This is a genomic window from Pseudomonas sp. FG13, from assembly GCF_057809755.1.
This window is the reverse complement of record NZ_JBMDKO010000024.1, coordinates 1-57,671: the sequence shown is the minus strand read 5'-3', so window position 1 is coordinate 57,671 and position 57,671 is coordinate 1. Positions and strand designations below refer to the sequence as shown.

Genomic DNA, 57,671 nt, shown 5'->3' with positions numbered 1-57,671 from the left:
AATTCCGAATCCCTGCAGCGCCTTGACGATCAGCAACTGGTGAAAGCCGGTGACGAACGCGGACAGAAAGGTGAAGAACGAGAACCACAGAATCATCCATTGCAGCGTGCGCACCCTGCCGTAGCGGTCCGACAACGTGCCGCCGACCCAGCCGCCGAGAGCCGAGGTCACCAGGGTCACGCCGCTGATCAGCCCCGCATCGCCCTTGGACAAGGCAAATGCCGCGATCAGCGCCGGTATCGCCAGGCCAAACATCTGTACTTCCAGCGCGTCGAGCGACCATCCGCCGAAACAGGCCCAAAACGTTTTGCGCTCCCGCGCAGTGACTTGGCGATACCAACTGAACATGATTTTTATCCTTATAAGCAGAACGAAAGGCAGCCGAGAGCGAACCGCGCCGCTACAGGGCCAGTGATGGCAAACACAACAGTAAAAGCCGCGGCGAACGACTCGCCGCCGGGTGACCGCTAATCCGCCACGGTCAACGAATTTCCACGCTGTAGCGGAAATGCTCGGCATGCCCGCGGGAGCGTCGCCACTCCAGCGGGTTGCCGGCGTAGTCCCGCGCCAGACGCTCGATCACCACGACCGGGCTGTTGACCGGCACTTGCAGCAACCGGGCGTGAACGTCATTCACCGATTCGGCGGTGAGGGTTTCTTCGGCATAGGCGACAACCTGACCGCAGGTTTCTTCGTAGATGGGATAAAGCAGCGGCCCTTTCTGGCTAAGGTCGATGTCGAGCAGCGGTTGAAAGCGACTACGCGGCAACCAGATTTCTTCGGCGAGCACCGGCTCGACCTCCAGCAGCCGTACACGAACGATGCGGATCACCGGTGCGTCGACGGGCAATCCCAACGCCTGCGCCACCGCCGACGGCGCAGCCACCGGCTCGATGGACAAGATGCGGCTCTCCGGGACCCGACGTTCGCCCGACGCGCTTTGAAACCGGAAGAATCGGAACAACGAAGACTGGAACTGAGGACGGCGAATAAAGGTACCGCGCCCCTGCTGACGCTCCAGAACGCCCTCGCTGACCAACGCATCGATCGCCTTGCGCACGGTACCGGTAGACAACTGATACTCCGCCGAAAGGGCTGCCTCGGTGGGAATCGCTTCTCCCGGACGCCAGCGATTATTGGCAATCTGTTCAGCCAACTGGTCTCGCAGGCGTTGATAAAGCGGCAGGCGGACATCACTAGAGAGGGCTTTCATCGACTTTATTCACCTTGTTATCTAGTCATATATATGAATATGCGCCGAGTATTTGCCCAGGCAGCGAGGTTGTCAAGAATGGCCTCGGTGTATGGCTGACGAATGGCGTGCTTCGAGTGGCCCGGATCCCTGATCGGGGAAGCTTGATGAGCGGCGACTGACTGAACTTCACACCTTGGCCATGCTGCCGGGCGTGGCCGTGTTTTCTGTGCTGGAAGGCCGACCGCGTCCTTGATCAATATCCCGCGTGACGAGGCAATGCCATGGAAATGAGGGCGGCGAGGAGGACAAAGCCGCTGGAAATCCACAGACATGCTTCCAGTCCGTGGATTTGATAGACCCAACCGGAAAGCAGCGTGCCGATCAATCGGCCCATGGCGTTGGACATGTAATAAAAGCCCACGTCCAGTGATACGCCGTCCTCCTTGGCATAGGACACGATCAGATAGCTGTGCAGGGAGGAATTCACCGCGAACAATGCACCAAACACTGCCAGTCCGCCGAGCAGCACCATCGGTTGCGACAGCCCGGTGCCCAGGCCCAGCGCAATAGTCATCGGCAGGCCAGCCAGTGCCAGCGCCCAGAGGAACGCGCCACGGCCGTCCGGTACATGCCCCCGTTTTTTGCCAGTGATGTAGGGCGCCAACGATTGCACGAGGCCGTAGCCGATCACCCAGGCGGCGAGGAAACCGCCGACCTTCCAGAAGTCCCAGGCAAAGACGCTGCTCAGGTAGACCGGCAAGGCCACCACGAACCAGACGTCGCGGGCACCGAACAAGAACAGCCGCGCCGCCGACAGGATATTGATCGCGGGGCTCTTGGACAGCAGGTCGCGGAACTTGGGCTTGGCTTTTGCCTTGCCCAGGTCCCTTTTCAGCAAAATCAGGCTACCGATCCAGATCAGCGCCAATGCACTGGCCATCGCCAGCAGCGCGCCCCTGAACCCCATCGACGCCAGCAAGGCCCCGCCGAGGAAAAAACCAACGCCCTTGAGGGCATTTTTCGAACCGGTGAGCATCGCCACCCACCGGTAGAGCGTGCCCTGTTGCTCGTTGGGGACCAGAAGCTTGAGGGTGCTTTTGGCACTCATCTTGTTCAGGTCCTTGGCGATCCCGGACAAAGCCTGGGCTGCCATGACCCAGGGAACGGTCAGCCACACTGCCGGCACCGTCAACATGAGCAATGCCACGACCTGCATGCCCAGGCCGATGTTCATGGTGCGGTTCAAACCCAGCCGGGCACCGAGATAGCCGCCCACCAGGTTGGTGATGACGCCGAAGAGTTCATAGAACAGGAACAACGCAGCGATTTGCAGCGGGCTGTAGCCCAACGCGTGAAAGTGCAGCACCACCAACATGCGCAAGGCACCGTCGGTGAGGGTGAACGCCCAGTAGTTACCCGTGACGAGCAGGTATTGCCGCACTTCCGGAGCGAGGGCCGCCAGTGACTTCATGAATGCCCGGCCAGACCAGCCATCCGCGCCAGCTCGACGGTGCGGTTGGCATAGCCCCACTCATTGTCGTACCAGGCGTAGAGCTTGACCTGGGTACCGTTGATGACCAGAGTCGACAGCGCATCGATGATGGATGAGCGCGGGTCGGTCCGGTAGTCGATGGACACCAGCGGCCGCTCTTCGAAACCGAGGATGCCTTTCAACTCGTTCTCGGCGGCGTCCTTGAGCCATTGATTCACCTCTTCGACCGTAGTGGCTCGCTCGACCTCGAAGACGCAATCGGTCAGCGAAGCATTTGCCAGTGGCACCCGCACGGCGTGACCGTTCAGGCGCCCGCGCAACTCGGGGAAGATTTCCGCGATGGCGGTGGCCGAGCCAGTGCTGGTCGGGATCAGGCTAAGGCCCGAGGCACGGGCACGGCGCAGGTCCTTGTGGGGTTGATCGAGCAGGCTCTGGGTGTTCGTCAGGTCATGGATGGTGGTGATCGAGCCGTGGCGGATGCCGAGCTTTTCATGGATGACCTTGACCACCGGGGCCAGGCAGTTGGTGGTGCAGGAGGCGGCGGTGACGATGGGATGTTCAGCGGGTTTGAACAGGTGGTGATTGACCCCCATGACGATGTTCAGCGCGCCCTTTTCCTTCACCGGCGCGCTGACCACCACCCGCTTCACGCCTTGGTCGAGGTAAGCCTGAAGCACCGCGACGGTCTTCATCTTGCCACTGGCCTCGATCACCAGATCGCAGCCTGACCAGTCGGTGTCGGCAATGGTCTTGTGGGCCGTCACCTTGATCCGCTTGCCCTCGATGACGATGTCATCGCCGTCTGCATCGGCCTGGTGGTTCCAGCGGCCGTGCACGGAGTCGAAGTTCAACAGATGCGCATGGGTGGCCGCGTCACCGGCCGGGTCGTTGACCTGCACAAACTCGAACTCGGGCCAATGCCAGGCGGCCCGCAGTGCGAGACGACCAATCCGGCCAAAACCATTGATTCCCACTTTGATCGTCATGTTGTTCGAATCCATATGCGAAAAATCGAATATATGTTTTCCCGTATGTAATGGGAAGCCCCCCGTACCGGTATTGCGGGGGCAAATTGGAAGAGCGGTGGATCAGGTCGTTCAATGTTGGATGTGCCGCCGCCATCGCGAGCAGGCTCGCTCCCACAGGGGCCTGTGTCGTACATAAGCAATGCATGCACCGCCGATCCAATGTGGGAGCGAGCCTGCTCGCGATGGCGGTGGTTCAGCTTGCATCCATGTCGAATGTACCACCGCCTTCGCGGGCAAGCCCGGCTCCCACAGGGGCCTGTGTTGCGTGAAAGTAATGCATGCACCGCAGCTTCAATGTGGGAGCGAGCCTGCTCGCGATGACGGTGGTAAAGTGCACGGCAATCGAATGAGAATCCACTTTGAGAGACCCAGGGTGTACAACCCCCATCTCTCGTCATCCGCAGCGATAACAGCATGATCGAAATCACTGAAGTTTCCATTGCCCAGTTGCGCGCCGCGCTCGAATCTGGACAGACGACAGCGGTAGAGCTGGTCCAAGCCTACCTCGCCAGGATCGAGGCCTACGACGGGCCGGACACGCCAACCGCCCTGAACGCGGTCGTGGTGCGAAACCCCGAGGCGTTGAACGAGGCACAGGCATCCGATGTCCGTCGGGCCCAGGGCAAGACGCTGGGACCGCTCGATGGCATTCCCTACACCGCCAAGGACAGCTACCTGGTGAAAGGCCTCACAGCCGCCTCCGGAAGCCCCGCCTTCAAGGACCTGATTGCCTATCGCGATGCCTTCACCATCGAGCGGTTGCGTGGTGCAGGGGCGATATGCCTGGGCAAGACCAATATGCCGCCCATGGCCAACGGCGGCATGCAGCGTGGCGTGTACGGCCGCGCCGAGAGCCCGTACAACGGCGACTACCTCACCGCACCCTTTGCATCAGGTTCATCCAACGGCGCCGGAACGGCAACGGCGGCCAGTTTCGCCGCATTCGGCCTGGCCGAAGAAACCTGGTCCAGCGGACGCGGCCCGGCCTCGAACAATGGCTTGTGTGCCTACACGCCTTCGCGTGGTGTGATCTCGGTGCGCGGCAACTGGCCGCTGACGCCAACGATGGACGTGGTCGTGCCTTACGCACGGACCATGGCCGATCTGCTGGAAGTGCTGGATGTGGTGGTCGCACAGGACCCGGATACCCGGGGCGACCTATGGCGCCTGCAACCCTGGGTGCCCATTCCGAGCGTCGATGCCGTGCGGCCCGCGTCCTACCCCGCGCTCGCCGCCGCTCCCGAGGCGCTGGCAGGTATCCGCTTCGGCGTTCCCCGCATGTACATCAATGCCGATCCCGACGCCGGCACGGCCGAAGCCCCGGGCATCGGCGGTCCGACCGGGCAACGCATCATCACCCGGGCTTCAGTGATCGCCCTCTGGGAAGAAGCACGCAAGGTACTGGAAGCCTGCGGCGCCGAGGTGATCGAAGTGGATTTCCCGCTGGTATCCAATTGCGAGGGTGACCGCCCCGGCGCACCGACGGTGTTTACCCGTGGCCTTGTTTCCAAGGCGTTCCTCCACCACGAACTGTGGGACCTGTCGGCCTGGGCGTTCGATGATTTCCTGCGGGCCAACGGTGATCCGAAACTCAATCGCCTGGCCGACGTGAACGGCCCGCTGATCTTCCCCCACGACCCGGGCACCCTGCCCAACCGCGAGGACGATCTGGCCGCCGGCATGGACGAATACGTGAAAATGGCCGAACGCGGCATCACGCCCTGGGACCAGATTCCCACGTTGCCGGACGGTCTGAGGGGGCTGGAAAAGACCCGGCAGATCGACCTGGAAGATTGGATGCAGCAGCTTGGACTCGATGCGGTGATTTTCCCCACCGTCGCCGATGTCGGGCCGGCAGACGCCGACGTCAACCCGGTCTCTGCGGATATCGCCTGGAGCAACGGCGTCTGGGTCGCCAACGGCAACCTCGCCATCCGCCATCTGGGCGTGCCTACCGTCACCGTGCCGATGGGCGTCATGGCAGACATCGGCATGCCTGTCGGCTTGACGTTTGCCGGTCGTGCCTATGACGACTCGAACCTGCTGCGCCTGGCCTCGGCATTCGAGTCAACCGGCTCGAAACGGCGGGTACCGCCGCGCACGCCGCCGTTGTCGACTCGCTGAAACCAAAGGGTGGTGGAGCGTTGCCCACCACCCCGCTACGCCGATGCAGGGTACGTCAGCTTGAGCCCGTGCGCCTTTGCGGCAGGATTCAATATCGCCCTGCTCGATTTATCCTTGTCCATGATGTGGATGACCTCGACGTCGCGAAGCAACAGATAGTCGGCGACGATCCTTCGATGGCAGCGCCACCAGACCGCTTCCGCGCACATGATGACGCACCGGTGGGTTTCACCGAGCGCCAGCAGCCGGTTCAGACCGCCCTCGAACGCCTCCGAGAGCGCATAGTCGGCGTAATTGTGAAAACTTCGATTGGTCCAGAACGCGTTGGTCTCTTCAGGGACGGTGCTTGACTTCTTTCGCAGCCCTCCCAGCTCCACGATCTGCTCATGGTTGATTCCAAGCCGGGCCAACTGCCCAGGCAAGGTATCCAAGTTGTATTGGGGATTCGTCCGGGATCGCGGAACCGTTCGCACATCGACCACGGTGTCGATCCCAAAGCTCCCGATGGTTTCCACGAACTGTTCGAGGGTCCTGGTCGAATGACCTATCGTGTAAACATTGTTCATGACGAAGACCCTCGAAACAGCACGGTCAATGGCTGCCGAAGTCGGCGCTTACGCCATATTTCTCCAACAACTTCAGCGTGACACCATTGGTCCAGCCGAAGCCATCCTGCAACTCATATTCGCCCCCGCCACCGCCCTGCCCCGCGCCGGATACGTCGTATTTCTCCACCAGCTTGTCTTCGTCGCGATAGAGATTCTGCACCTGTGCCAGGAAGCGCGTACCAATCTGCTCCGCCAGCGCGGTCTGCTGGTAACGATTCAAACCATCCACCGCCACCCATTGCAGCGGTGCCCAGCCATTGGGCTCGTCCCACTGCTGGCCGTTGCTGACCTGGGTGGTCGCGATGCCACCCGGACGCAGCAAGCCTGAACGTACCGCATCGGCAGTACGACCTGCGCGCTCGGCCGAGGCCAGACCGGTGTATAGCGGAAACAGCGTCGCAGCGGTCAAGTTGGGGCGTTGCTGCTTCAGTTGCCAATCGTAGTCCACGTAATAGCCGCCATCGGCCTTCCACAGATGCTGCTCGATGGCCCGTTGGCGCAGGTCGGCGCGCTGGCCATAGGTCTGGACGCAGGGCACGTTCTGGACAGTCCCGCAGGCCTTGGCGATGGTGCGCTCCAGGTGATACATCAGGCTATTCAGGTCCACCGGCACGATGGCGGTGGTCCGTATCGTCGTCAGGTTCTTGCCGTCGCCCAGCCAGCGGGAGCTGAAGTCCCAGCCACTTTCGGCGTCGGCACGCAGGTCTCGCCAGACCTCCTGTTTCGGCCTGTCCGGCGTCTGTTCGGCGGTCTTGACGTCCTGCAACCACGACTCCTGCCGTGGCGTCGGGCTGGCATCCCAGTAGCGATTGAGCACGCTGCCATCAGCCAGTTTGACCACGTGTTGGGCTGCCGCGCCGGGCTTGAGCGTCTGCGCGCCAGCCATCCAGTAGGCATACTCCTTTTGCAGTTGTGGCAGGTATCGACTGTAGGCCTGGTCCCCCTCGATGTGCGCCTGCAACTCCACCATGTAGGCAAAGAACGGCGGCTGGGAGCGGCTCAGGTAGTACGTGCGATTGCCATTGGGGATATGGCCGTAGGTATCGATCATGTAGGCGAAGTTGTCGACCATCTGCCGCACCCGGGCCTTGTCGCCACTTTGCTCCAGACCGAGCATGGTGAAGTAGGAGTCCCAGTAATACATCTCGCGAAAACGCCCACCCGGGACCACATAGGGTTGGGGCAAGGGCAACAGGCTGCTGTACTGAGGCACTTCCCTGTAGGTTCGGCTCAGCACCGGCCAGAGATTGTCGATGTGCTCCCGAATCGGCGCGCCGGGCTTGGGTGCCGGGCTTTCGGCTTGACCGGACTCGGTGAAATTGGCCTTCACGAAAGCCTTGAGATCGAAGCCGGGGCTTTCACGGCGGGCCAGGTAATCGGCACGGATCTGCGCCGGGTCGCGGTTCGGCAGTGCGTCCACGAAGTGTTTCTGGTCGGTAAACACCTGGCCGCGTTGCACCGCTTCAAACAGCTCCGGGTAGGCCTGGTCAGGTGGCGAGTTGGCCCGTCCCTGGGCATCGGCGTAGCTCCATGTTGCCGGCGGTTGACTGGAACAGGCCGCGCAAAGCACGACGGCGAAGGACAGGCTGGTGAAATGCAAAGGTCGCATCAGTGGACTCCCTGTTGTCGTTCCTGGACAAACGAGTGACATGAGGGAGTGACACTGGGTTCATTTAAATCGCCGGATCGATGGAGTTTGGCCTTTGTCCGGTGACGTCAGGCCCAGGATCACGAAGCATTCGCCAGCCTGGTCTGATTGCGGCCCCGTGCCTTGGCCATGTAGAGCGCCTGGTCGGCTTGCTTGAGCAGGTCTTGTGCCGTCACCTCCTCCATGAGCACCATGACTGCCAGGCCAATGCTCACCGTCACGAAGCCGAACGGCGACCTGGCATGGGGCAGCGCCAGGGCCTCCACGGCTTCGCCCAGGGCCTTGGCATGCTGCAGCGCACTGTCGACGTTGGGTGTCGTGGAGATGAATACAAACTCCTCGCCCCCATAGCGCGCCACCAGGTCACCGGCCCTTTGGGTATGGGCTTTCAGCGCATTGGCGATGCTTCGCAGGCAATCATCGCCAGCCTGGTGTCCGTAATGGTCGTTATAGCTCTTGAACAGGTCGACATCGATCAGCATCAGCGACAACAGTGTTCCCGCGCGCACCGAGCGCCGCCATTCGTTGACCAGGGTTTCATCAAAGTGCCGACGGTTGGCGATTCCCGTCAAGCCGTCAGTGGTGCTCAGCACAACGAGTTGCCGATTGGCTTCCTCAAGCGCCGCAGTCCGGTCCTTGACCTTGAGTTCCAATTGTTCATGGGCATCCTGGATTCGATCCGCCATCGACGCAAAGTCCCGTGCCAGTTCGCCAATTTCATCGGCGGAGCGGATCGGTAGTCTGTCGCGGTTCAGGCGTTCCCGGGACAAACCCAGCGAGCGTGTTGCCTGCATCAGGCGAAACAGCGGGATGGCTACCTGCTTCTGCAGAATGGAGCGCAGGATGAAGATCTCCACCAGCAGGGTCAGCAGTCCAAGGGCAACCACGATCAGCAGGTTGTTGAGAATCGCCGGCACCATCTGCGCCCGGGGAAAGTGCACCGCGAGTGCCCAGGGTGTACCCGGAACGAGGCCCATCGCGACAATGTCGTCGCGTGTCTGCACCACCACCGCCTGGCCGGGCGCCAGCTTGGGCACGGTCTCTAGAAGCGGATAGTCGCCGTCCAGCCCGAGCGAACGGATGGAGGCCTTGCCTTCGCTGGTCTTGACCTGGTCCATCTTGCCTGGATAGTAGATCAGCGTGCCGTCGCCATCGGCGATGAACATGGTGCTGTACGCGCCATCCACGAAGGGTTTGGCCGTGCGTTTCATGAGTTCATCGAGCAGTACATCGACACAGGCCAGGATCTGGTGCTTGCCGGAGGCGTCGGCCACGTCGGGCGTGGCCACGGTGGTCATCCAGGCGTTGTTGGAGGCATCCCAATACATCCGGGTGAACAGCGTTTCGCTAGCTGGGCTCGCAAAGCCGCGCGCATAGAACTCATAGGTTTCCAGCTTCAGGGCATCCGGCCCGGAATAGGTAAAGACCTTGGCGATATCGGCCTGCTGGTAGATGGGAAAGCCTTTCTCAGGCACTACGCCATAAAAATTGAACAGGCGCCCCTGGACGCTGGAGCCATATTTGTACGAGAGGATATACGACAAGGCAAACCGGGCCTTGATGTCATCGTTGGGTGGAATATCGGGCGCGTAGGTGGCTGACATTCCGGCGAAGCGACGGCCGTCCGGCAGCGGTTCACCTTCGAACAGCATCGGTCGCTGGGTGTAGGAGCCATCCTCGTGCCGGTAGAAGATCCGGTCGAAGTCCTGCACCAGTGCAGCTCGGCTTCCCGGGTTGTCGAGGCGGCTCCTGAACTCGTTCAGGAAATTGCGCTGCAGGTCCTTTATTTCGTTGAACGGCAGGGATTCGCGCTGCAAAGTCTGCTCGGTGGAGAGCAACAATTGCGTGGTAATCGCTTTTTCCAGCGAGGACAGGTTCACATAATAGGAAATCGCACCGGCACACAACGAAACCAGGCCGATCCGCAGGACCGCCAAACGCAGCGCACGGGTTGTGAGTGAGTGTTTGCCGGAGCTCAGCCCTGGGTCTTCTTGCGACATCTCTTGCTCTCCGATCCAACATCTCGCCAGCGCCAACGCCAATGCGCATATGAGCAATATCGGCCCGACCGCCCAAGGCTGAAGTTTCCAGGGCGAATTACACGCCAATCCGCCGGACGAGCCGTCCATCTTCCCCCAGGTGACGAACGACGACAGGTGCGACTCAAGCCTGAGTCAACCCAGCCGATAACTATCGAGGAGAGGGCTCTTTGGCCCCACCGTGTCCTGCCGGTTTCTTAGGGTAATTTTCGATGGTCCTGTCGCTTGACCGTTTGCTGGTGCTTGGTGTGCTGATGCTCATGGCTGCAAGCGGATTCTCGCCGAATGCCACGGCAGAGCCTGCGCTACGCATCGTTACGGAGGAACTGCCACCCTATAACATGACGCAGGATGGGCGGATGACCGGCATGAGCACCGAGGTGGTCCAGGCCGTGCTCAAGGAAATCGGCATGCAGGCCCCGATCCAGTCCATGCCTTGGGCGCGCGCCTATCAGTTAGCACTCGATGACAGCAACGTGCTGATCTACTCCATCGCCCGCACTCCTGAACGCGAATCGCTTTTCCAATGGGTCGGCGCCATCGCACCGACCCGCTGGTACCTGTATTCGCTGGCTGACCGGCCCGTGAAACTCAACTCGCTGGACGAGGCCCGTGGTCACCAGATCGCCACCGTCAACCAGGACGTGGGCGAGCAATACCTGGTCTCGAAGGGTTTCCGTATCGGCGAGGAATTGCAGTCGAGCACCAAGTACGAGCACAACTACCGCAAGCTCAAGGTCGACCATGTGGAGATGTGGATTTCCAACGAACTCAACGCCCAATACCTGGTTCGCCAGAACGGCGAAGACCCAGCCAAGGTGTTGATCCGCACATTGCCGATTCCCGCCTTGAGCCGCGAGGAAGGCCTGAGCATGGCGTTCAGCCGCAAGACGCCGGTCGAGACCGTGGAGAAATTCCGCGCCGGCCTGGAGACCATCCGTCGCAATGGCGTCTACGATGCCATCCTGCACAAATGGCTGTGAGATGGCGCGTCACTCCGAGACTCCTTCAATCCAACCACAGGTCAAGGCGTTCAGCTCGCTAGGGCGTCGCCTGGTACTCGCGACACTGTTGTTCTGCCTGCTTTTTACCCTGGCCATGGTCACGCTGCGTACCTGGCTCGCCTGGGAAAACAATCTGGCGGAAATGAATTCGGAACTGGTCCTGATCGACCAGGTGTTCCAGAACACCTTGTCCCACGCCATCTGGGAACTGGACCGTGAATCCCTCGGCAAACAACTCTCCAGCGTCGCCAAGGCGGCACCGGTGGGCCGCGTGGTGCTCAAGATCCTGCGACCCGGACAATCGCCCGAGATCATCGAACTCAATCGATACGCCGTCGTCATGTCCGGCCCGGCGCCCACGCTGCAGCGTGAACTCGTCGCGCAACCCTACGAAGGCGCCAACGAAAAGGTTGGTGAGCTGACCATCGAAGGCGATAACAACCTGCTGTGGGAACGCCTCTGGAGCGAGGCCCGCAGCATCGTCATCACCCAGGTGATCCAGTCGCTGTTACTGGCCGGGTTGGTCATGACCGTGTTCAATCGCCTGGTGACCGTACACGTCATCCACATCGCCCGGCACCTGGGTCAACTCACGCCACAGACCCTCAGGCAGCACTTCAAGCTGCAACGTTCGGTGCGTCGCCAGGACGAACTGAGCCTGCTTGAATCGCAGCTCAACGAACTCCAGGACAACCTCCACACTCACCTGGAGCGCCAGCGCCTGGATGAACTGGCCATTGAGGCCAGCCGCGATCAGTTGGCCGAGTTGGTCGAGGCACGTACCGCGGAACTCAAGGCAGCCAACCAGGCCCTCGAAGCCCTGTCACGGCACGATGCGCTGACCGGGCTGCCCAACCGTCGCTATTTCGACGAGCTCAAGGAAGTCGAGTTTCGTCGTGCGCTTCGCTATAAGACCCCATTGTCGGTGCTCATGTGCGACGTCGACTTTTTCAAGCTCTACAACGACACCTACGGCCATATCCAGGGCGACCAATGCCTGCAGCAAATCGCCGAAACCCTTCGCGGCGTCTTCGAGCGCTCCGGTGAGCTGACCGCCCGGGTGGGTGGCGAGGAGTTCGTCGTGATGCTGCCTAATGTCGACGCAAAGCAGGCCTATGACGCCGCCCAACGGGTTCGTGCCAGCCTGGCCAAGCGCGAACTGCCCCATAGCGGCTCGTCGGTTTCACCCTTTGTCACCCTCAGCATCGGCGTCGCCGAGCTGGACCCGCAGACCATGGATCATTTCGACCTGTTACTACAACGTGCCGACCAGGCGTTGTATCGGGCCAAACATCAAGGACGTAATTGCGTTGCCTTCTAAACCAGTGAGGCCTGTATGCACTATCGCCTGACGCTCTGCTTATGTTTGTTCGCGGCCTTGACCAGCCTGCACAGTCACGCCGAGGGGATCGAAGTCGTCACCGAAGACTCGCTGTACGCGTACCTGCGTGATGGCAAGCTCGTCGGGCCGGGCACCCGCGTCGTAGAAGAGACACTGACTAAAGCCGGGCTGACCGACCACCATATCCTGTTGTACCCCTGGGCCCGGGCTTACGACAAGGCCCTGCACGAGCCCAATGTACTCATCTATCCCATGGATCGCACGGTGCTGCGCGAGCCGCTGTTCAAATGGGTGGGCGAACTGGAACGGGTGACCATCAAGCTCTACAAGCTGCGCGAACGCCACGACATTACCTTGGCCAACCTCGAGGATGCCAAGCTCTATACCACGGGCGTGGTGCGTAACGACTCCAAGCAGTTGCTCTTGCAACAGCAGGGGTTTACCCGGTTGGTGGTATCAGCGGATCGTCGTGATAACTTCCAGAAACTGCTCAACCGTCAGGTCCAGCTCTTGCCGATGCCGGAAAACGCGGCACGGATCATCTGCGACGAAGAGCATGTAGCCTTCGCCGACCTGGAAGAGGTCTACTCCTTCGATGAGCGTCCCGCCCGCGTCTACATGGCCTTCAGCCTGAGCACGCCGGATGAGATCGTCGCCCGAGCGCAGCGCGCTTTCGAGCAGCTCGAGGCGTCAGGTGAAGTGGCGCGGATCATGCGCGAAGAACGCTAAAGCCTTGTGGGAGCGAGCCTGCTCGCGATTGCGGTGGGACAGCCTGCATTGAGGTTGAATATGCCGCCGTCATCGCGAGCAGACTCGCTCCCACGGAAATCCTGGGTTAGTGGCGAAACTGACCATCCGAAAATATCATGGGTAATCACCACCCGTGCTCGCTACCTGAGCAAATGCGGCTAGGCGAACACCTGTCGGCATGACCGATCCTGTGCCCAACGTCCTTCCAGGAGCCTTTGCCCGGTGCACGACAAATCGACCAACGCTGCCTACCTAAAGCGATTCAACACAGTACTCGCCTACATCGACGCCAACCTCGAGGGTGAGCTGTCGGTGAATACGCTGAGCCAAGTGGCGAACTTCTCGGCGTTTCACTTCCATCGACAGTTCACCGCCTACATGGGTTTGCCTGTCGCACGGTACGTGCAACTGATGCGTCTGCGGCGGGCGGCCAATCGCCTGGCATCGCGTGCAGATTATGCGGTGCTGGAGGCAGCCTTCGATGCCGGTTTCGAAAGCCCCGAGGCATTCAGCAGAGCCTTCAGGCGGGCGTTCGGTGTAGCGCCGAGTAGATTCAGGCGGCAACCGAGCTGGCAAGTCTGGAATGCGGCGTTTGAAGTCCCCCACTTTTCCAGGAGCGTCATCATGCAATTACACATCGTGGACTTTTCCGAAGTCAGGGTCGCCGCACTCGAGCATCGCGGCCCGACACAGCTTCTCGATGAAAGCGTGCGCCATTTCATCCAGTGGCGCATGCAGAGCGGACAATCGCCCGTGGCATCGAGTCGTACCTTCGGTATTCCCTTCACCAACCCCGATACCACGCCGCCGGAAGCATTTCGCTTTGCCATTTGCGGTGAGATACACCAGGCCGTCGCGCCGAACACCTTCGGCATACGCGAAACCCTCATCCCCGGAGGCCGTTACGCCGTGGTGCGACACCTGGGCTCGACGGACCTGATCAGCGAAAGCATCTACCCGATCTACCGCGACTGGCTCCCGAACAGCGGAGAAGAGCTTCGCGACCAGCCGCTGTTCTTCCACTACCTGAGCGTGTATCCAGAGACACCGAAGGATCAGTGGGAGACGGATATTTATGTGCCGTTGCAGTAGCGGTTTCCGGATGGGGGAACTGCATACGCCACAACCCCCTGTGGGAGCGAGCCCTGCTCGCGATGGCATCAGCACAGCCAACATCCCGGCAACCTGACCCACCGCTATCGCGAGCAGGCTCGCTCCCACATCGGACCTGAGTGTACGCAGCCATTGCATACGCCACAAAACCCTGTGGGAGCGGGCTTGCCCGCGAAGACGGCGGCACATTCGACATCTTCGTGACTGACATTCCGCCATCGCGAGCAGGCTCGCTCCCACATTGGATCTGGGGTGTACGCAGCCATTGCATACGCCAAAAAACCCTGTGGGAGCGAGCCTGCTCGCGATGGCGGCGGCACATTCAACCCCTGCGTAACTGACATTCCTCTATCGCAAGCAGGCCTCAGATCGGCCTGTCCACCACCCTGGCATTCCACTGCGCTCGGTAGCGCTCTCGCCACCCCGGGCTGCCTTTATCCAGCCATTCCAGGGTCGCCTCGATACTGTCAGGGCTGATGATGAAGTGCTCGATATGTTCCTCGATCCGCTCATGGGACAGATGCAGCGAATCCAGGTAGCCGGTAAAGGAACTCGCCAACACGACGTATTCATCGCCTTGCTGGCGGCGGCCGGTCCAAGCGGGTAAGCCGGCGACCATGGCGGCCACGTCCTGGCGCCCTTCTCGCAGGTCCAGGAGCAAGAGGCTTGCGCCGCCGTCACGCCCGATTGGAAGCAGCCCGGTCGCGGGGAAGCCGGGTTCCGCCCGCAGTTGCTCCAGTTCAAAGGGGTTGGACTCATACTCTTTGTCCGGATCCAGCCCATACAACGAAAAGCTCAGCAGCTCCTCATCGCCATTGGCCAGGGTCGCGACAACATCATATTCCACGTAGGCGCCGTTGCAGGTCTTGAGAAACTGCCGGTAGTCTTCCGGCAGGCGGGCGCCAAGGCTGGTTTCCAGTTGCGCGATGGCACTGTCCGTGGCACCTGCACGGGTTCGTTCGAGGATCAATCCGCGGTATTCAGTCATTGAGATCTCGCAAGCGCATTACGTGGAGGCGGTACGGGACTAACCCTTGGCCGGGTCCTTGCCTGTCGGTTTGCGCTTCCTGGAAGCGGCCACCTTGTATTCATCGGTACCGGCCTCGGTTGCCAGGTGTGCGACCAGCGGCTCGTTGCGAACGCTGTACTTCGCGGGCTTCCTGGCCGTAGGGCGAGCGGTTTCAATAGGGGTCGGCTTGGCCGGGGCTGCCGATAGAAAAGCACCCGGCTCCATCGCAAACCGCTGCGCCAGCGCATACGCCATCTTGTGACTGATGGGCCGATCCCCACTCAACACCTTGGACACCGCCGTCTTGTCGCCAATTTCAGGGAGGTCCGAGCCCGTGAGCCCGAGCGTCTCCATCAGGTCCCTGATCAATTGCACCGGGGTGCATGTCGCTTCAAACGCGGCAGTGGATTCGCGAAACTGGTCGGAGTCGCGCTGGTAGGCCAGTATTTCGTCTTCGAGCTCGACGAGAATTTTCTCCTCGACCTTGCTCAACTCGCGCCCGTCGGTGAGTTCATCAAGCAGATCGGTCGCACGCTCATAATCGGCGGGCGTCTCGATGCCATGTACGAACTCACCCCGCAGGCGCTCCAGCACCGCGTGTAGCTCGCCAAGCGTTGCGATCACGGTCTGAAAGTCATTCCGGACTGCGCTCATCGTTTTACTCCTTTGTTTCTTGCATACCAGACGTTGGCAACGTCGTAATCGGCATGCGTGCAGATGTGTTTGACGTAGAATTTCTGTCGGATGTAGTGGACACCCCCTATCACCCTGAGATTGTTGCTCCCTACGTCAATCACGACCCAATTCGCTGCGGCTCTCGGCTTGAACAGATCGATACCGTGGGTACCGAACAGTTTCTGCAGGTCCGCGAACGCTGTCGGACGGGCCATCCTCAACATGCGCCGGCAGCGATCCAGCCCGGCCTTGTCGTTCGGGTACAAAATGGCGGCGGCGTCAAAACGTGACGGCTTGAGTATATCCATAGGCTTCCCTGTCCTTGAGTCGGATGCTACTCCAGTTGTGTTTTTTCACAACCGGAATTTTCAGCAGTGGTGAAATTCAAAGAGCGCTTCCCGGAGAAGGGGTCGCGCTCCTCCTGCTGATACTGCCTGGGTGTGCACCCAAACTCCCGACGAAATACTGTGTGCAGATATTGCGCCGACTTGAAGCCGCAGTTGCGGGCAATGTCAGCGATCGCCAAATCCGTCCTCTCCAACCCACTGGCCGCCGCGGCCAACCTGAACCGCAAGATCTCGTCATGCACGCTGCACCCCCGCTCCTTGCGAAAATGCGCTTCCAGCGATGACCGCGACACCCCTACATATCCCGCCACTTGCGCGGTCTTGATACCCTGACAAGCGTATTGGCGGATGAACAGCAGCGCCTGCATGACATAGGGGTTGCCCAACGGTTGATGCAGGCTCGAGGCCTGCACGTTGATCGCGTCGGGAGGTATCAATATCTGCATGCCCGTGGAGGGCATGCCGTGCAGCATCTGGTGGAGCAGGCGCGCGGCGGTGCGGCCCATGGTTTCGGTGCCCTGGATCACTGAACTCAGGGGCACCCGGGTCAGGCTGCGGGTCAGTGGGTCGTTGTCGATGCCGATCAGCGCCACCTGCTCCGGCACCGCGATGCCCGCGGTCAGGCAGGCTTGCAGCAGTTGTCGGGCACGGGCATCGCTGACGGCGATGATGCCGATGGGTTTGGGCAGGCTTTGCAGCCAGGCGATCTGCTGTTCGACGGCACTGTCCCAAAGTGGCGCGCTGGTGCCCATGCCGCGATAGATCTCCGCCGGCAGGCCATCTCGCTGCACCAGTGAACGGAAGGCTTTCTCCCGCTCCTGAGCCCAACGATTGGCTTGTGCTTCAGGCAGGCTGAAGCAGGCAAAGCGCGTGAGGCCGGCTTCGATCAAGTGCTCGTAGGCCAACTTCATCAGCGCGAAATTGTCGGTGGCGACATAGGGAATGCCCTTGGGATAGGCACGCTCATCCTGGTAGGAACCGCCCACCGCCACCACCGGCAAACGGATCCCGGCCAGCGCCTCGCCAATCAGCGGGTCGTCGAAGTCGGCGATGATCCCGTCGCCCTGCCAGCGTTCGATCCCCTTCAACCGGCACAGGAAATCCTCCTCAAGAAAGAGGTCCCAGGACGCGCGGGTGCTGCTCAGGTAGTTACCGATGCCGCTGATGATGCCGCGATCGTAGATCTTGCTGCCGTTGAACAACAGCGCAATGCGGTGGACGGGGGGGATGGTTTTCATTGTTTTCACCCTGGGCCGGTGAACACAGACTAGGCGCGTGGCCCCCGAAGCTCAATACAAAATCGAACTGCCCTCTGGTGATTTTCATAATCATCAGCCACAGGGCCGGCGTTAGTATCGGGACACCGCCAAGAATAAAAAGGATATCGCCCATGCCGTACTTTCCCGGTGTCGACAAGATTCGCTACGAAGGCCCCGCCAGCGATTCGCCCCTCGCCTTCCGTCACTATGACGCTGACAAGCTCGTGCTCGGCAAGCCCATGCGCGAACACCTGCGTATGGCGGTGTGCTACTGGCACACGTTCGTCTGGCCGGGGTCCGATGTGTTCGGTGCCGGTACGTTCAAGCGCCCCTGGCAACACACTGGGGATCCGATGGAGCTGGCCATCGGCAAGGCCGAAGCCGCCTTCGAGTTCTTCTCCAAACTGGGCGTCGACTATTACTGCTTCCACGACACCGATGTCGCCCCGGAAGGCAGCTCGCTGAAGGAATACCGTAACCACTTCGCGTTGATGACCGACCACCTGGAACGCCATCAGGAACAGACCGGGATCAAACTGCTGTGGGGCACTGCCAACTGCTTCAGCAACCCGCGCTTCGCCGCCGGGGCCGCCACCAACCCCGATCCGGAAGTCTTCGCCTGCGCCGCCGCCCAAGTGTTCAGCGCCATGAATGCCACCCTGCGCCTCAAGGGCGCCAACTACGTCTTGTGGGGGGGGCGCGAAGGTTACGAGACCCTGCTCAATACCGACCTGAAACGCGAGCGCGAGCAACTGGGCCGCTTCATGGGCATGGTGGTCGAGCACAAGCACAAGATCGGCTTCAAGGGCGACCTGCTGATCGAGCCCAAGCCCCAGGAGCCGACCAAGCACCAATACGATTACGACAGCGCCACGGTCTTCGGCTTCCTGCAACAGTTCGGCCTGGAAAACGAGATCAAGGTCAACATCGAGGCCAACCACGCAACCCTGGCCGGGCACAGTTTCCATCACGAGATTGCCACCGCCACTTCACTGGGAATCTTCGGCAGCATCGACGCCAACCGTGGCGATCCGCAGAACGGCTGGGACACCGACCAGTTCCCCAACAGCGTCGAGGAAATGACCCTCGCCACCTACGAGATCCTCAAGGCCGGCGGTTTCAAGAATGGCGGGTTCAACTTCGACGCCAAGGTCCGTCGCCAGAGCGTGGACGAACTCGACCTGTTCCACGGCCATGTCGCAGCGATGGACGTCCTGGCCCTGGCCCTGGAGCGCGCAGCGGCCATGGTGCAGAACGACCGGCTCCAGCAATTCAAGGATCAACGCTACGCCGGCTGGCAGCAACCGTTCGGCCAGGCGGTGCTGGCGGGCAAGTTCAGCCTCGCCTCGCTGGCCGAGCATGCCTTCGTCAACGAGCTGAATCCGCAGGCGGTGAGTGGCCGGCAGGAGATGCTCGAAGGCGTCGTCAACCGGTTCATCTACCCCTGACTCCGTTGTGGCGAGGGGATTTATCCCCGCTGGGCTGCGAAGCGGCCCCCAAAAGCAATCCTGATTAGTCTGACCTGCAAAAGAGGCTGTGACATTCCCACGACAAATCTCCGCCCACGACGCTGTGCAACGCTCTACAGTTCTACCGGCATCACGCTCATCGTCAGGCAGTGTCTTTCAAACAAAAATAAAAGGACGCACCACAATGAAAACTGTAAAACGCACCTTACTCGCCAGCGCCCTGGCTTTGCTGTCGCTTCCGGTCATGGCCGATGCGGCGCACCCGAAGATCGGTTTTTCCATCGACGACCTGCGCCTGGAACGCTGGTCCCGGGACCGTGATTACTTCGTGGCGGCGGCGGAAAAAATGGACGCCAAGGTCTTCGTGCAATCAGCCGATGCCAACGAGCAGAAGCAGATTTCGCAGATCGAAAACCTCATCTCCCGTGGCGTCGATGTGATCGTCATCGTGCCGTTCAACGCCACCGTGCTGACCAACGCCGTCGCCGAAGCCAAGAAGGCCGGGATCAAGGTGGTGTCCTATGACCGGCTGATCCTGAACGCCGATATCGACGCCTACATTTCCTTCGATAACGAAAAGGTCGGCGAAATGCAGGCCAGCGGCGTGCTGAAAGCCGCACCCAAGGGCAACTATTTCCTGCTCGGCGGCGCGCCTACCGACAACAACGCCAAGGTCCTGCGCGAAGGCCAGATGAAGGTGCTGCAACCGGCCATCGACAAGGGCGACATCAAGATCGTCGGCCAACAGTGGGTGAAGGAATGGAACCCCACCGAAGCCTTGAGCATTGTTGAAAACGCCCTGACGCGGAACAACAACAAGATCGACGGCATTGTCGCCTCCAACGACGCCACCGCAGGCGGCGCCATCCAGGCCCTGGCCGCGCAGAAAATGGCCGGCAAGGTACCGATCTCGGGCCAGGACGCCGACCTGGCAGCGGTCAAGCGGGTGATCGATGGCACCCAGACCATGACCGTCTACAAGCCCCTGAAGCTGATTGCCTCCGAAGCCGCCAAGCTTTCGGTACAACTGGCGCGCAACGAGAAGCCAGCCTTCAGTTCGCAGTACGACAACGGCAGCAAGAAAGTCGACACCATCCTGCTCACCCCGACCCCGTTGACCAAGGACAACATCGACCTGCTGGAAAAAGACGGTTTCTATACCAAGGCACAGATCGCCGGGCAGTAAGTTGAACACCACCGGTCAGTGAAACTTAGTCCCTGTGGGAGCGAGCCTGCTCGCGATGGCGACAGCACATCCGACATCGATGCACGCTGAACCACCGCTAGCGCGAGCAGGCTCGCTCCCACAGGAGATTGACCGGCAGGCTTATGTGTAAGACCTTTTCCACGAGTCCTTGCCATGTCCGATTACCTGCTGCAAATGAACGGCATCGTCAAAACCTTCGACGGTGTCAAAGCCCTGAATGGCATCGACATCAAGGTCCGGCCGGGGGAATGCGTCGGCCTGTGCGGCGAGAACGGCGCCGGCAAATCCACCTTGATGAAAGTCCTCTCGGCGGTCTACCCCTACGGCACCTGGGACGGTGAGATCCTCTGGGATGGCCAACCGCTCAAGGCACAGTCCATCAGCGAAACCGAAGCCGCCGGGATCGTCATCATTCACCAGGAACTGACCCTGGTACCCGACCTGTCGGTGGCCGAGAACATCTTCATGGGCCACGAGCTGACCCTGCCCGGCGGGCGCATGAACTACCCGGCGATGATCCACCGCGCCGAAGCCCTGATGCGTGAGCTCAAGGTACCGGACATGAACGTCTCGCTCCCGGTGTCGCAGTATGGCGGTGGCTACCAGCAACTGGTGGAAATCGCCAAGGCGCTGAACAAACAGGCGCGCCTGCTGATCCTCGACGAGCCGTCATCAGCCCTGACCCGTTCGGAAATCGAGGTGCTGCTGGATATCATCCGTGACCTCAAGGCCAAGGGCGTAGCCTGCGTCTACATCTCACACAAGCTCGATGAAGTGGCGGCTGTGTGCGACACCATTTCAGTGATCCGCGACGGCAAGCACATCGCGACCACCGCCATGGCCGACATGGATATCCCACGGATCATCACCCAGATGGTCGGGCGGGAAATGAGCAACCTCTACCCCACCGAACCCCATGACATCGGCGAGGTAATTTTCGAAGCGCGCCACATCACCTGCTACGACGTTGATAATCCCCGGCGCAAACGGGTCGACGATATCTCGTTCGTGCTCAAACGCGGTGAAATCCTCGGCATCGCCGGGCTCGTCGGTGCGGGTCGCACGGAGCTGGTGTCGGCGCTGTTCGGTGCCTACCCCGGGCGTCATGAAGGGGAAGTCTGGCTGGACGGTCAACCGATCGACACCCGCACGCCCCTCAAGTCGATCCGCGCCGGCCTGTGCATGGTCCCCGAGGACCGCAAGCGGCAAGGGATCATTCCGGACCTGGGCGTCGGCCAGAACATCACCCTCGCCGTGCTGGAGAATTTCTCGAAGCTGACCCGCATCGACGCCGAAGCCGAACTGGGCAGCATCGACCGGGAAATCTCACGCATGCATCTCAAGACGGCGAGCCCGTTCCTGCCGATCACCAGCCTCTCCGGCGGCAACCAGCAAAAAGCCGTGCTGGCGAAAATGCTCCTGACCAAACCCCGGGTGCTGATTCTCGATGAACCTACCCGGGGCGTGGACGTCGGCGCCAAGTACGAGATCTACAAACTGATGGGTGCGCTGGCGGCCCAAGGGGTGTCGATCATCATGGTTTCCTCGGAGCTGGCCGAAGTGCTGGGGGTTTCCGACCGCGTACTGGTGATCGGCGAAGGCCAGTTGCGGGGTGACTTCGTCAACCACGGCCTCACCCAGGAACAAGTGCTCGCTGCTGCGCTCAGCCATCCCGATGGCCATAACAATAACGATCGGAAGTCCGCGTAGATGAATCAGGTCAAACAACTCTTCACCCGCTACAAAATGCTCGCGCTGGTGATCGCCGTGGCGGTCATCTGGCTGTTCTTCAGCTGGCAGACTGACGGCGGCTTCCTGACCCCGCGCAACCTGTCCAACCTGCTGCGGCAGATGTCCATCACCGGGATCCTCGCCTGCGGCATGGTGCTGGTGATCATCAGCGGTGAAATCGATCTGTCGGTGGGCTCGTTGCTCGGGTTGCTGGGTGGCCTGGCGGCGATTCTCGACGTGGTCTATCACATACCGCTGCTGGCCAACCTCAGCCTGGTGGCCCTGTGCGGCTTGGTCATCGGCCTGGCCAACGGTTTCATGACCGCTTACCTGCGTATTCCGTCGTTCATCGTGGGACTGGGCGGCATGCTGGCGTTTCGCGGGGTCCTGCTGGGCATCACCGGCGGCACCACCATTGCCCCGGTCTCGCCGGAGCTGGTCTACGTCGGCCAGGGTTACCTACCGCAAACCGTGGGTGTGGCGCTGGGCGTACTGCTGTTCTCCCTCACCGTTTTCCTGACCTGGAAACAACGCCGTAACCGCGCCCTCCATGGCCTGACGGCACACTCCCTGGTGCGCGACGTATTGCGCGTGGTGGCGATTGGCGCGGTGCTGGCCGGGTTCGTCCATACCCTCAACAGCTACGACGGCATTCCGGTTCCGGTGCTGCTCCTGCTGATCCTGCTGGGAGTGTTCAGCTACGTCACCAGCCAGACCGTGTTCGGACGCCGCGTCTACTCGGTGGGCAGCAATATGGAAGCCACACGCCTGTCCGGCATCAACGTGCAAGCGGTGAAACTGTGGATCTTCGGCATCATGGGGGTGATGTGCGCCCTCGCCGGCCTGGTCAACACCGCACGCCTGGCAGCGGGTTCCCCCTCGGCCGGCAACATGGGCGAACTCGACGCCATCGCCGCCTGCTTCATCGGCGGCACCTCCATGCGCGGCGGCTCCGGCACCGTCTACGGCGCCCTCCTCGGCGCGCTGGTCATCACCAGCCTGGACAACGGCATGTCGATGCTCGACGTCGACAGTTACTGGCAGATGATCGTCAAGGGCAGCATCCTGGTGCTGGCGGTTTGGGTGGATGTGAGTACGCGCGTGGGGCGGCGTTGAGGGAGCCAGGGCCTTCTGAAAATCTCGTAGGAATCCACCCGTGGCGAGGGGATTTATCCCCGCTGGGGCGCGAAGCGCCCCCAAAACCTGAGCATGCGGTATGTCAAACGGGTTGGGGGGACCGCTTCGCAGCCCAGCGGGGCGGAACAAGGAGAATATCTGGTCTATAGTTTCCCTCTAATTAATTGATGTTTTTTCGCACGGACGCGCAGGTGTCATTCAGGGAGCACATCATGTCGATCCAACGGACAAGTGAACTGAGACTGGCTCCCGGTATCACGGCATCCGAAGACACGACATCCGAGGGCACGAGCCCCGTCTTCCGAGATGGACTCGGCCACCTCAGGGAAGCCTATATCCTGCTTCCGCTATTGTCCGCCCTGCTCTTGCTTGCCCTCTGGGCCGCGACCCTCTACCTCATCCAGGTCGAACAGACCCGAGCCCAGCGCAACGCCGCCACGGTCAGCCAGGAAATCGGCGCCACCTACGAAGCGCAAATCCTGCGCGCGGTTCGTGAGATCGACCAAACCCTCAAGCTCGTCAAATACACCTACGAGGCCGAAGGCGAGCGCAACCCGTTGCCGCGGCTCAAGGAGCGGGCGTTGTTACCACCCGCCCTGCTATTCGATGTCAGTGTGGTCAACGCCGACGCCAAGCTGTTGGCCAGCACCCGGGCGGACGAAACGGGACCCGCCAGCGACCTGGATGAACTGCGGACGTTGCGCAACAACGATACGCTCCTGATCAGTCGCCCCTGGAGGGATCCTCTGACCGGGGAATGGCGCTTGCGCTTCAGTCGGCGCCTCAACGCGCCAGATGGCACGTTCTCGGGCGTTGCCAGGGTCGAGGTCGATGCGGCCTATTTCGCCAGCAGCTATGACACCTCGAAACTCGGTGAGCGGGGTGTGCTGGGGCTGCTGGGCACCGATGGAGTCTTTCGGGTGCGGCGCACCGGAGAGTCGATCCAGGCCGGCGATGCGGTTGACTACGAGGCGCTGGTCCCGGATACCGAGGACATCCAGACCTCGTTGTTGACCAACAGCTGGGACGGGGTACGGCGCTACACCAGTGCCCGTCAGCTCTATGACCTTCCCCTCGCGGTGATCGTCGGCTTATCCGAAGAAGAACAACTGGTTGCCGTGAACCGGCAAGCCCAGACCTACCTGCGGCGTTCGGCGGGTGTCAGCCTGTTGCTGGTGCTTCTCGCCGGCCTGCTGAGCCGAATGAGCTGGCAGCTGGCGCAAAGCCGGCTGCAAGCCGCCGAAGCCAAGGTGGCGTATGCCGAGCGCGTCGAATACCTCGCCTATCACGACGCCCTCACGGGGCTGCCCAATCGCAGCCTGTTCAGCAAACTGTTGATTCAGCACATCCACGAAGCCCATCGTTATCAGCGGCAAATGGCGGTGCTGTTCCTTGACCTTGACCGCTTCAAACAAATCAACGACACCCTTGGCCACGATGCCGGCGATCAGTTGCTGCAAGAAGTCGCGAACCGCCTCAAGGCCTGTCTGCGCGAGAGCGATATCGTCGCCCGATTGGGCGGTGACGAGTTTGTCGTGTTACTGCCGCAACTGTCTGATGAAAAGTATGTGGCAGGCACCGCCCAGAAAATCCTCGCCGCAGTTGCCCGGCCCTTCCACCTTAGAGAGCAAGAGTTTCGGGTTACCGCCAGCATCGGGATCAGTCTCTTCGCCCGGGATGGCCAGGACGAACAGACGCTGAAGAAAAACGCCGATATCGCGATGTACCAGGCCAAGCAACAGGGAAAAAACACCTTTCAGTTCTACTCCGAGAAACTGAACGCGGAGTCGCTGGAACGGCAGACGCTGGAACTCGGCCTGCGGCATGCACTTGAACGCAACGAGTTCCGCCTGCACTACCAGGCCAAGCGGGATATTGACAGCGGTCAGATCACTGGCATGGAAGCCCTCCTGCGCTGGGAGCACCCTGACCTGGGACTGGTCGCCCCCATGCAGTTCATTCCGGTGGCCGAAGAGACCGGCCTGATCCTCCCTATCGGCAAGTGGGTGCTCAGGACGGTCTGCGAGCAGAACGTGGCCTGGCAACGACAGGGCCTGCCACACCTGTGCGTCGCCGTGAACCTGACGGCCCGTCAGTTTGCCGATGAGCATCTCTTGACCGACCTTGCGACGATACTGGCGGACACCGGCATGGACGCCCGTCTGCTGGAACTGGAGATCACCGAGAGCCTGCTCATGCAGGATGTCAGGAAGACCCTGCAGGTGTTGACCGACCTCAAAGCGCTGAATATCCGGATCGCTATCGATGACTTCGGTATTGGCTACTCTTCGCTTTCGGCACTCAAACAGTTCCCGCTCGACTCGATCAAGATCGATCGCTCGTTCATCCGCGATGTCACCAGCCTGGCGGAAGACAGAGCCTTGACCGAGGCGATCATCACCATGGGCAGGACCCTCAGCCTGACCGTGGTTGCCCAGGGCGTGGAAACCAAGGAGCAGGCCGATTTCCTGCGGGACAACGCCTGCGACGAATTCCAGGGGTTCTACTTCAACAAGCCGGTACCTGCCGATCAGTTCAAGGTATTGCTGCAAGGACAGACAACGCATACCAAGACGGACGTGTAATTGCTCATTGCGGATCGGACAACACGACCCTGACACTGTCATCCACTTCGCGCGCATCGATATAGCCGATGGCACCGGGATTCCCGGCAACGTGCTTCTTGACTTCCGCACTGTTGGAAAGCGTCTCCGGAGGCTGGCCCCGGCCGGTAAATATGATTTTTGACCAATGCGTCTTGAGTTGCGCGGCGGATTTGCCGGTGTATTTGGTGTAGAACTCATCGCGCACGGCTGCGCCCTCAGGCTGGTCGACTGGCATGGCTTGCTCGCCTTCGGGAAAGCGGCTGGCCTTGCCCAGGAAAATATTCGCCACCTGGCTGCTCGCCAGCGCTTTCACCGGACTGGCCGTCGAGACGACCACCACCACATCAGCCATGACGAGCGTACTGCCTGCATACAAGGTGATTCCTGCCACTGCGCATCCGGTGCGCTTGAGAAACCCCATGATCGGCCTCATCAGAAGACAAAATCGACAGCGAGGCTGAGCACGCTGAACGAGCCGCCCGGCTCGAAACCCGGCTGGAAGTTGGTCAACGGGCCCGTCGTGACGCCATCCATTCGCGTGTGGTCGTACTGCAATTTGGCATCCATGTTCTTCGTGAAATCCCAGCGCACACCCAGCGACAGGGTTTGCTGGCGGCTGCCGGCGCCCAGGATGGCGTTGAGCGTTCCGTTGAGCCCCCCCGCGGCATCGGCCAGTTCCGGCGGCAACGTCGAGGTATCCAATCCATCGGTGGACGTTTCGCTCAGAGTCTTTGATCGCGCATACGTGACATAAGGCGTGAACGCCTCGATCCGGTAGCCAGTACTGACATACCAGGCACTCATCTCACCGAACACCGCGTGACTGTCGAAATGCCCCCATTCGCCCATGACGAACCAGTCGCCAGGATCATAGATCGCCCCGACACCGACGAAGTTGAAGGCCTTGCCCTTGGTGTCGTAGCGGTCGGCGATGTCGTTGCCGTCCTCGCCGAACTGCCGGAAACCATCGAAGAGCGGGTTGAACGGCTCGAAGGTCAAGCGCGTGTGCTGGTAGGTGATGCGTGTGGTCAAGGCACCGTATTCGGTCAGGTTGGAAACACCCCACGAGCCTCTGGCCCGGGTCTCTCCCGTATGGTTGGGCATCTGGACGGTGCTCTGCCCGACATTACCTTGCACGGTATTGATGACATCGCCCAAGTGAAGCCGGTAGCTGAGGTCCATGCCATCGGTCGCGGTGACGGGGATCATGCTGTAGACCTCTCCCGGGGGACGCACCCAGGGAAGCGTATAGCCTACCTTGCGGCTGTCGGAAAACAGGAAGGCCGGCTGTACCGTGCGACCGACACGCAGGCTGAAATCAGGTGTGACCTGATACTTGAAGTTCGCCCATTCGACATAGGGACGGTAGCTGTTGTCGTAACGCTGCTCCGAGATCACCTGCACCACCGCCGAGAGTTCCGGGGTGAAGCGTGCCGTCACTTGCGCACCGATCAGGCTGTCGACATCGGCACTCCAACTGCGCGAGTGACCGGCGCCGTTGGGCTTGTAGATGGTTGAGGTGAAGTCGGCTTTCCTTTCGCTGGAATGAACCATGCCCACCGTACCGAAGCTGCTCACGGAAAACGTCGGCCCACCGGCATCGGCGGCATTGGCGGTGCAGGCATAGAGCGACATCACGGCCAGGGTCAGCGGATTGAGTCTGGGGGCCATGGGATTCAGTGCAGCCTCGACAGGAGAACGAACCCATCCAGACAGGTTATTGTGCAGGGACCTTGTGCAAGATTGACTGACAGATTGCCTGAAGGAATTGCCACCATTCGTTCCAGTCCTTATGACGTCGGCTCAATACCATGACCGAATTGTAGACGACAAAATTCTACGTGCCCGGATCATGCAACGGTTGCCTGGCTCAAGGCCGTGATGGGCAACTCCAGGGTGAACGTGGCACCCTGCCCCGGCCCGTCGCTATGGGCCTTCAGCACACCGCCCATTTCCATCGCCGCCAGGACACAGCTGTGCAAACCGAAACCATGGCCCTCTTTGCGGGTGGTAAAGCCATGGGCAAAAATGCGCGTCAGGTTTTCCTCGGCGATACCTTCCCCGTTGTCGATCACCTGGATGATCAACTTCTGCTCTGGCGTCAGCTCGGCATGGAGGGTGATCAGCGGCGCTCGATCCGACATGTTGAGCATCGCACCGCTGGCATTCTTGATCAGGTTGACCATGATCATCAGCACTCGATGCTTGTCCAGTTGCACGGTGGGCATTGCCGAAAACTCCTTCAGTACCGTGACCCGACGGGCGGTGATAAGGCTGGCGTTCATGCGCAACGCGTCCTCCAGCAAATGCTCGACCTGGACGCTCTCACAGAGACTGGATACGCCCGAGTAGGACTGCTGGGCTGCGACGACTTCCTTGATGTGATCGATGCTCTTGGCCAGTTGCTCAAGTTCATCGAACATGCTTTTTTGTTCGACAGCTAAGGCTTCCGTCACCTGATTCAAATACCCCGGAAGCAACTTGCCTTTCTCGTCCTCAACGAGGAAGTGGCCCAGATCGGTGGCATGCTGGTTCATCAACTGCATCGCTTTGCTCAACCCCAAGGCTTTGCTGGTGCGCAGCTTCTGCGTCAGAACCTCGGCGGAAACATTCACGCTGTTGAGCACGTTCCCCACATTGTGCAGGACGTTGGTGGCGATCTCGGCCATGCCCGCTTGCCGGGCAACGGCGACCAATTGGGTCTGGGCTTCAGCAGTACGCAAACGGCTTTGTGCGAGCTGCCAGCTCATCCGGCTGAGCAAGACCACCAGAAACACCAATAACAGACTGCCTCCAGCGGCTCGCCACTGATAGGTGTGGGCCAGCTCGGTGACCGCGGCCAGTTGTTCCTCTTCGGATAACCCGACAATCACCGCCAGGGGAAGGTCATAGAGCTGACGGGCACTGGTGTAGCGGCGCACCCCGTCCCAACTGTTGGTCAACAGCTGCGCCTGGGTGTCCTCGCTGTCCGGGACCAGCGCCCCATAATCGACCGCATCGCCGGCCTGGATCGACTCGCCAGTGCGCCGCACCCGAAAGACCCCATCGGTGCCCAGCAGCCCGAGCACACCCCGGTCGCCCAATTTCGATGTGTCATAACTGCTGGCGAAATAGGCCGCATCCACCTCGACCCTGGCGACGCCCGAGAACGATCCATCCGGCGCATCGAGGCGGCGACTGAAGCGCAGCCGCCACTCATCCGTCGAAGGGTCTTTCCAGGGGTGGCTGATCAGCAGCGCATCGTTGTTGCGCAGCGTTCGCAGCTCATCCGGGTCGCTGACCGGTCCCGTTTCGTTGGCCCGGGTGCTGGCCATGAGCTTGGCATCGGCACCGACCACACTCACGTCAAACAACAGGGCCGGCGGCAACAACGCCCGCTCCTTGAGCCGAGGCAGCGGATTGCGCTTGCCCTCGGCCTCATAGGTGTATTTGACGAGCTTGAGTGTTTGATCGATCTCGTGAACCGCCCGCAACATCTGTGCTTCGTAAGTCGCACTGATTTCCTGACTGACCGTGGTTGCGTTGTCCCGGGCACGCGCCAGCTCGCTGTTGATGAGGTAGAAGGTCGTCATCCAGATGGCCAGCAATAGCAGGACGGCGAGCAGCGGAAACAGAACGTAGGCTTCCTTGACATGAGCCAGCCCACGTCGAAGCCCCCGCCCCACGCCCCCCGAGGCTGCGTCCGTCGACGGGGTGATGCCGGTGACCAACCTCAATCCATGGGGCCGTTGAAACTGCATGCTGTGCTCCCTGCGTTGTATCAGCACTTCAGGTTAGCGGGCCCCCGCCGGAGCTTGGGCTCAAGGAGATGCCAGGAGTCTATTGCGGCGTCCGTGCGAGGCAGATTGCCGATGGGTTTGCTGGAAACTATAGATCACAAACTGCGGGGGCGAGCCCGAAGCTGCTGGGATACCGCTATCGCAAGCAGGCTCGCTCCCACCCTGGTCGTGGACTGATCACTACATCGGCTATGACGCCAATCCCTGTAGGAGCGAGCCTGCTCGCGATGACGGCAGCACATCCAACACCCATGCAAGACAGCTGCTCCCCCTGTGGCGAGGGAGCTCGCTCCCGCTCGTCTGCGCAGCAGTCGTGTGCTTTGCCGGGTCCTACGCGACCTCAACCGACATCAACGGCAATCGGGGCGAATTCCTACGTAAAGGTGGGAAAGTGGTGGCTTGTAGTGGTTTGGCGGGGAGGTCTATATTTTTCTCGTCGCCCGAAATGGCGATTCGGGTTTGGCGACCTGAATACAGAGAATGCGAAAGCTACCGGCTCATTTGCAGGTACCGACGCACCCGCAAAGCCGCTATATTCCGCGGTGGCTGTGCGCGGGAGATCTTCGGATCTGCCGGTTTTCTCTGTAATCGGTTCGCCAACCTGCGTACAGCCACCACCCATCGTTTGGCGACGACTGGGTGACGGCTTCAGCCAATCAAACAGAGATCTTCAAAATGAATCGATACATGCCTATCACTGGCATCGACTGCGTCCCCGCTACCCTTCTCATCGACACCGAAGCGCCGCTCGATGTCCTCTTTGAAACTGCCGACTACCGTATTCGCATCGTGACTCAGGTGTTGGAGAATATTGCGTTTCGTTCGGAGATCAGCTCGGATATGGTGGTGCTATCTGATTTTTGCAAAATGCTGACGATAGCGCTGCGCGATGGGTGTGATGTGATGGATGTGATTGGGAGGCGGTTGCGGGAGCAAGCGGCGGAGTGATGAGAATGGGCGACTCAACGGTCGCCCGTTTCACATCAAACACGGGGCACGTCCTGGAACAAAGTTGCGCGCGAATAACAAACAGCAACGCCACTCAAATTTACATCCAAGTTTCGACTCTAGAAAAAAATGGAACGAACCACACCTTCATTGAAGATTTGGTGAACGCCTATAACTCTTCCCCCCATAAATAGAAAAACCTTATCCACCAACACCTCCAACTTATTGATTTAATTCAGAAAAATTGGAGCCACAGGCACCACTTAAAGCTAAGCACGACTACTCGGGCTTCACACTCACTCAGAATCTTAGGCGCTACAGTAAGCTTTTCCGCCAGCTCAAGACCACTGCACCGTTGTACTCCAGTCTAGATATCAATAACGAAGTTACATTAGTCGATCAACCTGCTAAGCATTCGGTGCCCATCCTGAGTCACCTCGACCATTGCCGAAAGCATCACGCTATCCGCACCGTCTCGGGTGAGAACGGTCCAGAACTCCGGTGGTTCGAACCGAACGCCGAAGGTGCCAGACTTCGCCACCACATATACATTTAGCACCTGCCCGGATTTCATAAGGGTTTCATTACCGATGAGGTCCTTATGACCGAGCACCACAGGCTGCTGAACCCGCATCTGGCCCATGGAGTAGCCCACTAGCTCACGCACAGCTACCACTTGGTTAGCGTCAAGCTCCTGTTGGATGGCATTGCCTACATTAGACACCCGTTCGCCTGCTCGAATCTGGGCAATACCCCTCTGCAACGCGCGGCGTGCCGTCATCAACAGTTGCCTCTGTTGTTTGGTGGCGTTGGGGGTAGCGAATGTCCACGCCTGGGCTACATGGGCCTGAGGCGATGCGGCTACCAACTCCACTTTGACAAGTGCAGCTTCCGGAAAGGGCGCGTCTGTAGGTGATGCGTTACCTACCTGATTATTCACCGAGACCGGTACTGCCTCTGGATATCCGTTATAGCCCACTAACATCGGCCGCCAGCCATACTGCGAAAACTGCTTCAGTACATAGTCTCGAATCGCTATACCGTTGCCGCCTTGGTGGATCAGCGGTTTGATCTTTAGCAGCAGCTCGCTGGCCAGGGGAGCGAGCCGCGTCTCCTCAGCCAAAATTTTTTCACTGTCCAGTTGGGCAATTCTAGCCTCTAGCTCTCTATTACCAGCTGCGTACTGATCATATTGCGACTCTGTTGCAAAAACACTTGCACAACATACCAATGAAAGTATTCCGGTTTTTTAACACGCAGTTTCTTGAAGCGAACTAAAAACCCCCAAAAATATGCTAAGCAAACCATTCAAGCCTCCCCCTTTTCCCGGCCACCTCAGAATCCGTTCTCTTTTTTCTCCGTAACTTCCTTACACGGATATTTGGCACCCCTGCTAAACATCGGTATAGCTAGCCACTAACCGGACATGTTCAAGTAAAACCTCCTCCTCTTTACTAACACTGCCACCCAACCCAAGCAAAGGCAGCTTGAAATAGGCAACACTAAGCTCATCAAAAACATCCTGCGTAAAAGGATCATCCCTTACAATGCGCCACCTCCGTGAGGTGGGGAGGCCGGCTAGATGATTCTCAGATTTAATTTTCGGATAATTCATGAAATTAGCGCTGACATTCTCCTCAGCAGCTAACACTACCTGGCGGTTATGGCCTCGCTGTACAACTTGATGCGGGTAGTTTGGTAAAACAATACGTTCCATTCTCGGCCTCTCTGACTCCTCCCTCCATGGAGGCGTTCAGCGTAGCAGAAGTGAAAAAAAATAAATCTGCCCCCTTTTTCCACTTTTTGCTTTTTTACTAACGCTCTATCAAATTAGAAGGGACATCCGTTTGTTTAAACAAATAAACATTCCCGACAGAACAGTCGGGATACACCCACTTAGCCCAATTCTCGATCAGCCACTCTCTTGAGATTTCTCGAGTACCTGAAAAGCAACTTTCAACAGGCAGGCGCACCACTAAAAGGCCAGCCTTATTACCGGAGGCAACGGCAATAGAATGTCCATATTGCTCGTCAGGAATATCAACAACCATAAACTCTACAATTTCCTCGTACGGCCAGCGAGCCGGGAGTCGAAATATCTGCCCACGAGTTATCGCTGGAGCCAAACTATCAACTAATTTTACACCTTCCATTACTTAACCCTTAAATACAAATAAAATAAACGAAAAGAATAAAGCAAGAAAAAGGGGGCGGATTTATTTTCCCCGACGCTGTCCTTGGGCGGCCCTGCCCTCGCTGTTCTACCCGCACTCCAACGATCCGCTCTACCTCATCGACGAATCGACTTGTACCCGTCAGCTGACCCCGCTGCAAAGCATCGCTGATCAATTGAACTGATCAGCCGGAATCGCTTGGCGTACAAGCACCTCGTACCGATGACGCCGCTCCATCGCGGTATTACCCAAAGCAACGAAGCATGGATCAGCATCCAACCAGCAGCTATCAGGCTCATCACCCGTCCGGTTTCCATAGCTCGACCACGGGTAGACTGCGACATCAGCAACCATACGAGCACGTACAGGATTCAATTCAATGTAACGACAACAGGCAAGCAAGTAGGCATCCGACTGCACCACACTGGATTTGTAACGGCTTTCCCATAGGGTACCTGAACGCTCCTCCAATCGATTGCGATAGCGTGTCGCACGCGCCGCCAGGGCTTTCATTAACTGCCCTAGCCCAGTGATCAACTCCCCCGGAGCTAGCAATAGATGGACATGATTCGTCATCATGCAATAGGCGTAGACCTTCACGCCAAATGCGTCCTTTAGCTCCCGCAGATCCGCGAGATAGCGCTGATAATCCTCAGCCACCGCAAATACCACCTGACGGTTATGGCCACGCTGTACAACATGGTGCGGGTAATTCGGTAAAACAATACGACCCATTCTGGGTATATCTGAATCCTCCATCCGTGGAAGCTCTCAGAGTAGCAGAGGATTAAAAAATAAATCTGTCCCCTTTTTTTCTGGGTCTATCCCCACTTCTGCTAAACAATCATAATCATATGTATTACTTGGTCCACAGACTCATCCAAGTCTACACCACCTGAACCACCGAAAATCACTCCTCCGTTCTTAGCATAAAACCACTCATCTCCTTCATCGAAACCCAACTCAAAATAAGACGCAGCACAGCTCATCCGAGAGCCTAGCCTTATCCCCTCCGCCAGACATCCCTGATATGAATTAGCCAGCTTCTGATCACCCAACGAGTCAAAATAATCAAACATCCAGACAGAAACATTGAATACTTTTTCATCCAAAAAAGCGACGACCAACGCTCTTGTTTCCGACAAAATTTTGTTTGAATCTGGAAACTGTGAAAACCACCCTGTGAGTTCCAGCTCAGCAACACTAAATACAAAATAGATCCCACCTCCTCCTTCGACAATCTTTAGTGACAGCAATGGCGCACCTGGAAGTTTATAAAGCCCCTCCTCAGAATTTAAACAAAACGAACTAAGAAAAATCTTAAAGTCGCTGAGCGATGCACCCAACTCTATCCCAGCCATTGATACGAGCGGAACTATAGGTGCCTCCCAACTGAAATTTATCATTCCAACATCTACCTGTCGTTGCTATATACGACCCTTTGACCTGCCGAATTATAAAAAAAGGACAAATTAAACCTGCATGATCATTCGCTCAAACTCAGAATATGAAATATAACCAGCATCAACGAGCAACTGCAGAAGCAAATAGTTCAACTTATCATCATCAACACCTGCCCTCTTACCTGGCCGCCCCCATCGCCAAATGATTTGCCGTGCCTCACCACTTACCTCTGGAAATGCATCCGTAAAAATTATCGCCAAATCAAAATTTGAGATATCCGGATCTTGACTGACTATTTCTTTCAAGGCTTGCACGGGACGCATGCCACCTTCGACTAACTCCCTCAGCATCCTGAGTTACTTCCCAAAAATAACGACAATATCGCCAAATTTTTCTTCGACTTTTAAAACCTTTGTAAAACCATAATTTTGGGCTATTTTTCCAGTCCATGTATTCAACGCAGCATTCTCTTTCCCTATAACTCCAGAGGCATCCACATACTGTTGGTAATTTACGCTATCCGTCCCTTTCACCCAGTACCCTCGTAATACTATCTACCTCAACACCATCACTTCTAGTCTTTTTCATGGCGCTAATGAGCACTTTTTTTCAAACTACACAAATACCAATCACATTTTCCCTGCATAGTGCTTACTTCCTAGGAATGGACTATCACACCACCTTTAAAAACATCATCTACCGTTGATCAACAAGGGCCAAGATCAGGAAGAACGGACACCAGAAGGAGATCAATTATGTGCCATGCAATTCTGTCCACCTTTCCTTTTTTTACACCGCTTTATCCAAGCAGAAGATATTTTTTTCTAATCTGAACCATACAATCGATCATTTCTGCTAGCTGCTCCCCTTTAAGCCCAACCGCTTTTAAATCATCGACGCTGCATTTTTCATAGACTTTAGCTAATCCCTCTAACATATCCTCCGCATAAGGACTTTCTCTAGACAACTCCAACCCATACTTCATACCCTCCCTAAATATTGCAGTTTGCAGAACAGCAAACAAGCCTATATCAGCAGACGTGCAAAGAGAGCCTGTTTCATCTTGAACATATGCAAAGGCTTGCTCTGGTCGAAGACGGATCAGAGATATAGCCTTTTCATATAGCCTAGAGACTATCGAATAAATTTCCTCAACAGCCAAATCCGACACCACCATTACCTCTCCACAGTAAATACATTTAACTGAATATTAGGATATCGCTCGCGAAACTGATTAACGATATCACTACAACTTGGGCAAACCATTTTCTCTGAAATCAAATTTATACGCCCTGAGGTCTGCGAGGTCGGACCTAGGCGCTGAGCTAAAGTTTCCAGAATCTTAAATTCCGTATCCATATCTCGCAAATACCCTTCAGGCGTTCCAACATATTTCGACGTAGAAACCTGAGGCTTTAATATCCACGAATCCAGATCACCACTAGGCTTCGGCAAAAACTCCTCGACCCTATCATCGAACTGACTATAAGCTTTCATCACCATAGTTTCTGATGACAGCACACCAACCTCCACTTCAGCAAATGCGACGTTTCCTTCGCGAGGCAACCCTATACGAATATCACTAACTGCCGACGAAAGCCTATCCCTGATTTCCGGAGCGGTGGAGTTAGATAGGTAGACTAGGCGTTCCCCCTCCCCGGGTGACGCAGGCAATCCGTGGTCACCTTCTACCGGTTTCCCAGGCCCATTTGGCGTATCAGGTGTTAAGGGATCTACGTCTTTCGGCGGTGTGACCTCAGTCTTCGGCGGCGTAACCGGCGTCGGCGGATCAAGATCCGGCACATCCGAATCCGGCCTCAGCTCCTCCAGCTTACTGATCCGAGTCTTGAGGACATCGATATCAACCGAAGCCTCAAGTTTTTTGACGGTATTGACCGAAACGTCAATCCCCATCCGCGACAGCGCCAACGCGCTCTCGGCGGAACCACTCCCCCCACCAACCATCAACTGCACGACAAGCGCTACAGCCTGCCCCATCTGCTTGCCGAGATTCTCTGCGTTTGCATCGCCCCCTTCGACGACCGCTGTTCCAATCTGTTCAATCTGGGACTTGAACGCAGCCGCGACGGAATCACCCAGCAGTGCCCTGGCCTCGTCGGACGATGCAAACTCCACGACAGCGTCCCAACTCGCCATAGGGTCGGACAGAAACGAAACGGCACTGTCCAAGGTTCCCAGACCGGCTCCAGCCATCCCGTCCGTGAAACCTTTGAGAACGCCCGACCCCGTCAGCAAGTCCTGGCGTAGAGACGTGATCTGCCACTTTCCGATGATCGCCAGTTGTTTAAGAGGATTAGGTTCGGCATCAATTTCCTTTTTCGCCTGCACATACTGTTGGGTCGCCAACCAGTTGTTATCGACGTTTGCCGTCGCCGCGTTATTGGCAGTAGCCGCCCCGTTCGGGTTGCTCATGGCCGCGATGCCGGTCACGAGGCTGGTGATGAGGTTTCGTTTGGCCTCTCGCTCCACTGCGGTTTCATTTGGATTGGCGTCGTCGAACAGTCCGGCCAGCAAGCTCGCCGCAGAGCCACCCAAGGCGCCGGCCGAGCAACTTTGATTACTGACGGCAGCGCCGGCACAGCCGAGAATGGCATGCAAGGCCATGTGTTCAGGGCTGCCTTCCTTCAACCCCTTTTTCACCAGTTCGCCGATATAGGCTGAGCCTTGCTGCTGGACGTAGTTGACCACCATGTTTTGCGCGAACTGAGCGCTGCTGCCGGTCACGTTGCCACTGATACCAGCGACCAGGGCTGTAGCAATTTGTCGGTAGGTGCCCCCGGCCCCCCAATCCTCATCGATCTCCTCGATCTGCTGATTGAGCAGCAGATAGTTCTCGTGGTGAGCTGTCCGCTCTTCGATAGACAAGCTCAGATCCTGAGCGGCAACTTTTTCCTTGTTGGCCTGCTTCTTCTTCTGATCAATTTCCCGCGCACGACTCTCGATGTACTCAGAGGCGTTTTGCACAAACTTGCCGACGATTTCGAAATCCACGCCGATTTCTTGCGCGTCGAAAATCGGTTTGAGTTTGTTGCTGCCATCACGGTCGCTGGAAACATCGCTATTGATCGCGGCAACCGTTTGCTCGGCTGTCTGGCCGGTCAGCTCCTGCTGCTTGGCAGTATTGGTGATGGTGACGGCCGCACCGCTGATACCGCTACGGGTAGTGCTGCTGGAGTCGCCACCGGCATACAGCACAACCGGGGTGGAAACACTGACCCCACCTTCGCTTGGCACTTTGGGACCATTTGCATTGGCCGTGGCGTTGGTATTGCCATCGGCATCACGGCCTATGGCACCGCCATAACCACCGCTCAGGTTAATGCTGGTGGCGTCGTACTCAGCCTTGTTCTTGATATCGGAGCTGGTCAGTGTTCCGGTATCCAGCGTGTTTTTTCCATCAGCAACTGCTTTATCGGTACTGGCAATGACCGCGCCCTTGAGGTCGGTATTGCCAGTGACCTCGACCTGGAATCCGCCATCACCGGCCTTGATTCCTGATTGTTCACTGACGCTGGCGTACTCGCTGTGCATATTCTGCGAAAAGACACCGCCGCTAACCGTGCTCATGCCGTCGCAGATCGGTGGGACGCAGATGTTGACACCGATGTTTGCGGCCATCTGTTTGGAGGTGAAGGTACTGGTGTCTTGCAGGCTCTCAATATTTAGATCGCCACCCACCTTGACCTTGACCTGGTCAGCGGAGACCACTGCTCCTTTGATATTGGTGTCGTCGCCACTCTCCAGCTTGACGCTTTTGCCACCCTTGATGTACGTGTTGGTCTGGGTGACATCATCGCCATCAGACATACCGCGTCCCACGTTGGCCGCCAGCTCAAACGAGATACCATTTTGAGCGCCGCCAAAACCGATGCCGATCCCTGCACTCCAACCCGAATTGCCGTTAGTGCTTTCCTGATGGGCAGTGTTTTGCGCCGACAACAGGTTGATGTCTCCGTCAGCCTTGAGGCTTACATCGCCGCCGCCCTCGATCTTGCTGCCTATTACGTTAATGTCGCTGTTGGCACCATCCCCCGTGGCAACGACCTTGACGTTGCCACCAGCCACGACATCGCTGCCAACCACATTGCGACCACTTTGGCTGCTTTCACTGTGACTGCGGCTATCGCTGAGATTGACGCTGATCCTGACCCCGGCTGCCGGCGCCTCCATCAGTGCCTTACCGGCGTCCACCGCTTGCTTGGCGTTCATCGCCACATTCACGGCGGCCAGCGCGATCATCCGCTCATCACTGGTTTTTTGTACCGCCTCTCCCATCTGCTGGATGCCCTTCAACGCATTCAGCAAGGGTATGCTTACCGACCCACCAATTGCGGTACGGCTGGTACTGGCGGTTCTAGTGGAGTTGAGGCTGTCAAAACCGGCCTCTATATCGACATGTTTAGCGGTGATACCCACATCACCCTTAGGGGTCACTAGCTGACTGGCAGTTTGGGTGTAACGATCACCCGCTGTGAGGTTGATATCGCCACCCAGCGAAGCGATCTGACTACCCGACTGGCGAGTAGAGGTGTATTGATCGGCTTCTTTCTGTTTGAGAATGCCTGTCGCTCCCTGCCACCAGGAACCGATTTCACCGACCTTTTTACTGCCGGATTTGGAGCTTGAAGTTTCGGTGTTTTCAGCGCTGGTGATCTCCAGGTTGCGACCTGCATCAATACCGATGTTCTTGTCGGCAACCAGCGTACTGCCCTCGACAACCGTGTCGCGGCTACTCTTTATTTGAATGCTGCCGCCACTGATGTCACTGCCAACGCTTTTGGTTGAAGTCGTTTGCGCTTGTTGCGACTTCTGAGTGGCTGTAAGCAAACCCGAGAAGTTAGCGCCGGTTTTGCTGGAGCTTTTCGATTGGCTGGTTGTTTGAGTTTCCTCACCGGCACCAATCAATACGTCGTTACCAGCGGTGAGTTTCACGCTTTCTTCGGCACGCAGCGCAGCGGCCGTCAGCGAAAAAGCGAAAAAGGGGACAGATTCTGAAGGATCCCCGAATTTTCTTACGCAAAATCAAGAAGTTGGAATATTGAAGAAACCTACATGAGTCGGCAGCTTGTGTTGCACCACACAAAACAAGATACCGACCCGTGCAGTCCATCCGATTCTTACACAGCGCGCTCGCCCAAGCACTTCCCGATGTTCATTCTCATCGTCTGAAAACGTTGATGTGTTGTGTCAAGGAAAAAAGGGGACGATCAGAAAATAAATCTGAGAATCATCTAGCCGGCCTCCCCACCTCACGGACGCGGCTCGAATTCTCGAAGCACCTTGGAGAGGCTTGAGCACGCGCTGCCCGCAGAGGTACATTAAGAGGCGCAGGCATTGGAGTAGATTTGTGGGGATCCCTCAGAATCTGTCCCCTCTTCCATCCCCTTTTCATAGTACATCGGAGAAAATTTGTCGAATATACCTCGTGAGCCCTTCCATATCGTCATAAGCAGCCGGCCCAAACGCAGGTTCATACGTAGCAAGGTACTGAGCAGGAGTGACCCCCAATGCTGAAGCCTCCTCATTTATTTCCCACAATCGACTAGGCGCTATCGTCCAGTTCACACCCGGCAAGCCGTCGCGCTCATGGTTAATTAACTGCCAGGAAATTTTTCCCGAATACTCTTCAACTGCTTGCCGCAACTTTTGCACTACTGCGCGACACTCGTCTACAAAACGAAATGAAACATAGGGAGGATATCCACTACGATCTAACTTTTCAAAATGGCCGTCAACCCATAATTCCGGATATCGCTGTTGAAACCTTCTCCACTCCAGAGGACTAATTTCATAAAGAACATTCAACAGCTCACCTTCAAGAGCTGTGATCTTTTTTACAGTCATCTTAACCCCTTTAACTTGTCCGAAATATTCACACCTTCAGGATTCAGCCCTCTAATATGTTGCTCCCAGTCTCCCTTCGGGATCGGACTGACCGACAAACGAGGATCATATACATAACGCCCATCTGTATATACTTGGTGATAGAACTGCCCTGGCTCGACCAAACCATTCTCATATACATTTAAGTTACCAGACTCTTTCGGTCTAACCTCAATAATTTTACCTTTACCCCCCGCAGCGTTGAAAAGCTTGCTGGCGATCTCCGAACAATCTGCCCCTGTGCATGCCACCATGTTTTTAATATTCGGACTATCCATCGCGTCGACGACGGACTTGTTCGGCGGATACTCAGGATTAACCGAACGGAACGGTCGATCCATTCCAGGTGGTACAAACTCTACTTGGGGCTCTTTGATGGGATGATTATAGGGCATCCCCGCCTCCGCATCCGGTCCCCCAGGTATCGAATTGCCGGTTTTGCCTGTAGAAACTCCGGTACTCGTAGCCTTGGTTTGCATGAAGCGATCAAGAGCCGCCTCGACAGTGGCCGATGTTCCGCGCGCACTGCCCGAACTCGGCAGAACCAACGAGGCCACACTGGTTGCGATCTCCCACTGGTTAGTGACCTTGGCCAATTTCGTCAGATTGTCTAACGCACGCTCGATCAAGGTATCCTTGTATTGCGTGCAGGTGGCGGTTGTGCAATTGAGATCCTTCAGCGCAGTCAGGCCGCCTTGAATCGAGGTCAGTAGGACTTTAGCGAGCGCCCCACTGACAGCATTCTCCGACCAGTCGTTGGTCTGGTCACTTACCTCTTGGTACTTGCCCCCAACCCAAGTGTTTTTCTGACAGGCTTCATCGTTGCCGCAGCTATTCATGTCCTCGACAAATTCACTCATGTCGGGGTGGTTGAGGTTGTTGTACTGGGTCGCATTGCCAGCTACAAAAGAGCCTGTCTGGAGAGCATCCGTGTCGTCCCCAGCCACTGCGGCTGCGGCCACTACACCCAGCAACTGCGAGGACATGAGCATCAGGCGATCACGATTCTCCGGGGCCATCTGGGCAGACATCCGCCGCAATTGATTAGCGAACGCCTCGTTTACACCCGCCGCCATTGCCCCTACAGCGAAGTCACTGCCTGATGCTTCGGCAATCATGCCACCCACCAAGGCATGCAGAGCGATCTTCTCTGGACTGCCAGTTTTCAGACCAAGATTACCTGCCTGGTCGAAAGAGTAAGCCGCCAAGGTGCTGTAAACCGTCGACTGCAGCATGCCCGCCAGCGTCACGTCTCGACCAAAAGCCTTGGCAATGGCGGCAGCGGAAGCATTGTTGATCAACTGCTGACCAGCAAAATGGCTTACGGCCTCTATCGATCCCAGATCGACCACCGTCTTGCCATTGACCTGTTTGGTCATGGTCATGTCGCCCAGATAGTTATCGGCCACACCGGCGGTAATGGTTGCAATCGCTGCGTCGGTCAGGCCGTCTTTACTGAGTACTGCTTTGAATCCAGCCCCTATGTCGCCATCGTTATTGATAGTCGCCACCGTGCCGGTGGTTGCCAGACTGGATGCCCCCGCCAGGGCCCAACCGCCAAGACCAGCACCCGCCGGGCCGAGCATGACCGTCATCAGGATGGCGATCACCATCTGAGCAGCCGGGCCCAAGCCGGAGTTCGAGTATTTGAAGCTGGTATGAATCTCCTCTACCTGGCGCCAATCAACGCCGCCTTGCGCGTCAAGTTCCTTGAGCCATGCCAGCTTCGGATCAGCCTTGACCATCGCGTCGATGGATGCGCTTACGGTCTGCTGATTGACGTTTCGCACGTCCACATGAATTTTGCCCACCGCATTGATAACCAGGTCTCCCTGAGCAGTCATTTCGCTTTGACGTAACGTCTCATCAGTACGACCATTGCCTTCCATGCTGAACCAGGCGGCGCTGGTTTTGCTCTTCTCGTGACTCTCCTGATGCAGATCCTTCAGGCTTTCAAATGTGATGGAGCCACCACTGTCAATAGTCAGGTCATTACCGCTATTGAGTTTTGCAACTTGGTAGCGCTGGTCCCCATCACTGACCAACGTAAGATTCCCCCCAGTCGTGATCTCACTCCCAATGTTCTTCACATCAGTCACTTCATCACGCTGCGTCTTCTTGCTCCCCCAACTCCCCTTCTTCTTCTCGTCGAACAACGAATAGTCGCTGTCCTGCGCAGCCAGCACGTCCAGGTTCCCACCCGCCACCAGATACGCTTCGTCACCCGCACTGATGCGACTTGAAACAAGCGCCATGTCCTTTCCGGCACTCAAGTCCACATCGCCGCCCGCCGTGACACCGGACATGACCTGGCTGACGTGATCTTCCTGGCGGGTCACTTTTTTGCTTTTCGACAAAGAATGCTCTTCATCCGCCGCCGAGCTGATGCCGAGGTTCTGGGTCGCGGCCATGGCGATGTCGCGCTTGGCATCGACCTGACTGGCAATGACGTTGATGTCGCGCCCCGCCTGGGCTGAGAAGTCGCGTCCCGCGTCTAGGCTGGCGCTGAGTTGGGTGATATCACTGCTGTTGTATCTGCGGCCACGTGACTCACTGTTGGTGACCTGCGTGGACACGATGTTCACGTCCCGTTCGGCGTCCAGCTTCATGTCGAGCCCGCTTTGCAGCACGCCTCCCACTACGTTGATGTCTCGCCCTGCTCCCAGCATGAGGTTGTTCGCCGCCTCGATACGCGCAGCGTTGTCCGCATAGTCGTGATGCTCCGTGCCGAAGCGGCTGCTGCCGTAGGACGACGTAAGGGTGCGCTCGACAAGCACGTCTCCAATCAGCGCGGTCATGCTCACATCGCGACCGGCGATGATGCCGCCCGACTTGTTGACGATGTCGTTAGCCGCCAATACATCCAGACGATTACCTGCCTCGATCAAACCGCTGTTGACCAGGTCTATGCCTGCTGTCGCCGACAGGTTGTTGGAAGCGCGCAGGGTGCCAACGTTATCGAGGTTCTGACCGGCGATCAGCGTCACGTCCTTGCCAGCGATCAGCGCGCCGGTAGGCCCGAGGCGGCCTTCGGCCTGGGCCAGATACAGCACCGGCACCAGGACTTTTTCGCCATTCACTTCGTGTTCTTCGAGCCAGACAATGTCGTGGGTCAGCGCCGCGACTTGCTCGGAGGTCAGCGTTACCCCTACCGACAAACCGAGTGCCTGTTTGCTGGCAACGGCGTTGTTCATCAGGTACTTGAACAAACCTTCGTCGGTAGTCTGGCCGTCGATGAAGCGCTGGCCGGTGCGGGCGACGACCGCTTGCTGGATCAAGCGTTGTTCATAAAGGCCGTCACCCAGGCGCTTGGCGCTTTGATCCGGGTCGTAGCCGAGGTTTTGCAGCAGGTAATCCGAGCTCATGAACGACTTGAGCTCGGTGAGTACCGGGTTGGTTTCGATGAGGTATTTGTGAGCGTTGGAAGGTGCCATGGTGTTCGGCAGGCCGGTAACGCGAGTGGCCGGGCCGTTGGCCGTTACCTGGGGAGCGGCTGGCGTGGGGCTGAGTGTATCTACCGTGCGAGTACTGCCGGAAGGCGCAACCGAGGTGTCGATAACCAGATCGCGTACGCCACCGTTGATCGCGGCAACCAAATGATCTTGTGCCGTGACGGCCCCGCCGCCGATGGTCCACGTCGGTGACGGGCCCACCGAATCGCCTTTACCTATACCGCTCAAACGGAATAGACCGTTCTCTCCGGTTGGCAGAGAAAAACCAGGCAACGTCAGCGGATTGACTTGTTGTTGGGCGAGGTCAGGTGGCAACTGGCTGTTGATGCGGACGACCGCAGTGGTGGTGCCGGCTACCTTTGTATCGACTACTTTATTGGTACCGCCCGAGGAGCCGTAGTCTTCATGGATAACACTGTTTTCAAGATCCTTGGCGGCGGTGATCGAGACATTACCACCCGCCTGGATGATGGCGTTGCGTCCGGTGGCTGTACCGATGGCACCAGTGTTGTCTACGGCGACTTCTACAACAGACTGCGGCGTGTACTGGGTCAGCTGACTCGGCAGTTCGAGCAGGTTATTGGGATCATACAGGGATGGCGTTGAAGTCTCGAAACCGTAGCTCAGTCCTGATAGTCCCCTACCATAGCGGCGCTCGCTGACAACCTCGCCGGTTTCAGTGTCTTTGAGCTGCACGACCGGTATTGAATTTCCCTCTACATCGATGTCTTCAGCTGATTCAGGGATAGCTTTGCGGATCGGACTCCCGACAACCACGTAATACACGTTCGGAAAGTCAGGATTGTTTCGCTGGTTGTATGGCATCACGACATTGGAGAAAAACCGCCCAGTGCCGCCATCGGTCAAATCAAATACATATGACGTGGTGCGTTCGATCGTCCCGCTTTTTGCGCCGATATTTTTGAGGGTGTCCGCCGTGATATTGATGTTGCCGCCTGCGGCGACCGTGCTTTTGCTATTGAGAAAACTTCCACCCTGGAACGTGAAATCCTTGCCGACATTGAGTACGGCAGAGGCGCTGGTGTCGCTGTCAGTGCTTTGGAAGGTTTCCCGCGCCATGATGTAGATGCTGTAGATATCACCCACGCAGTCACCGCAGCTACCGGCAATCACTCCCGACACCAGCTTGCGGTCACCCGACATCACCGCACCTTCGGTGCGATTCTCAAACGCATCAGCGTTGATCGTGAACCCGCCACCACTCTCCATCGAGCCGGAAATGTTGTAGACACCTGAGGCCCGCGGCGCACCGCCATAGCCTGCGATGACCACATTGCCCAGCCCGTAAAGATCACCATGTTGGTTGGTGAAATTACTCACGCCCAGCGTCATGTCTGAGCCGCTGAATACCAACCCACGGTCATTGAGCAGCGACGGGGTTTTCAGAACGAGGTTCCGGGCCGAACCCAAGGTTCCGGAGTTGATGAGGCTGCCGGCCTGGACGGTCAGGTTTGTGTTGGAGGTCAGACGCCCAGCATTGGTCAGTTGTCCGCCTACTTTGACGGTGGAGTCATCCCCACCGGCGATGCTGGAAGAAGCGCTCAGGTTCAGTTGCGCCACAGTCAGGTCGATACCCCCGAGGCTGGACAACCGCCCGCTGCCTCCATAGCTACCACCCAACGCAAGGTTGATGCCACCATCGCTGGCGATCAGACCATCGTTGCTCCAGTTGCCCCCACTGCCCACCAGGCTGGTGGACGCCAGCAACTGCCCGGTGCTGGTCTGGGTGAGGTTGTTGACGTTGACGGTCAGCCGTCCCGCCTGGATCACACTGCTGTTGGTCCAGTTGTCTGCGGTAAGGGTCAGGCCGCCACGGGTGACGAAGTTGCCGCCGGCGTTGTTGAGGTTCGCAGTAGAAATGTCAAAGAGCCCGGTGCCTATATGCAGCAGGCTGCCAGCGGTGTTGAGAAAGCTGGCAGCACCCAGCGTGAGGTCGGTGTTGGCGGTTTCCAGGGTACCGTTACGGTTGTCAAACAGCCCACCAATCTGGAACTCGGTCTTGCCACCGACACCCAACGCCCGCAACTGCCCCGTCTGGTTATCCAGGCTCGCCGCCTTGATCGCCAGGGTGCTGTCACTCTCGATGATGCCCAGGCGGTTGTTCAACGCACCGGTGAGGTTCAGATCGATCTGACTACCCGCAATCTGCCCGTCGTTGTCGCCACTGTTGTCGAAATCGTTGGCGGTAACGCTGACCTTGCCCTTGGCATACAGGCCGCCGTTGCGGTTGTCGAAGTTGCGGGTGGTAACGGTGGCATCGCCGGTCTGCGCCGAGAGGCGTCCACCGTAGTTGTCGAGGCCGCCCAGGGCGATCAGGTTCAGGCGCTGGGCCTGGGTGATGCCGCCCTGGCGGTTGTTGTTCAGGTCGTAGCCGTTTTTCAGCACGCCGCTGAGTTGGGTGGTGAGCAAACCCTGCAGGCTGGCGAGCACGCCGCCACGGTTGTCCAGGTTGCGGGCGACGACCATCAGGTCGCCGGCCTTGGCCTGGAGGCGACCGCTCTGGTTGTCGAGGTCGTTGGTGACGGTCAGGGTCATGGCGCCCTGGCTCTGCACGGTGCCTTTGCCATTGGTGAGGCTGGCGGCGTCGATCTGCACGCCGCCGTTCTGGCTGTAGATCAGGCCATCGGCGTCGTTCTGTACCATGCCGGTGCTGGTCAGGACGAGTTGATCATTGGCGGCGACGGTGCCGCGATTGCGGTTGTCCAGGCCAGCGGTGAGCAAGGTCAGCAGGCCCTGGCTGGCGATCTGGCCGCCCTGGTTGGTGATCTGCGTGGCGCGCTCGACCCGCAGCGGGCCGGCGCTGGCGAGTTTGCCGTTGGTGTTGGTCAGGGCGCCGAGCAGGTCGAGGGTCACGGCGGCGTTGCCGATCAACTGGCCGCCGGTGTTGTCCAGGCCGGTGCCGGTGAAGCTCAGGGCATTCTGGGCGTTGATGGTGCCGCCGGCGTTGCCGAGGGTCATGGCGTTGATGACCAGGGCGTTGCCGCTGTCGATCAAGCCGCTCTGGGCGTTGTTGAGCAGACCGCCGCTGACGGTCAGGGTCTGGTCGCCGCCGCTGGAGAGGATGCCACCGCCGTTGTCCAGGCTGGCAGCGCTGACGGTCAGTTGTTTCTTGCCGACCAGCGCGCCGGCATTGCCGTTGAGCAGCGCCCCGCTGAGGGTGGCGCTGACGTCCTCGTCGCGGCTCGACAGGGTGCCGCTGTTGCGGTTGTCCAGGCTTGCGGCGGTCAGGCCCAGGCCCTTGAAGCCGGACAGCAGACCACCTTGGTTGGTGACGTCGCGGGCGCCCAGGGTCAGTACGCCGTTGCTGATCAGTTGGCCGGCGCTGTTGTCCAGGTCGCGGGCGTTCAGGTCCAGGCTCTGGCTGCTGGAGATTTCGCCGTGTTGGTTGTTCAGGTCTCGCAGGTGTTTGAGGCTGAGAACACCGGCGGTGGTGATGAGGCCGGCGCTGTTGTTGAGGTCGCCGGTGGCGGCGCCGAAGTCGATGGCGATGGCACTACCGAGCAACGAGCCTTGCTGGTTGTTCAGGCCGCTGGTGGTGACGGTCAAGGCATCGGCGGCGCTGATCAGCCCGTTGCCCTGGTTGTTCAACTGGCCGCTGAGGGCCAGGTCGAGGTTGGCGCGGCTGGTCAGGGTGCCGCCGTTGTTGTTCAGGTTTGCGGCTTCGACGTCCAGCGCGGCGGCGGCGATCAGACCCTTGAGGTTGGTCAGGGCGTTATCGACGCGCAGGGTCAGGGCCTGGTTGCTCAGCAGTTTGCCGTTGTCATTGTTCAGGCTTTGCGCAGCCAGGGTGAACGCCTGGGCGCTGGAGATTTCGCCGCCGTCGTTGTTGACGGCCTTGAGGTTCTTGAGCATCAACAGCGGTGCGTTGATCAGGCCGCCCTGGTTGTTGAGTTGGCCCTGGTTGAGGTCCAGGGTCAGGGCCGTATTGCTGAAGAGTTGACCGCCCTGCTGGTCGAGGCTGGACACAGAGGCAGTCAACGCGCTCTGGCTGCCAATGTGCCCGCCGTCTTGGTTGATGAGTTGGGTAGCCTTGAGGTCCAGCGTGCTGCCGCTGTTGAGACGCCCCTTCTGACTGTTGTTAAAAGCGCCGGTGGTGACGCTCACCGCGCCTTTACCGCTGATGGTCCCCTGTTCGCGGTTGTCCAGCGACTTGCTGGTCAGCAGCAACGCGCCGTCGGTGACCAGTTTCCCGCCCTGGTTGTCGAGCAAGCCCAAGCTCTGCACAGTGAGGTCCGCCGCACTGGACAGGCTGCCGCCGGCGTTGGTCAGGTTGGCTGCGGTGACATTCAACGCCCCTTCACTGCTGAGCTGGCCTTGGCTGTTGATCAGGTCTCTGCTCAGGGTGATGCGCTGGTCCTGCTGGCTGTTCAGGTAACCGCCGCTGTTATCCAGCGAGCCACCCTCCAGGATCAGCCCGGTCTTGGCGCTGAGCAGGCCCCTGGTGCGATTGAGCAAGGTGTCCACGGTCAGCTTAAGCATCTGCCCGGCGTTTACCTGGCCGCCATCGCTGTTGTCGAAGTGTTGACTGACCAGGCTGAGGTCTGCATTGCCCGTGAGTTCACCGCCACGGTTGTCGAGGTCGTCTACATCGAGATTCAGCTTTTTTGTTGCGCCGATCAGGCCGGCCTGACGGTTGTCAAGGCTGCCGGCCTTGAGCGTCAAGGCGTCGGTGCTGATCAGCGTGCCCTGGCGGTTATCAAAAGCGCCAAGGGTGGCCGCCAGTCCGGTTTTGCCGGCGATGCTGCCGGTGCGGTTGTCCAGACGACCCGCGACCAACAGCAACGCACCGTCGGCGATCACGGAGCCATGCTGATTGTCGAGCAGCATATCAACCGTCAGGTCGAGTTGGTCACGGCCGCTGATCAGGCCATCGCTGTTGTCCAGGCTGGCGCTTCGGCTGTCCAGCGATGCCGCCGAAATCACACCCCGGGCGTTGTTCAGCAGCTGCGCCGTCTTCAGCACCAGCCCTTGGTTGCTCAGCAGCTTGCCGTTGCGGTTATCCAGGTTCTGCGCGGCAACGGTGAATGCTTGCTGGCTGGAAATTTCGCCGCTCTGGTTGTTGACGTCCTTGAGGTTGCTCAGCAACAGCGCACCCGACGTATTGATCAGGCCGCTCTGGTTATTCAGAAACCCGTGGTTGAGGTCCAGGGTGAGACTGGTATTGCTGAACAGTTCGCCGTTCAGTTGCTCCAGCCCGGTGATGCTGGCAGCCAAGTTTTTTGCACTGGCGATGCGACCGGAGGAGTTATTCACCTGGCCCGCTTTCAATGACAACGTGTCGTTGCTGATCACGCTGCCGCCCAGGTTGCTCAAGGTAGCGGCGCTGTCGATGTTCAGCGCACCAATGCTCGCCAACTGACCCGCATCATTATTAATTTCGGCCGCCTTGACGCTGGCGGTGGTGTCGCTTTTCACGCTGCCTTGAGCGTTGAGCAATTGCCCCTGCAGATCCAGGTTCAACCCTTTTTGTGCGTAAAGGGTGCCTTGCCGGTTGTCCAGACTCCCCGCGTCGAGTGCCAGCAGACCGATCGACGACAGCAAACCAGTTTGATCAAGCAACTGGGCCGAAATGCTGGCGGTGAGTGCGCCATCCGCGAGCAAACGCCCCGCCGTGTTATCCAGCGAGGCAGCGCGCACCGTGACGTTGCCCTGGCTGCTGAGTTGGCCTCCGTTGTTATTCAACTGCCCGACATTGACCGTGAGGTTGCCATTGCTGCTGACGACGCCCTGGGTGTTGAGCAGTGTGTCGGCGCTGACGCTCAGCGTGTTGCTGCTCAGTACCCGGCCATTGTTCTGGTTATCCAGGGTCCCGGCTTTGACAGTCGAGGCCTGCCCGGCACTCAGGGTCCCGCCCTGGTTGTTCAGGGTCTGCGCCACATTGGCCGTCAGGTTGCGGCTGGCGATCACGCTCTTGCCGCTGTTGTTGAGATTCTGCGCGGTGAGGCTGACATCGCCCCCTGCATTGCGAGTGTTGTCCGCATTGACCCCAGCTTCGATGACGCCGTTGTTGGTCAACTGCCCGCCGCTGCTCAAGCTGATCCGGTCACGGGCGGCGATGTTCTGCTGCACATCCAGTGCGCCGCTGGTTTGCATGTTGACGCTGGCACCGTAGACCGCCCCTTGCACGTTGGCGCTGGCGGCCTTGGCGGTGACCGCGCCGGTGGCTGAGGTGTCGGCCAGGCTCAGATGCCCGTTGGCGTCGAGCTGGATATCGCCACCGCTGGCGATCAATTTACCGTCCAGCTTCACGCCGACACCGGCCTCGGTACCCACCAGCTTGATGGCGCCCGCGTACATGCCGCCCAGGGCCGAGGAGTCGATGGCCAGTTGCGGTTTGGTGCTGCCATCGTCGGCGCGGGCGGTGGAATTGAGGCTGGCGGCATCGACGTCGTTGCGACCGGCGACGATGGTCAGGTTCTTGGCCTGGATCTCGGCGTTGATCTTGGCGCTGCGGGTGATGATTTCGAAGCGGTCGACGTTGGTCGCGTTGAGGCCCGCGCCTTCGACGGTGACGCTACCCTGGTCGACCTGGTAGCGCGTCAACTGACCGTTTTCCACCACCGGTTTGCCGGTGGTCAAAGTTGCCTGGGGGGTGTTGATGAAGCCGCAGCCGTTACAGGTGATGCCGTAGGGGTTGGCGACGATGACGTGGGCCGACTGCCCCGCCACCTCGGTGTAGCCACGTAACTGGCTCGGGCTGCCGCCGTTGACTTCGTTGAGGATGGTGGTGGCGGCCGCGCCGTTGAGGTTCGGGTTGCCGAGGATGATCCCGCCCAGTTGCGTGGACTGGGTGCGGGACGTGGCGTTGTTGAGGATGACGCCGTTGCTGCCGACGTTGTAGTCCGTGAACTGGTTGTGGGACAGACCATTACCGTTGGGGCGCGCGATGTTGACGATGGGCACGCCATTGCCCGCCTGGCCGAGGCTGGTGCCCGGCGCACTGACGACGATACCGTCGGCCTGGGCCCACATCGGTTGCCAGAACATGACGTTGGCCAGCAGGAACGCCAGGCCGCGCTTGGGCATGCCGCAGAACCGTTCGCGGTTTTGCAGGGCAGCAGAAGGTTGGCGGGCCAGCAAGGCGTATTGGCGGTCGTCCATGATCAGGTCTCGTTGCAGCAATTTTAAAAGGAGTACGCACGGCGCTTCGCGCTCGGTCGGGGCGTCCGAGCCTTCCAGATTGGGGGGGCGAAGGGGGTGGCCATCAAAATAGTGGCGCAATGGTAAAGAGCCATCATTTTGGCGTCAACTTTGTTTAGTCAGAAGAGAGGGACTTCGTCGAAAAGCCTGCTTTCGCAAGCCAGCCAGCCTCCTTGTGGGAGCGAGCCTGCTCGCGATGACGGCTGCACAGTCAACCTCCCTGCAAGCTGAACCACCGCCATCGCGAGCGAGCTCGCTCCCACAAGGGATTGGGGGCACTCGGGCTTTTTGCATACCCTCGCTTGAATCAGTTGACTCACTGACGCCAGTCACCATCTCGTAACAAATCGTGAATAGCATTTCCGTTGGTACTCACAACCCAACCCTTCCGCCATGCCGGCAGCAGTTCATCCACCACGAGCAGCATGACTGCAGTGGCAAAGAGCGCCGGAACTGCGTTCCCTCCATGAACCGGATGTCATCATGACCACCCCGACCTTTGTCTCAGATTCGATAAGCCCCATCTCAAGACCGCAGCTCAACCGCAAGCCGAGCATGCTGACCCTGATCGTATTTTTCGCAGTGCTGGCCACCGGACTGCTGTTCACCGCCTACAGCCTGGTGCGTGACATGGGCGAATTCGGCACCGTGGTCACCACCTGGACACCGTTCCTGCTGTTGGGCGTGGCGCTGCTGATTGCCCTTGGTTTCGAGTTCGTCAACGGCTTTCACGACACCGCCAACGCCGTGGCGACGGTGATTTACACCAACTCCATGGCGCCGAATTTCGCGGTAGCCTGGTCGGGGTTCTTCAATTTTCTCGGGGTGCTGCTGTCCAGTGGAGCGGTGGCCTTCGGCATCATCGCCTTGCTGCCGGTGGAGCTGATTCTGCAAGTCGGTTCATCGGCCGGTTTCGCGATGATTTTCGCCCTGCTGATCGCCGCGATCCTGTGGAACCTCGGCACCTGGTGGCTGGGCCTGCCGGCGTCGTCCTCGCACACCTTGATCGGCTCGATCATCGGCGTCGGCGTGGCCAATGCCCTGATGCACGGCCGTGACGGCACCAGCGGGGTGGACTGGACCCAGGCTGCCAAAGTCGGTTACGCGCTGCTGCTCTCGCCCCTGGTGGGTTTCGGCTGTGCCGCGCTGCTGTTGCTGGCGCTGCGAGCCTTCGTCAAGAACCGCGCTCTGTACAAGGCACCGGAAGGCAACACCCCGCCACCGTGGTGGATTCGCGGCATGCTGATCGCCACCTGCACCGGCGTGTCGTTTGCCCATGGCTCCAACGACGGCCAAAAAGGCATGGGACTGATCATGTTGATCCTGGTGGGGACCCTGCCGATGGCCTATGCATTGAACCGCACCATGCCTGCCGATCAAGCCTTGCAGTTCGCCGCCGTGGCCGAAGTCACCCAGCAGGCCCTGGTAAAAAGCACACCGCAACCGGCACCGGCAGATCCCCGGGCGGTCCTCTCCGATTTCGTTCGCAGCAAGGAAGCCACGCCGCAACTGGTGCCTGCCCTCGCCGCCCTCACCGGCGCCATCGGGGCTGAGGTCAAGGGCTACGGCTCATTGGCCAAAGTGCCCGCCGAAGCCGTGGGGAACGTGCGTAACGACATGTACCTGACCAGCGAAACCATCCGCCTGATGGACAAGAACAAAATCGGTAACTTCGACGCCGATACCAGCGGCAAGCTGCAATTGTTCAAGCAGCAGATCGACAACTCCACACGGTTCATTCCGCTGTGGGTGAAAATCGCCGTGGCCATCGCCCTTGGCCTCGGCACCATGGTGGGCTGGAAGCGAATCGTGGTGACGGTGGGCGAAAAGATCGGCAAGAGCCACCTCACCTATGCCCAGGGCGCCTCGGCGGAAACCGTCGCGATGCTGACCATCGGCGCCGCCGACATGTTCGGCTTGCCGGTGTCCACCACCCATGTGTTGTCTTCAGGGGTGGCCGGGACCATGGTCGCCAATGGCTCGGGCTTGCAGATGCGCACGATCCGCAACCTGCTTATGGCTTGGGTATTGACGTTGCCGGCGGCGATTCTGTTGTCGGGCAGCCTTTATTGGTTGCTGACCAAATTGTTCTGACGCAGGGACCTGTGGCGAGGGGATTTATCCCCGCTGGGGTGCGAAGCAGCCCTAAAACCTGACAGGACGGTGTGTCAGGCAGTATGTCTGGGGGCGCTTCGCACCCCAGCGGGGATAAATCCCCTCGCCACAAAAAGCTGGGCCAGCTCTCAATCCGCCACAAAGCCCTCTACGAAGGTCTCTCGCAGCCAGGCCGTAAACACACTCACCGCCCGTGGCACATGGGCGGAGTAAGGGCGAATGGCATACAAGTGGGAAGCGAACGCCCCGGTCGACTCCCAGTCGGGCATCACCTCGACGAGCTTGCCGTCACGCAGCGCGGCTTGCGCGCTGAAATCCGGCAGCAAGGCGATGCCTAATCCGCAGAGTGCCGCCTCACGTAACGCTTCGCTGTTGTTGGCGGAAAACACGCCGGTGACCGGCACCGTGGTACGAGGATGATCGGGCGCCGCATTCCTTGGCACGAAGTGCCAGGCCGGCTGATCCTGGCGGGGATAGTAGAGACAATCCTGATCCACCAGCATGTGGGGTTCCGTTGGAATTCCCCGACGCGCCAAGTACTCGCGACTCGCCACCAGAAGCGTGCGAGTACGGCAAAGCGGCCAGGCGACGTGGGTATCCGGTGGGGCCTGTGTATGGCGAATGGCGAGGTCGAACCCTTCCATCGCCAGGGCGCTGATGTTGTCCGACATGGACAGCTCCACGCGGATTTCCGGATAGGCCTGAAAGAACGTCGCCAACCTGGGGACCAATTGCTGCCGGGCCAATGCGACAGGGGCCGTGATCCGAAGCAATCCCCGCGGCGTTTGTGCAAGGTCCTGGACACTGGCAAAACTATGGGCGATTGCACCGAAGGCCGCGCGTGTTTCCTCGACCAGGCCACGGCCGGCATCCGTAAGCCGCACGCTGCGCGTGGTTCGCTGTACCAGGGCGATCCCGGCTTGCCGTTCCAGCTCGGCGATATGCTGACTCATCGCCGCCTTACTGACACCCAGGCGACGTGCCGCCGCGGTAAAACTGCCCTGCTCCGACAACACGGTGAGCCAATGGAGTTGATTCCAGGGGATGTCGAGGGGTGACTTTTTCATAAGGTGATTGTTTGCCAATGTGAACAATGAGTTCAATCTTAGACGGCTAGGCGCGCTAACGCACCCTTCCTACACTCCCGAGGGTTCCCACCCCTCATCGGAGAAACTGCATGACGGATTCTATTGCCCCAATCGATCACTACATCCACGGGCGTCACGTCCCGAATACCTCCGGGCGTTCTCAAGACGTATTCAACCCAGCCACCGGCAGGGTCACCGGCCGTGCGGGCCTGGCCGGTGTCGATCAGGTCAATGCCGCCGTGCAGTCGGCAGCCGAGGCATTTCCCAAGTGGGCCGACACACCGCCGATACGCCGCGCCCGCGTCATGTTCAAGTTTCTTGAGTTGCTGAACAGCCACCGCGACGAGCTCGCCCGGTTGATCACGGCGGAGCACGGCAAAGTGTTCACCGATGCCCAGGGCGAAGTCTCCCGGGGTATCGACATCGTGGAGTTCGCCTGTGGCATGCCCCAGCTGTTGAAAGGCGATTTCACCGAACAAGTGTCGACCGGAATGGACAACTGGACCGTTCGCCAACCGCTGGGCGTCGTGGCCGGCATCACACCGTTCAACTTCCCGGTGATGGTGCCCATGTGGATGTTCCCGGTGGCTATCGCGGCGGGCAACACCTTCGTGCTCAAGCCCAGCCCGACCGATCCGTCACCGTCGCTGTTCATTGCCGACCTGTTCAAGGAAGCCGGTTTGCCGGACGGCGTGTTCAACGTCGTGCAGGGCGACAAAGCAGCGGTCGATGCGCTGCTCGATCACCCTGAAGTCAAAGCCGTGAGCTTTGTCGGCTCGACACCTATCGCCAACTACATCTACGAAACCGGCGCCCGCCAGGGCAAGCGCGTGCAGGCACTGGGCGGCGCGAAAAACCACATGGTGGTGATGCCTGACGCCGACATCGACCAGGTCGTCGACGCGCTGATCGGCGCAGCCTTCGGCTCTGCGGGCGAGCGTTGCATGGCGATCTCGGTGGCGGTGTTCGTCGGGGATGTCGCCGACAAAGTCATGCCGAAACTGGTGGAACGCACCCAGGCGCTGAAGATCCTCAATGGCATGGACCTGACCGCCGAAATGGGCCCGATCGTGTCGAAAGCAGCTCACCAACGCATCACCGGCTACATCGAACAGGGCATCGCCGAAGGTGCGCAAATGTTGGTGGACGGTCGCGACTTCCGAGGAAACGAGGCCGGAGAAGGTTGCGGGGATGGGTTCTGGCTGGGGGGCACGCTCTTCGATCACGTCACGCCGCACATGAGCATCTACAAGGATGAGATCTTCGGCCCCGTATTGGGCTGCCTGCGGGTCAAGGACTTGAAGGAAGCCGTCGACCTGATCAACGCCCACGAATTCGGCAACGGCGTTGCCTGCTTCACCCGCGACGGCAACGTAGCCCGGGAGTTCAGCCGGCGCATCCAGGTCGGAATGGTGGGTATCAACGTCCCGATCCCGGTGCCCATGGCATGGCACGGCTTCGGCGGCTGGAAACGCAGCCTGTTCGGCGACATGCATGCCTATGGCGAAGAAGGCGTGCGTTTCTACACCAAGCAGAAGTCGATCATGCAGCGCTGGCCCGAAAGCATCGGCAAGGGTGCCGAGTTCGTGATGCCGACGGCGAAATAACCCGTCCGCCATGATCGTGAGCCCTGGCGCAACTACTCCGGTAGCGGGCGCCAGGAGCCCCCCGCCTTGGCCATCACGACCACTAGATCCTCACCATCCATTCCCCGTGCACATCCGCTTCCCCGTGCAACACCTCAATCACCCAGTCGATGAACACCCGCACCCGTGGCGACAGCTGTCGATGGGGTGGGTACACGACCGAAATCGGCCACAACGGCACCGCATAGTCGCTCAGAACCTGCACCAGGCGCCCTTCGGCCAACTGCTGCTGAACGTGGTAGCGCGGCACCTGGATCAAGCCGAATCCCGCCTCGCAGGCGCTGACGTAGGCATCGGCATTGTTGACAGTCAGTTCGCCCGGCATCTGCAGCTCACGCACCTGCCCCGCCACCTCGAATTCGAAGGGGAAGTAACGCCCATTGCCGGACGCGAAGCTGATGGCGCGATGCGTCGCCAGGTCCTCCAGTTGCCGAGGCGTGCCCGACCGGGCCAGATAGTCGGGGCTGGCGCAGGTCAGTTGGTGCAATCGCACGATGGGCCGTGCCACCAACGCCTGGTCGGTGATATTGCCGGCGCGGATCGCACAATCCACGCCTTCGCGCTGCAGATGCACTTGCCGGTCATGAAAGCCGATGTCCAGTTGCAGCGCCGGATAGCGTCGATAGAAGTCCGGCAGGCGCGGCAGGATCCAGCTGCAACCGAAGGCGATGGGCATGTCCACCCGCAAGGTGCCGCGAGGCTGGCTCCGTTGTGCCGACAGTGAACCTTCGAGGTCATCGAGATCGTCGAGCAGTTGGCCGCAGCGCTGGTAGTAGGCTTCACCGTCAAGCGTGGCGCGCACCTGTCGCGTGGTGCGCTGGAGCAATTGCACGCCCAGGTGCGCTTCGAGCTGTTGAATCAGCAGGCTGACGGTGGCTCGGGGCAATTCAAGGTCATCGGCGGCCTTGCCAAAACCGCCCAGCTCGACAATGCGCCGGAACACTTGCATGGCCTGTAAACGGTCCAATGGCTCACCTCACTATTTAGAAATCACGAATAGTTAAACCAATATTCGTGGATTTATCCATGCAATCGTTTACCGCAAGCTGAGCGTGTCATTCATCTGCAGGAGCAACATCATGAAAACCCGCCAATTGGGTCATCAAGGTCCCCACGTTTCCGCCATCGGCCTGGGCTGCATGGGCATGTCGGATTTCTATACCACCGGCGGCGACGAACGAGAGTCGATTGCCACGCTGCATCGCGCGCTGGAGCTGGGGGTGACGATGTTCGACACCGCCGATATGTACGGCCCCCACACCAATGAAGAGCTCCTCGGCCGGGCCTTGAAAGGCAAGCGCGACAGTCTCTATCTGGCGACGAAGTTCGGACTGGTGCGCAGCAGCGATCCTCATGCCCGAGGCGTCAATGGTCGTCCCGAATACGTCAGGCAATCCGTCGATGGCAGCCTCAAGCGTCTGGGTACCGATTACATCGATCTCTACTACCAACACCGCATCGACCCTCAGGTGCCCATTGAAGAAACCATCGGAACCATGGCCGAGCTGGTCAAGGCCGGCAAGGTCCGCCAGATCGGCATCTCCGAGGCCAGCGCCGAAACCATTCGACGAGCGCACGCGGTGCATCCACTGGCAGCGGTGCAAAGCGAATACTCGTTGTGGTCCCGCGAGCCCGAACACAATGACGTGCTCGATACCTGCCGTCGCCTGGGCATCGCGTTTGTCGCCTACAGCCCGTTGGGCCGGGGCTTTCTGACCGGCGAGCTGAAGACACCGGAAGACTTCGCTGCCGATGACTATCGCCGCTTCAACCCGCGCTTCCAGGCAGACAACTTCCGTCGCAACCTGATGCTGGTGGAACGGGTCAAGGCGTTGGCCGCGGACAAACACATCAGTGCCTCACAACTGGCACTGGCGTGGGTGTTGGCCCAGGGCGACCATATCATCCCGATTCCTGGGACCAAACAGCGCAAATACCTGGAGAGTAATGTGGCGGCCGCCGAGGTGGTCTTGAGTGCCGATGAACTCGTCCAATTGGATGAGATTTTCGGCGCCAACGAGGCGGTGGCGGGCGAGCGGTACGATGCTCGGACGATGACGTTGCTGGATGGTTGAATGGAGAAGCACGGCTGACATCAACGTCGGCTGATCCACCGCCATCGCGAGCAGGCTCGCTCCCACACGGGATTTGGGGTGTGCGCAGCATTTGCATACACCATCAAACCCTGTGGGAGCCGGGCTTGCCCGCGATGGCGGC

The 57,671-nt window shown here is 59.0% G+C and carries 39 protein-coding genes and 2 pseudogenes (1 of these 41 running past the window's edge); 14 read left to right on the top strand and 27 right to left on the bottom strand.

The annotated features are described in order from the left end of the window. The 4 genes from ACODTO_RS18930 to ACODTO_RS18915 form a co-directional block, all read right to left on the bottom strand. On the bottom strand, window positions 1-348 hold the 5' end (the start) of the coding sequence (locus ACODTO_RS18930) for an MFS transporter (RefSeq protein ID WP_175362848.1). Its footprint begins 942 nt before the window's first position; the window shows 348 of its 1,290 coding nt (coding positions 1-348); it begins with the start codon at window positions 346-348; its stop codon lies beyond the left edge, outside the window. Window positions 349-481: 133 nt separating this feature from the next. Beyond that, window positions 482-1,213: a GntR family transcriptional regulator gene (locus ACODTO_RS18925; protein WP_139650007.1), complete on the bottom strand. Its 732-nt coding sequence runs from the start codon at window positions 1,211-1,213 to the stop codon at window positions 482-484. A gap of 235 nt (window positions 1,214-1,448) precedes the next feature. Beyond that, window positions 1,449-2,666, bottom strand: a complete 1,218-nt coding sequence (gene arsJ / locus ACODTO_RS18920; RefSeq protein ID WP_489106894.1) for an organoarsenical effux MFS transporter ArsJ — start codon at window positions 2,664-2,666, stop codon at window positions 1,449-1,451. Further along, the gene (locus ACODTO_RS18915) at window positions 2,663-3,673 is read right to left on the bottom strand and encodes an ArsJ-associated glyceraldehyde-3-phosphate dehydrogenase (RefSeq protein WP_175362850.1); all 1,011 of its coding nucleotides are present in this window, start codon (window positions 3,671-3,673) and stop codon (window positions 2,663-2,665) included. The genes arsJ and ACODTO_RS18915 overlap by 4 nt, the downstream gene beginning before the upstream one ends. A gap of 456 nt (window positions 3,674-4,129) precedes the next feature. Between ACODTO_RS18915 and ACODTO_RS18910 the strand changes: the two genes are divergently transcribed. Further along, on the top strand, window positions 4,130-5,839 hold the full coding sequence (locus ACODTO_RS18910) for an amidase (protein ID WP_489106893.1): 1,710 nt from the start codon (window positions 4,130-4,132) through the stop codon (window positions 5,837-5,839). Between the two features lie 35 nt (window positions 5,840-5,874). On the opposite strand, the gene ACODTO_RS18905 is transcribed toward ACODTO_RS18910, so the two are convergent. The 3 genes from ACODTO_RS18905 to ACODTO_RS18895 all read right to left on the bottom strand — a co-directional run bounded on the left by ACODTO_RS18905 (window position 5,875) and on the right by ACODTO_RS18895 (window position 10,095). Beyond that, a complete protein-coding gene (locus tag ACODTO_RS18905) occupies window positions 5,875-6,405 on the bottom strand; it encodes a DUF488 domain-containing protein (RefSeq protein WP_139650015.1) in 531 nt (176 codons plus the stop codon). Window positions 6,406-6,430: 25 nt separating this feature from the next. Then, a complete protein-coding gene (treA, locus tag ACODTO_RS18900; protein WP_489106892.1) occupies window positions 6,431-8,056 on the bottom strand; it encodes an alpha,alpha-trehalase TreA in 1,626 nt (541 codons plus the stop codon). 119 nt (window positions 8,057-8,175) lie between these two features. Then, the gene (locus tag ACODTO_RS18895; RefSeq protein WP_489106891.1) at window positions 8,176-10,095 is read right to left on the bottom strand and encodes a sensor domain-containing diguanylate cyclase; all 1,920 of its coding nucleotides are present in this window, start codon (window positions 10,093-10,095) and stop codon (window positions 8,176-8,178) included. Between the two features lie 251 nt (window positions 10,096-10,346). Between ACODTO_RS18895 and ACODTO_RS18890 the strand changes: the two genes are divergently transcribed. The 4 genes from ACODTO_RS18890 to ACODTO_RS18875 all read left to right on the top strand — a co-directional run bounded on the left by ACODTO_RS18890 (window position 10,347) and on the right by ACODTO_RS18875 (window position 14,322). After that, on the top strand, window positions 10,347-11,117 hold the full coding sequence (locus ACODTO_RS18890) for a substrate-binding periplasmic protein (RefSeq protein WP_139650021.1): 771 nt from the start codon (window positions 10,347-10,349) through the stop codon (window positions 11,115-11,117). Between the two features lies 1 nt (window position 11,118). Continuing rightward, window positions 11,119-12,459 (top strand): GGDEF domain-containing protein, encoded by a 1,341-nt coding sequence (locus tag ACODTO_RS18885; RefSeq protein ID WP_464711691.1) that lies wholly within the window; start codon window positions 11,119-11,121, stop codon window positions 12,457-12,459. 15 nt (window positions 12,460-12,474) lie between these two features. Next, window positions 12,475-13,209 (top strand): ABC transporter substrate-binding protein, encoded by a 735-nt coding sequence (locus tag ACODTO_RS18880; protein WP_139650024.1) that lies wholly within the window; start codon window positions 12,475-12,477, stop codon window positions 13,207-13,209. Window positions 13,210-13,452: 243 nt separating this feature from the next. After that, window positions 13,453-14,322, top strand: a complete 870-nt coding sequence (locus tag ACODTO_RS18875; RefSeq protein ID WP_489106890.1) for an AraC family transcriptional regulator — start codon at window positions 13,453-13,455, stop codon at window positions 14,320-14,322. A 385-nt stretch (window positions 14,323-14,707) separates the two neighbouring features. Here ACODTO_RS18875 and ACODTO_RS18870 read toward each other — a convergent pair whose 3' ends face one another. From ACODTO_RS18870 to ACODTO_RS18855, 4 genes are read right to left on the bottom strand one after another with little or no spacing between them, the layout of a single operon-like run. Next, complete coding sequence (locus tag ACODTO_RS18870) at window positions 14,708-15,331, bottom strand: SMI1/KNR4 family protein (protein ID WP_139650398.1); 624 nt, start codon at window positions 15,329-15,331, stop codon at window positions 14,708-14,710. Window positions 15,332-15,370: 39 nt separating this feature from the next. Beyond that, window positions 15,371-16,006 (bottom strand): helix-turn-helix domain-containing protein, encoded by a 636-nt coding sequence (locus ACODTO_RS18865; RefSeq protein ID WP_139650399.1) that lies wholly within the window; start codon window positions 16,004-16,006, stop codon window positions 15,371-15,373. Next, complete coding sequence (locus ACODTO_RS18860) at window positions 16,003-16,335, bottom strand: type II toxin-antitoxin system HigB family toxin (RefSeq protein ID WP_489106889.1); 333 nt, start codon at window positions 16,333-16,335, stop codon at window positions 16,003-16,005. Before ACODTO_RS18860 ends, ACODTO_RS18865 begins: the two co-directional genes overlap by 4 nt. A gap of 26 nt (window positions 16,336-16,361) precedes the next feature. Beyond that, complete coding sequence (locus ACODTO_RS18855; RefSeq protein ID WP_489106888.1) at window positions 16,362-17,612, bottom strand: XylR family transcriptional regulator; 1,251 nt, start codon at window positions 17,610-17,612, stop codon at window positions 16,362-16,364. 152 nt (window positions 17,613-17,764) lie between these two features. Here ACODTO_RS18855 and xylA point away from each other — a divergent pair, with 152 nt between their 5' ends. The 5 genes from xylA (at window position 17,765) to ACODTO_RS18830 (ending at window position 25,762) form a co-directional block, all read left to right on the top strand. Next, entirely contained in the window at window positions 17,765-19,081 is a 1,317-nt protein-coding gene (gene xylA / locus ACODTO_RS18850) for a xylose isomerase (protein ID WP_175386513.1), read from the top strand. Window positions 19,082-19,286: 205 nt separating this feature from the next. Further along, window positions 19,287-20,288 (top strand): D-xylose ABC transporter substrate-binding protein, encoded by a 1,002-nt coding sequence (gene xylF / locus ACODTO_RS18845; RefSeq protein ID WP_139650402.1) that lies wholly within the window; start codon window positions 19,287-19,289, stop codon window positions 20,286-20,288. Between the two features lie 174 nt (window positions 20,289-20,462). Continuing rightward, window positions 20,463-22,019: a D-xylose ABC transporter ATP-binding protein gene (gene xylG / locus ACODTO_RS18840; protein ID WP_139650403.1), complete on the top strand. Its 1,557-nt coding sequence runs from the start codon at window positions 20,463-20,465 to the stop codon at window positions 22,017-22,019. Further along, complete coding sequence (locus tag ACODTO_RS18835) at window positions 22,020-23,156, top strand: sugar ABC transporter permease (protein WP_139650404.1); 1,137 nt, start codon at window positions 22,020-22,022, stop codon at window positions 23,154-23,156. It abuts the gene before it with no gap. Between the two features lie 371 nt (window positions 23,157-23,527). Further along, the gene (locus ACODTO_RS18830) at window positions 23,528-25,762 is read left to right on the top strand and encodes a putative bifunctional diguanylate cyclase/phosphodiesterase (protein ID WP_217505594.1); all 2,235 of its coding nucleotides are present in this window, start codon (window positions 23,528-23,530) and stop codon (window positions 25,760-25,762) included. Window positions 25,763-25,766: 4 nt separating this feature from the next. Here ACODTO_RS18830 and ACODTO_RS18825 read toward each other — a convergent pair whose 3' ends face one another. From ACODTO_RS18825 to ACODTO_RS18815, 3 genes are all read right to left on the bottom strand, one after another. Continuing rightward, complete coding sequence (locus ACODTO_RS18825; RefSeq protein ID WP_175362861.1) at window positions 25,767-26,204, bottom strand: type 2 periplasmic-binding domain-containing protein; 438 nt, start codon at window positions 26,202-26,204, stop codon at window positions 25,767-25,769. Between the two features lie 11 nt (window positions 26,205-26,215). Then, window positions 26,216-27,454 carry a hypothetical protein gene (locus tag ACODTO_RS18820; RefSeq protein WP_489106887.1) on the bottom strand — a complete coding sequence of 413 codons (1,239 nt, stop codon included), beginning with the start codon at window positions 27,452-27,454 and terminating at the stop codon, window positions 26,216-26,218. 179 nt (window positions 27,455-27,633) lie between these two features. Beyond that, window positions 27,634-29,523, bottom strand: a complete 1,890-nt coding sequence (locus tag ACODTO_RS18815) for an ATP-binding protein (protein WP_489106886.1) — start codon at window positions 29,521-29,523, stop codon at window positions 27,634-27,636. A gap of 714 nt (window positions 29,524-30,237) precedes the next feature. On the opposite strand from ACODTO_RS18815, the gene ACODTO_RS18810 reads away from it, so the two are divergent. Continuing rightward, window positions 30,238-30,510: a hypothetical protein gene (locus ACODTO_RS18810; RefSeq protein WP_139650408.1), complete on the top strand. Its 273-nt coding sequence runs from the start codon at window positions 30,238-30,240 to the stop codon at window positions 30,508-30,510. A gap of 391 nt (window positions 30,511-30,901) precedes the next feature. Here ACODTO_RS18810 and ACODTO_RS18805 read toward each other — a convergent pair whose 3' ends face one another. The 11 genes and pseudogenes from ACODTO_RS18805 to ACODTO_RS18755 all read right to left on the bottom strand — a co-directional run bounded on the left by ACODTO_RS18805 (window position 30,902) and on the right by ACODTO_RS18755 (window position 50,566). After that, window positions 30,902-31,750 (bottom strand): M24 family metallopeptidase, encoded by an 849-nt coding sequence (locus tag ACODTO_RS18805; RefSeq protein WP_489106904.1) that lies wholly within the window; start codon window positions 31,748-31,750, stop codon window positions 30,902-30,904. Window positions 31,751-32,148: 398 nt separating this feature from the next. Beyond that, window positions 32,149-32,227: pseudogene (locus ACODTO_RS18800) on the bottom strand (transposase); the annotation flags it as partial. A gap of 97 nt (window positions 32,228-32,324) precedes the next feature. Next, window positions 32,325-32,663, bottom strand: coding sequence for an Imm45 family immunity protein (gene imm45 / locus ACODTO_RS18795; RefSeq protein ID WP_489106885.1), 339 nt, complete (start codon window positions 32,661-32,663; stop codon window positions 32,325-32,327). Between the two features lie 10 nt (window positions 32,664-32,673). Then, window positions 32,674-33,428, bottom strand: a pseudogene (locus ACODTO_RS18790) (transposase). A 92-nt stretch (window positions 33,429-33,520) separates the two neighbouring features. Next, window positions 33,521-34,090 carry a hypothetical protein gene (locus ACODTO_RS18785; protein ID WP_489106884.1) on the bottom strand — a complete coding sequence of 190 codons (570 nt, stop codon included), beginning with the start codon at window positions 34,088-34,090 and terminating at the stop codon, window positions 33,521-33,523. A 66-nt stretch (window positions 34,091-34,156) separates the two neighbouring features. Then, entirely contained in the window at window positions 34,157-34,411 is a 255-nt protein-coding gene (locus tag ACODTO_RS18780) for a hypothetical protein (protein WP_489106883.1), read from the bottom strand. A 33-nt stretch (window positions 34,412-34,444) separates the two neighbouring features. After that, window positions 34,445-34,621 carry a hypothetical protein gene (locus tag ACODTO_RS18775; RefSeq protein ID WP_489106882.1) on the bottom strand — a complete coding sequence of 59 codons (177 nt, stop codon included), beginning with the start codon at window positions 34,619-34,621 and terminating at the stop codon, window positions 34,445-34,447. Window positions 34,622-34,887: 266 nt separating this feature from the next. Next, the gene (locus ACODTO_RS18770) at window positions 34,888-35,265 is read right to left on the bottom strand and encodes a hypothetical protein (protein ID WP_489106881.1); all 378 of its coding nucleotides are present in this window, start codon (window positions 35,263-35,265) and stop codon (window positions 34,888-34,890) included. After that, window positions 35,265-39,074 (bottom strand): hemagglutinin repeat-containing protein, encoded by a 3,810-nt coding sequence (locus ACODTO_RS18765; RefSeq protein ID WP_489106903.1) that lies wholly within the window; start codon window positions 39,072-39,074, stop codon window positions 35,265-35,267. The genes ACODTO_RS18770 and ACODTO_RS18765 overlap by 1 nt, the downstream gene beginning before the upstream one ends. Before the next feature lie 423 nt (window positions 39,075-39,497). Next, window positions 39,498-39,953, bottom strand: coding sequence for a hypothetical protein (locus tag ACODTO_RS18760; RefSeq protein ID WP_489106880.1), 456 nt, complete (start codon window positions 39,951-39,953; stop codon window positions 39,498-39,500). After that, window positions 39,950-50,566, bottom strand: a complete 10,617-nt coding sequence (locus tag ACODTO_RS18755; RefSeq protein WP_489106879.1) for a two-partner secretion domain-containing protein — start codon at window positions 50,564-50,566, stop codon at window positions 39,950-39,952. The genes ACODTO_RS18760 and ACODTO_RS18755 overlap by 4 nt, the downstream gene beginning before the upstream one ends. Before the next feature lie 522 nt (window positions 50,567-51,088). On the opposite strand from ACODTO_RS18755, the gene ACODTO_RS18750 reads away from it, so the two are divergent. Continuing rightward, window positions 51,089-52,699: an inorganic phosphate transporter gene (locus ACODTO_RS18750; protein ID WP_139642487.1), complete on the top strand. Its 1,611-nt coding sequence runs from the start codon at window positions 51,089-51,091 to the stop codon at window positions 52,697-52,699. Window positions 52,700-52,848: 149 nt separating this feature from the next. Here ACODTO_RS18750 and ACODTO_RS18745 read toward each other — a convergent pair whose 3' ends face one another. Beyond that, window positions 52,849-53,787: a LysR family transcriptional regulator gene (locus ACODTO_RS18745; protein ID WP_489106878.1), complete on the bottom strand. Its 939-nt coding sequence runs from the start codon at window positions 53,785-53,787 to the stop codon at window positions 52,849-52,851. Window positions 53,788-53,897: 110 nt separating this feature from the next. On the opposite strand from ACODTO_RS18745, the gene ACODTO_RS18740 reads away from it, so the two are divergent. Then, complete coding sequence (locus ACODTO_RS18740) at window positions 53,898-55,415, top strand: CoA-acylating methylmalonate-semialdehyde dehydrogenase (protein ID WP_489106877.1); 1,518 nt, start codon at window positions 53,898-53,900, stop codon at window positions 55,413-55,415. A gap of 82 nt (window positions 55,416-55,497) precedes the next feature. On the opposite strand, the gene ACODTO_RS18735 is transcribed toward ACODTO_RS18740, so the two are convergent. Further along, a complete protein-coding gene (locus ACODTO_RS18735) occupies window positions 55,498-56,421 on the bottom strand; it encodes a LysR family transcriptional regulator (RefSeq protein WP_139642476.1) in 924 nt (307 codons plus the stop codon). A 112-nt stretch (window positions 56,422-56,533) separates the two neighbouring features. Here ACODTO_RS18735 and ACODTO_RS18730 point away from each other — a divergent pair, with 112 nt between their 5' ends. Further along, on the top strand, window positions 56,534-57,529 hold the full coding sequence (locus ACODTO_RS18730) for an aldo/keto reductase (RefSeq protein WP_489106876.1): 996 nt from the start codon (window positions 56,534-56,536) through the stop codon (window positions 57,527-57,529). Window positions 57,530-57,671 lie beyond the last annotated feature (142 nt).

Bases quoted from the DNA above. Each gene is read 5' to 3' on its own strand.
- ACODTO_RS18925 (WP_139650007.1), bottom strand. From the start codon at position 1,213: ATGAAAGCCCTCTCTAGTGATGTCCGCCTGCCGCTTTATCAACGCCTG.
- arsJ (WP_489106894.1), bottom strand. From the start codon at position 2,666: ATGAAGTCACTGGCGGCCCTCGCTCCGGAAGTGCGGCAATACCTGCTC.
- ACODTO_RS18915 (WP_175362850.1), bottom strand. From the start codon at position 3,673: ATGACGATCAAAGTGGGAATCAATGGTTTTGGCCGGATTGGTCGTCTC.
- ACODTO_RS18910 (WP_489106893.1), top strand. From the start codon at position 4,130: ATGATCGAAATCACTGAAGTTTCCATTGCCCAGTTGCGCGCCGCGCTC.
- ACODTO_RS18905 (WP_139650015.1), bottom strand. From the start codon at position 6,405: ATGAACAATGTTTACACGATAGGTCATTCGACCAGGACCCTCGAACAG.
- treA (WP_489106892.1), bottom strand. From the start codon at position 8,056: ATGCGACCTTTGCATTTCACCAGCCTGTCCTTCGCCGTCGTGCTTTGC.
- ACODTO_RS18895 (WP_489106891.1), bottom strand. From the start codon at position 10,095: ATGTCGCAAGAAGACCCAGGGCTGAGCTCCGGCAAACACTCACTCACA.
- ACODTO_RS18890 (WP_139650021.1), top strand. From the start codon at position 10,347: ATGGTCCTGTCGCTTGACCGTTTGCTGGTGCTTGGTGTGCTGATGCTC.
- ACODTO_RS18885 (WP_464711691.1), top strand. From the start codon at position 11,119: ATGGCGCGTCACTCCGAGACTCCTTCAATCCAACCACAGGTCAAGGCG.
- ACODTO_RS18880 (WP_139650024.1), top strand. From the start codon at position 12,475: ATGCACTATCGCCTGACGCTCTGCTTATGTTTGTTCGCGGCCTTGACC.
- ACODTO_RS18870 (WP_139650398.1), bottom strand. From the start codon at position 15,331: ATGACTGAATACCGCGGATTGATCCTCGAACGAACCCGTGCAGGTGCC.
- ACODTO_RS18865 (WP_139650399.1), bottom strand. From the start codon at position 16,006: ATGAGCGCAGTCCGGAATGACTTTCAGACCGTGATCGCAACGCTTGGC.
- ACODTO_RS18860 (WP_489106889.1), bottom strand. From the start codon at position 16,335: ATGGATATACTCAAGCCGTCACGTTTTGACGCCGCCGCCATTTTGTAC.
- ACODTO_RS18855 (WP_489106888.1), bottom strand. From the start codon at position 17,612: ATGAAAACCATCCCCCCCGTCCACCGCATTGCGCTGTTGTTCAACGGC.
- xylA (WP_175386513.1), top strand. From the start codon at position 17,765: ATGCCGTACTTTCCCGGTGTCGACAAGATTCGCTACGAAGGCCCCGCC.
- xylF (WP_139650402.1), top strand. From the start codon at position 19,287: ATGAAAACTGTAAAACGCACCTTACTCGCCAGCGCCCTGGCTTTGCTG.
- xylG (WP_139650403.1), top strand. From the start codon at position 20,463: ATGTCCGATTACCTGCTGCAAATGAACGGCATCGTCAAAACCTTCGAC.
- ACODTO_RS18835 (WP_139650404.1), top strand. From the start codon at position 22,020: ATGAATCAGGTCAAACAACTCTTCACCCGCTACAAAATGCTCGCGCTG.
- ACODTO_RS18825 (WP_175362861.1), bottom strand. From the start codon at position 26,204: ATGGGGTTTCTCAAGCGCACCGGATGCGCAGTGGCAGGAATCACCTTG.
- ACODTO_RS18820 (WP_489106887.1), bottom strand. From the start codon at position 27,454: ATGGCCCCCAGACTCAATCCGCTGACCCTGGCCGTGATGTCGCTCTAT.
- ACODTO_RS18815 (WP_489106886.1), bottom strand. From the start codon at position 29,523: ATGCAGTTTCAACGGCCCCATGGATTGAGGTTGGTCACCGGCATCACC.
- ACODTO_RS18810 (WP_139650408.1), top strand. From the start codon at position 30,238: ATGAATCGATACATGCCTATCACTGGCATCGACTGCGTCCCCGCTACC.
- imm45 (WP_489106885.1), bottom strand. From the start codon at position 32,663: ATGGAAGGTGTAAAATTAGTTGATAGTTTGGCTCCAGCGATAACTCGT.
- ACODTO_RS18785 (WP_489106884.1), bottom strand. From the start codon at position 34,090: ATGATAAATTTCAGTTGGGAGGCACCTATAGTTCCGCTCGTATCAATG.
- ACODTO_RS18780 (WP_489106883.1), bottom strand. From the start codon at position 34,411: ATGCGTCCCGTGCAAGCCTTGAAAGAAATAGTCAGTCAAGATCCGGAT.
- ACODTO_RS18770 (WP_489106881.1), bottom strand. From the start codon at position 35,265: ATGGTGGTGTCGGATTTGGCTGTTGAGGAAATTTATTCGATAGTCTCT.
- ACODTO_RS18760 (WP_489106880.1), bottom strand. From the start codon at position 39,953: ATGACTGTAAAAAAGATCACAGCTCTTGAAGGTGAGCTGTTGAATGTT.
- ACODTO_RS18755 (WP_489106879.1), bottom strand. From the start codon at position 50,566: ATGGACGACCGCCAATACGCCTTGCTGGCCCGCCAACCTTCTGCTGCC.
- ACODTO_RS18750 (WP_139642487.1), top strand. From the start codon at position 51,089: ATGACCACCCCGACCTTTGTCTCAGATTCGATAAGCCCCATCTCAAGA.
- ACODTO_RS18745 (WP_489106878.1), bottom strand. From the start codon at position 53,787: ATGAAAAAGTCACCCCTCGACATCCCCTGGAATCAACTCCATTGGCTC.
- ACODTO_RS18740 (WP_489106877.1), top strand. From the start codon at position 53,898: ATGACGGATTCTATTGCCCCAATCGATCACTACATCCACGGGCGTCAC.
- ACODTO_RS18730 (WP_489106876.1), top strand. From the start codon at position 56,534: ATGAAAACCCGCCAATTGGGTCATCAAGGTCCCCACGTTTCCGCCATC.